Origin of the sequence: Saliphagus sp. GCM10025317, from assembly GCF_042663665.1 — an archaeon.
In the GTDB taxonomy this organism is placed as follows: Archaea; Halobacteriota; Halobacteria; order Halobacteriales; family Natrialbaceae; genus Natronosalvus.
In genome coordinates, this window is the sequence record NZ_JBHTAQ010000005.1 from 336,443 (window position 1) to 390,818 (window position 54,376).

60 protein-coding genes and 1 tRNA gene (2 of these 61 cut by a window edge) are annotated in these 54,376 nt (G+C 65.9%); 26 read left to right on the top strand and 35 right to left on the bottom strand.

Going from position 1 to position 54,376, the window contains the following annotated elements:
- Positions 1–40: the end of a DUF7972 family membrane protein gene (locus ACFQS4_RS03820; RefSeq protein WP_497902372.1), read on the top strand. The gene continues 1,025 nt to the left of window position 1, outside the view; only the last 40 of its 1,065 coding nucleotides appear in the window; the start codon falls outside the window, past its left edge; its stop codon occupies positions 38–40.
- Between the two features lie 5 nt (positions 41–45).
- On the opposite strand, the gene ACFQS4_RS03825 is transcribed toward ACFQS4_RS03820, so the two are convergent.
- The 5 genes from ACFQS4_RS03825 to ACFQS4_RS03845 form a co-directional block, all read right to left on the bottom strand.
- Positions 46–468 carry a hypothetical protein gene (locus ACFQS4_RS03825; RefSeq protein WP_497902373.1) on the bottom strand — a complete coding sequence of 141 codons (423 nt, stop codon included), beginning with the start codon at positions 466–468 and terminating at the stop codon, positions 46–48.
- Between the two features lie 138 nt (positions 469–606).
- On the bottom strand, positions 607–1,647 hold the full coding sequence (locus ACFQS4_RS03830) for a dipeptide epimerase (RefSeq protein ID WP_497902374.1): 1,041 nt from the start codon (positions 1,645–1,647) through the stop codon (positions 607–609).
- Positions 1,644–2,660 carry an N-acetyltransferase DgcN family protein gene (locus ACFQS4_RS03835; protein WP_497902375.1) on the bottom strand — a complete coding sequence of 339 codons (1,017 nt, stop codon included), beginning with the start codon at positions 2,658–2,660 and terminating at the stop codon, positions 1,644–1,646. The genes ACFQS4_RS03830 and ACFQS4_RS03835 overlap by 4 nt, the downstream gene beginning before the upstream one ends.
- Before the next feature lie 268 nt (positions 2,661–2,928).
- A complete protein-coding gene (locus tag ACFQS4_RS03840) occupies positions 2,929–3,906 on the bottom strand; it encodes a Vms1/Ankzf1 family peptidyl-tRNA hydrolase (protein WP_497902376.1) in 978 nt (325 codons plus the stop codon).
- 28 nt (positions 3,907–3,934) lie between these two features.
- Entirely contained in the window at positions 3,935–4,402 is a 468-nt protein-coding gene (locus ACFQS4_RS03845; protein ID WP_497903140.1) for a DUF5802 family protein, read from the bottom strand.
- A 271-nt stretch (positions 4,403–4,673) separates the two neighbouring features.
- Between ACFQS4_RS03845 and ACFQS4_RS03850 the strand changes: the two genes are divergently transcribed.
- The 3 genes from ACFQS4_RS03850 to ACFQS4_RS03860 all read left to right on the top strand — a co-directional run bounded on the left by ACFQS4_RS03850 (position 4,674) and on the right by ACFQS4_RS03860 (position 6,838).
- Complete coding sequence (locus tag ACFQS4_RS03850) at positions 4,674–5,594, top strand: hypothetical protein (protein ID WP_497902377.1); 921 nt, start codon at positions 4,674–4,676, stop codon at positions 5,592–5,594.
- Between the two features lie 165 nt (positions 5,595–5,759).
- Positions 5,760–6,419, top strand: a complete 660-nt coding sequence (locus ACFQS4_RS03855; protein ID WP_497902378.1) for an ArsR/SmtB family transcription factor — start codon at positions 5,760–5,762, stop codon at positions 6,417–6,419.
- Between the two features lie 290 nt (positions 6,420–6,709).
- Positions 6,710–6,838, top strand: a complete 129-nt coding sequence (locus tag ACFQS4_RS03860) for a hypothetical protein (protein ID WP_497902379.1) — start codon at positions 6,710–6,712, stop codon at positions 6,836–6,838.
- Between the two features lie 70 nt (positions 6,839–6,908).
- Here ACFQS4_RS03860 and ACFQS4_RS03865 read toward each other — a convergent pair whose 3' ends face one another.
- Entirely contained in the window at positions 6,909–7,262 is a 354-nt protein-coding gene (locus tag ACFQS4_RS03865; protein WP_497902380.1) for a hypothetical protein, read from the bottom strand.
- Entirely contained in the window at positions 7,259–7,783 is a 525-nt protein-coding gene (locus tag ACFQS4_RS03870; protein ID WP_497902381.1) for a DUF5817 domain-containing protein, read from the bottom strand. The genes ACFQS4_RS03865 and ACFQS4_RS03870 overlap by 4 nt, the downstream gene beginning before the upstream one ends.
- A 38-nt stretch (positions 7,784–7,821) precedes the next feature.
- On the opposite strand from ACFQS4_RS03870, the gene ACFQS4_RS03875 reads away from it, so the two are divergent.
- Together ACFQS4_RS03875 and ACFQS4_RS03880 are read left to right on the top strand one after the other, a co-directional pair.
- The gene (locus ACFQS4_RS03875) at positions 7,822–8,316 is read left to right on the top strand and encodes a hypothetical protein (RefSeq protein WP_497902382.1); all 495 of its coding nucleotides are present in this window, start codon (positions 7,822–7,824) and stop codon (positions 8,314–8,316) included.
- A gap of 19 nt (positions 8,317–8,335) precedes the next feature.
- Positions 8,336–8,674 (top strand): cupin domain-containing protein, encoded by a 339-nt coding sequence (locus tag ACFQS4_RS03880; protein WP_497902383.1) that lies wholly within the window; start codon positions 8,336–8,338, stop codon positions 8,672–8,674.
- A 106-nt stretch (positions 8,675–8,780) separates the two neighbouring features.
- On the opposite strand, the gene ACFQS4_RS03885 is transcribed toward ACFQS4_RS03880, so the two are convergent.
- A complete protein-coding gene (locus ACFQS4_RS03885; protein WP_497902384.1) occupies positions 8,781–9,338 on the bottom strand; it encodes a DUF7509 family protein in 558 nt (185 codons plus the stop codon).
- Positions 9,339–9,435: 97 nt separating this feature from the next.
- Between ACFQS4_RS03885 and ACFQS4_RS03890 the strand changes: the two genes are divergently transcribed.
- The 4 genes from ACFQS4_RS03890 (at position 9,436) to ACFQS4_RS03905 (ending at position 12,345) form a co-directional block, all read left to right on the top strand.
- Positions 9,436–9,873, top strand: coding sequence for an ArsR/SmtB family transcription factor (locus ACFQS4_RS03890; protein ID WP_497902385.1), 438 nt, complete (start codon positions 9,436–9,438; stop codon positions 9,871–9,873).
- A gap of 170 nt (positions 9,874–10,043) precedes the next feature.
- The gene (locus tag ACFQS4_RS03895; RefSeq protein WP_497903141.1) at positions 10,044–11,063 is read left to right on the top strand and encodes a thiamine pyrophosphate-dependent dehydrogenase E1 component subunit alpha; all 1,020 of its coding nucleotides are present in this window, start codon (positions 10,044–10,046) and stop codon (positions 11,061–11,063) included.
- A complete protein-coding gene (locus ACFQS4_RS03900) occupies positions 11,063–12,097 on the top strand; it encodes an alpha-ketoacid dehydrogenase subunit beta (protein WP_497902386.1) in 1,035 nt (344 codons plus the stop codon). Before ACFQS4_RS03895 ends, ACFQS4_RS03900 begins: the two co-directional genes overlap by 1 nt.
- On the top strand, positions 12,094–12,345 hold the full coding sequence (locus tag ACFQS4_RS03905) for a lipoyl domain-containing protein (RefSeq protein ID WP_497902387.1): 252 nt from the start codon (positions 12,094–12,096) through the stop codon (positions 12,343–12,345). The genes ACFQS4_RS03900 and ACFQS4_RS03905 overlap by 4 nt, the downstream gene beginning before the upstream one ends.
- Before the next feature lie 150 nt (positions 12,346–12,495).
- Here the strand turns inward: ACFQS4_RS03905 and icd are convergent, their stop codons facing one another.
- Together icd and ACFQS4_RS03915 are read right to left on the bottom strand one after the other, a co-directional pair.
- On the bottom strand, positions 12,496–13,758 hold the full coding sequence (icd, locus tag ACFQS4_RS03910) for an isocitrate dehydrogenase (NADP(+)) (RefSeq protein WP_497902388.1): 1,263 nt from the start codon (positions 13,756–13,758) through the stop codon (positions 12,496–12,498).
- A gap of 59 nt (positions 13,759–13,817) precedes the next feature.
- Positions 13,818–14,117 (bottom strand): hypothetical protein, encoded by a 300-nt coding sequence (locus ACFQS4_RS03915; RefSeq protein ID WP_497902389.1) that lies wholly within the window; start codon positions 14,115–14,117, stop codon positions 13,818–13,820.
- Between the two features lie 140 nt (positions 14,118–14,257).
- Here ACFQS4_RS03915 and ACFQS4_RS03920 point away from each other — a divergent pair, with 140 nt between their 5' ends.
- A complete protein-coding gene (locus ACFQS4_RS03920; protein WP_497903142.1) occupies positions 14,258–15,157 on the top strand; it encodes an isoaspartyl peptidase/L-asparaginase in 900 nt (299 codons plus the stop codon).
- Position 15,158: 1 nt separating this feature from the next.
- On the opposite strand, the gene ACFQS4_RS03925 is transcribed toward ACFQS4_RS03920, so the two are convergent.
- A complete protein-coding gene (locus tag ACFQS4_RS03925) occupies positions 15,159–16,454 on the bottom strand; it encodes a tryptophan--tRNA ligase (RefSeq protein ID WP_497902390.1) in 1,296 nt (431 codons plus the stop codon).
- Between the two features lie 338 nt (positions 16,455–16,792).
- Between ACFQS4_RS03925 and ACFQS4_RS03930 the strand changes: the two genes are divergently transcribed.
- On the top strand, positions 16,793–18,667 hold the full coding sequence (locus tag ACFQS4_RS03930; protein ID WP_497902391.1) for an ATP-binding protein: 1,875 nt from the start codon (positions 16,793–16,795) through the stop codon (positions 18,665–18,667).
- A 39-nt stretch (positions 18,668–18,706) separates the two neighbouring features.
- On the opposite strand, the gene ACFQS4_RS03935 is transcribed toward ACFQS4_RS03930, so the two are convergent.
- From ACFQS4_RS03935 to ACFQS4_RS03965, 7 genes are all read right to left on the bottom strand, one after another.
- Positions 18,707–19,099, bottom strand: a complete 393-nt coding sequence (locus tag ACFQS4_RS03935; protein WP_497902392.1) for a hypothetical protein — start codon at positions 19,097–19,099, stop codon at positions 18,707–18,709.
- A gap of 164 nt (positions 19,100–19,263) precedes the next feature.
- Positions 19,264–19,956, bottom strand: coding sequence for a hypothetical protein (locus ACFQS4_RS03940; protein ID WP_497902393.1), 693 nt, complete (start codon positions 19,954–19,956; stop codon positions 19,264–19,266).
- Between the two features lie 109 nt (positions 19,957–20,065).
- Complete coding sequence (locus ACFQS4_RS03945) at positions 20,066–20,497, bottom strand: DUF5807 family protein (RefSeq protein WP_497902394.1); 432 nt, start codon at positions 20,495–20,497, stop codon at positions 20,066–20,068.
- A 102-nt stretch (positions 20,498–20,599) separates the two neighbouring features.
- Positions 20,600–20,827, bottom strand: a complete 228-nt coding sequence (locus tag ACFQS4_RS03950) for a hypothetical protein (RefSeq protein WP_497902395.1) — start codon at positions 20,825–20,827, stop codon at positions 20,600–20,602.
- 194 nt (positions 20,828–21,021) lie between these two features.
- Positions 21,022–22,041 (bottom strand): phosphoribosylaminoimidazolesuccinocarboxamide synthase, encoded by a 1,020-nt coding sequence (locus tag ACFQS4_RS03955; RefSeq protein ID WP_497902396.1) that lies wholly within the window; start codon positions 22,039–22,041, stop codon positions 21,022–21,024.
- Positions 22,042–22,250: 209 nt separating this feature from the next.
- A complete protein-coding gene (locus tag ACFQS4_RS03960) occupies positions 22,251–23,852 on the bottom strand; it encodes a hydantoinase B/oxoprolinase family protein (protein WP_497902397.1) in 1,602 nt (533 codons plus the stop codon).
- On the bottom strand, positions 23,849–25,969 hold the full coding sequence (locus tag ACFQS4_RS03965) for a hydantoinase/oxoprolinase family protein (RefSeq protein ID WP_497902398.1): 2,121 nt from the start codon (positions 25,967–25,969) through the stop codon (positions 23,849–23,851). The genes ACFQS4_RS03960 and ACFQS4_RS03965 overlap by 4 nt, the downstream gene beginning before the upstream one ends.
- Positions 25,970–26,166: 197 nt before the next feature.
- Here ACFQS4_RS03965 and cofH point away from each other — a divergent pair, with 197 nt between their 5' ends.
- The 3 genes from cofH to azf all read left to right on the top strand — a co-directional run bounded on the left by cofH (position 26,167) and on the right by azf (position 29,066).
- A complete protein-coding gene (cofH, locus tag ACFQS4_RS03970) occupies positions 26,167–27,552 on the top strand; it encodes a 7,8-didemethyl-8-hydroxy-5-deazariboflavin synthase subunit CofH (RefSeq protein WP_497902399.1) in 1,386 nt (461 codons plus the stop codon).
- A 250-nt stretch (positions 27,553–27,802) separates the two neighbouring features.
- Positions 27,803–28,087: a hypothetical protein gene (locus ACFQS4_RS03975; RefSeq protein WP_497902400.1), complete on the top strand. Its 285-nt coding sequence runs from the start codon at positions 27,803–27,805 to the stop codon at positions 28,085–28,087.
- A gap of 229 nt (positions 28,088–28,316) precedes the next feature.
- On the top strand, positions 28,317–29,066 hold the full coding sequence (gene azf, locus ACFQS4_RS03980) for an NAD-dependent glucose-6-phosphate dehydrogenase Azf (RefSeq protein ID WP_497902401.1): 750 nt from the start codon (positions 28,317–28,319) through the stop codon (positions 29,064–29,066).
- A gap of 56 nt (positions 29,067–29,122) precedes the next feature.
- On the opposite strand, the gene ACFQS4_RS03985 is transcribed toward azf, so the two are convergent.
- Entirely contained in the window at positions 29,123–29,425 is a 303-nt protein-coding gene (locus ACFQS4_RS03985; protein WP_497903143.1) for a DUF424 domain-containing protein, read from the bottom strand.
- A gap of 215 nt (positions 29,426–29,640) precedes the next feature.
- The gene (locus tag ACFQS4_RS03990) at positions 29,641–30,438 is read right to left on the bottom strand and encodes a tetratricopeptide repeat protein (RefSeq protein WP_254159184.1); all 798 of its coding nucleotides are present in this window, start codon (positions 30,436–30,438) and stop codon (positions 29,641–29,643) included.
- Between the two features lie 123 nt (positions 30,439–30,561).
- Here ACFQS4_RS03990 and ACFQS4_RS03995 point away from each other — a divergent pair, with 123 nt between their 5' ends.
- A complete protein-coding gene (locus ACFQS4_RS03995) occupies positions 30,562–31,554 on the top strand; it encodes an ornithine cyclodeaminase family protein (RefSeq protein ID WP_497902402.1) in 993 nt (330 codons plus the stop codon).
- A 48-nt stretch (positions 31,555–31,602) separates the two neighbouring features.
- Here ACFQS4_RS03995 and ACFQS4_RS04000 read toward each other — a convergent pair whose 3' ends face one another.
- From ACFQS4_RS04000 to ACFQS4_RS04020, 5 genes are all read right to left on the bottom strand, one after another.
- Positions 31,603–31,872 carry a hypothetical protein gene (locus tag ACFQS4_RS04000; protein ID WP_500192205.1) on the bottom strand — a complete coding sequence of 90 codons (270 nt, stop codon included), beginning with the start codon at positions 31,870–31,872 and terminating at the stop codon, positions 31,603–31,605.
- A gap of 286 nt (positions 31,873–32,158) precedes the next feature.
- A complete protein-coding gene (locus ACFQS4_RS04005; RefSeq protein ID WP_497902404.1) occupies positions 32,159–32,941 on the bottom strand; it encodes an SAM-dependent methyltransferase in 783 nt (260 codons plus the stop codon).
- Positions 32,942–33,281: 340 nt separating this feature from the next.
- Positions 33,282–33,363, bottom strand: a tRNA-Ser gene (locus ACFQS4_RS04010).
- 56 nt (positions 33,364–33,419) lie between these two features.
- Positions 33,420–33,659 carry a DUF7981 family protein gene (locus ACFQS4_RS04015; RefSeq protein ID WP_497903144.1) on the bottom strand — a complete coding sequence of 80 codons (240 nt, stop codon included), beginning with the start codon at positions 33,657–33,659 and terminating at the stop codon, positions 33,420–33,422.
- A gap of 25 nt (positions 33,660–33,684) precedes the next feature.
- Entirely contained in the window at positions 33,685–34,065 is a 381-nt protein-coding gene (locus tag ACFQS4_RS04020; RefSeq protein WP_497902405.1) for a Rid family detoxifying hydrolase, read from the bottom strand.
- Between the two features lie 189 nt (positions 34,066–34,254).
- Between ACFQS4_RS04020 and ACFQS4_RS04025 the strand changes: the two genes are divergently transcribed.
- The gene (locus ACFQS4_RS04025; RefSeq protein WP_497902406.1) at positions 34,255–35,100 is read left to right on the top strand and encodes a hypothetical protein; all 846 of its coding nucleotides are present in this window, start codon (positions 34,255–34,257) and stop codon (positions 35,098–35,100) included.
- Between the two features lie 12 nt (positions 35,101–35,112).
- On the opposite strand, the gene lrp is transcribed toward ACFQS4_RS04025, so the two are convergent.
- Complete coding sequence (gene lrp, locus ACFQS4_RS04030; protein WP_497902407.1) at positions 35,113–35,571, bottom strand: HTH-type transcriptional regulator Lrp; 459 nt, start codon at positions 35,569–35,571, stop codon at positions 35,113–35,115.
- 125 nt (positions 35,572–35,696) lie between these two features.
- Between lrp and glnA the strand changes: the two genes are divergently transcribed.
- Positions 35,697–37,052: a type I glutamate--ammonia ligase gene (gene glnA, locus ACFQS4_RS04035; protein WP_497903145.1), complete on the top strand. Its 1,356-nt coding sequence runs from the start codon at positions 35,697–35,699 to the stop codon at positions 37,050–37,052.
- Between the two features lie 118 nt (positions 37,053–37,170).
- Here the strand turns inward: glnA and ACFQS4_RS04040 are convergent, their stop codons facing one another.
- Positions 37,171–38,484 (bottom strand): YihY/virulence factor BrkB family protein, encoded by a 1,314-nt coding sequence (locus ACFQS4_RS04040; RefSeq protein WP_497902408.1) that lies wholly within the window; start codon positions 38,482–38,484, stop codon positions 37,171–37,173.
- A 127-nt stretch (positions 38,485–38,611) separates the two neighbouring features.
- On the opposite strand from ACFQS4_RS04040, the gene ACFQS4_RS04045 reads away from it, so the two are divergent.
- Entirely contained in the window at positions 38,612–38,869 is a 258-nt protein-coding gene (locus tag ACFQS4_RS04045; protein ID WP_497902409.1) for a hypothetical protein, read from the top strand.
- A 36-nt stretch (positions 38,870–38,905) separates the two neighbouring features.
- Here the strand turns inward: ACFQS4_RS04045 and ACFQS4_RS04050 are convergent, their stop codons facing one another.
- Positions 38,906–40,042 (bottom strand): tRNA (guanine(26)-N(2))-dimethyltransferase, encoded by a 1,137-nt coding sequence (locus ACFQS4_RS04050; RefSeq protein ID WP_497902410.1) that lies wholly within the window; start codon positions 40,040–40,042, stop codon positions 38,906–38,908.
- Between the two features lie 70 nt (positions 40,043–40,112).
- Between ACFQS4_RS04050 and ACFQS4_RS04055 the strand changes: the two genes are divergently transcribed.
- Positions 40,113–40,502, top strand: a complete 390-nt coding sequence (locus ACFQS4_RS04055; protein ID WP_425494450.1) for a hypothetical protein — start codon at positions 40,113–40,115, stop codon at positions 40,500–40,502.
- Positions 40,503–40,544: 42 nt separating this feature from the next.
- On the opposite strand, the gene ACFQS4_RS04060 is transcribed toward ACFQS4_RS04055, so the two are convergent.
- Both ACFQS4_RS04060 and alaS read right to left on the bottom strand, forming a co-directional pair.
- Positions 40,545–41,204, bottom strand: coding sequence for a helix-turn-helix domain-containing protein (locus tag ACFQS4_RS04060; RefSeq protein ID WP_497902411.1), 660 nt, complete (start codon positions 41,202–41,204; stop codon positions 40,545–40,547).
- 107 nt (positions 41,205–41,311) lie between these two features.
- Positions 41,312–44,083 (bottom strand): alanine--tRNA ligase, encoded by a 2,772-nt coding sequence (alaS, locus tag ACFQS4_RS04065; protein WP_497902412.1) that lies wholly within the window; start codon positions 44,081–44,083, stop codon positions 41,312–41,314.
- A 342-nt stretch (positions 44,084–44,425) separates the two neighbouring features.
- Here alaS and ACFQS4_RS04070 point away from each other — a divergent pair, with 342 nt between their 5' ends.
- The 3 genes from ACFQS4_RS04070 to ACFQS4_RS04080 all read left to right on the top strand — a co-directional run bounded on the left by ACFQS4_RS04070 (position 44,426) and on the right by ACFQS4_RS04080 (position 48,536).
- Positions 44,426–45,082 carry a hypothetical protein gene (locus ACFQS4_RS04070; RefSeq protein WP_497902413.1) on the top strand — a complete coding sequence of 219 codons (657 nt, stop codon included), beginning with the start codon at positions 44,426–44,428 and terminating at the stop codon, positions 45,080–45,082.
- Positions 45,079–45,816, top strand: coding sequence for a hypothetical protein (locus ACFQS4_RS04075; RefSeq protein WP_497902414.1), 738 nt, complete (start codon positions 45,079–45,081; stop codon positions 45,814–45,816). Before ACFQS4_RS04070 ends, ACFQS4_RS04075 begins: the two co-directional genes overlap by 4 nt.
- A 137-nt stretch (positions 45,817–45,953) precedes the next feature.
- Positions 45,954–48,536, top strand: coding sequence for a GAF domain-containing protein (locus ACFQS4_RS04080; RefSeq protein ID WP_497902415.1), 2,583 nt, complete (start codon positions 45,954–45,956; stop codon positions 48,534–48,536).
- Here ACFQS4_RS04080 and ACFQS4_RS04085 read toward each other — a convergent pair whose 3' ends face one another.
- From ACFQS4_RS04085 to ACFQS4_RS04095, 3 genes are all read right to left on the bottom strand, one after another.
- Positions 48,537–49,028, bottom strand: coding sequence for a hypothetical protein (locus ACFQS4_RS04085; RefSeq protein ID WP_497902416.1), 492 nt, complete (start codon positions 49,026–49,028; stop codon positions 48,537–48,539).
- A gap of 138 nt (positions 49,029–49,166) precedes the next feature.
- A complete protein-coding gene (locus ACFQS4_RS04090; protein ID WP_500192216.1) occupies positions 49,167–49,649 on the bottom strand; it encodes a hypothetical protein in 483 nt (160 codons plus the stop codon).
- Between the two features lie 237 nt (positions 49,650–49,886).
- Complete coding sequence (locus ACFQS4_RS04095) at positions 49,887–50,903, bottom strand: replication factor C small subunit (RefSeq protein ID WP_497902418.1); 1,017 nt, start codon at positions 50,901–50,903, stop codon at positions 49,887–49,889.
- A 220-nt stretch (positions 50,904–51,123) separates the two neighbouring features.
- Here ACFQS4_RS04095 and ACFQS4_RS04100 point away from each other — a divergent pair, with 220 nt between their 5' ends.
- Both ACFQS4_RS04100 and samp2 read left to right on the top strand, forming a co-directional pair.
- On the top strand, positions 51,124–52,215 hold the full coding sequence (locus ACFQS4_RS04100; protein WP_497902419.1) for a bactofilin family protein: 1,092 nt from the start codon (positions 51,124–51,126) through the stop codon (positions 52,213–52,215).
- Positions 52,216–52,276: 61 nt separating this feature from the next.
- Positions 52,277–52,501: a ubiquitin-like small modifier protein SAMP2 gene (gene samp2, locus ACFQS4_RS04105; protein WP_497902420.1), complete on the top strand. Its 225-nt coding sequence runs from the start codon at positions 52,277–52,279 to the stop codon at positions 52,499–52,501.
- A gap of 92 nt (positions 52,502–52,593) precedes the next feature.
- Here the strand turns inward: samp2 and surE are convergent, their stop codons facing one another.
- Entirely contained in the window at positions 52,594–53,394 is an 801-nt protein-coding gene (gene surE / locus ACFQS4_RS04110) for a 5'/3'-nucleotidase SurE (RefSeq protein ID WP_497902421.1), read from the bottom strand.
- A gap of 177 nt (positions 53,395–53,571) precedes the next feature.
- On the opposite strand from surE, the gene ACFQS4_RS04115 reads away from it, so the two are divergent.
- Complete coding sequence (locus ACFQS4_RS04115; RefSeq protein WP_497902422.1) at positions 53,572–54,360, top strand: hypothetical protein; 789 nt, start codon at positions 53,572–53,574, stop codon at positions 54,358–54,360.
- A 15-nt stretch (positions 54,361–54,375) separates the two neighbouring features.
- Here the strand turns inward: ACFQS4_RS04115 and ileS are convergent, their stop codons facing one another.
- A protein-coding gene (gene ileS, locus ACFQS4_RS04120) for an isoleucine--tRNA ligase (RefSeq protein WP_497902423.1) crosses the window boundary here: on the bottom strand, position 54,376 shows a 1-nt sliver of it. Its footprint extends 3,209 nt past the window's final position; a 1-nt sliver of its 3,210-nt coding sequence is all that appears in the window; its start codon lies beyond the right edge, outside the window; its stop codon straddles the right edge of the window (only 1 of its three bases is visible, at position 54,376).

The following is a 54,376-nucleotide window of genomic DNA, read 5'->3' on the forward strand; positions in this document are numbered from 1 at the left end:
ACCCGAACCCGAACCCGAACCCGAACCGGACTCCCGGTGAGACCGTTACTGGTCGACTGGGGCGCGTTCGTACTCGAGTCGGTCACCGTCCCCCTGTCCGTTCCCGTCCCCGCCCCCGGCGAGTTGCTCGGGGAAAGTGGGAGCAGCCGCCTCGATCGCCTCGATTACGGCCGCGAGTTCGTCGAAGTTGTCGCCGCGGCTCGCACAGAACGGCTCGCGGCTCCAGTCGACGTAGTTCCCGTCGGCGAGTAACGGCAAGTCCCGGTGGTAAAGCCGGATCGTGACGGCGCGCTGGTCGTCTTCATCCCCGGGACACTGGGCGGCCTCCGGAAGGGCCACGAATTCGGTTGGCCCAGCCTCGAGCAGCGACGCCACGAGCCGACGCCTCGACGCCGCCGAAAGTGCCTCGAATACTCGATTCCACCGCTCGACGACCCGTGTTTCGGTTCGAGGCCGCTCGAATGCCATGGTCTCGTTGTTTCTACCTGCTGGCATAAATAGTTTGTGGATTGTTGACACACAACGCGATTTATCGGTTCGTTTCGACTGTGTTCGAGAACGTCGCCGGTCCCGGACGCCGGGAACGGAGGACACTGGTATCGAATCTCAGGATCGAACGACGCCGGTCCCGGGTCGTTCGAGATCCTCGAGGTCGATGCGACCGCCCGGCATCGACACGCCGTCGTAGGGGTCGTCCGCGAGCAACAGCGACCCGTCGAGGTCGGCGTAGTCGAGTAGCGGCGCCAGGTGACACGCCGCGGCGATCGAGGCGTTTGATTCGGTCATGCAGCCACACATCACCTGGAGGCCGTGTGCGCGGGCAGCGTGGACGATCCGGCGTGCCTCGCGAAGGCCCCCGCACTTCATCAGTTTCAGGTTGGCCACGTCACACCGCTCGGCGATCTGGGGCACGTCGCTCGCGGTGAGACAGGACTCGTCGGCGGCGATCGGCAGCGCCGCTCGTTCGTAGACGTACCGAAGGCCTTCGGGGTCGTCCGCCGAAACGGGCTGTTCGACGAACTCGAGGCCGTAATTCGCCAGCGCCTCAATCCGCGAGACCGCCTCGCGGGGCGTCCAGGCCTCGTTCGCGTCGACGTAGAGGCGAACGTCGGGAGCGACGTCCCGGATCGCCTCGATGATCTCGAGGTCGCGGTCGGTGCCGAGTTTGACCTTCAGCGTCTCGAAGCCGCGCTCCAGGGCGGTCTCGGTTTTCTCGCGCATTCGTTCGGTGTCGTCGATGCCGATGGTGTAGGAACTCTCGACCGTCTCGGCCGGATCGAGTCCCCAGTAGCGATAGAGCGGGACGTCGAGACGCTTCGTCACGAGGTCGTGGAGGGCGATGCTGACGGCACACCGGGCCGCGGGGTTGCGTTCGATCGTCTGGCGCATCCGGCGCTCGATTCGCTCGAGCTGGTGGGGATCGCCGACGTCCTCGACGACCGCCAGCAGGTCGGGCAGGACCGCCTCGACCGTTGCCGCCGTCTCGCCGTAGTGTGACGAGGGCGCCGCCCCGCCGATACCGACGGTTCCGTCCTCGTCCTCGATCCGGACGATCACGTTCTCGGCGGTCGTCTGCGTCCCGCGGGCGATCGTAAACGGGAACTCGAGTGGCATCGTCACGCGCTCGAACCCGGTCTCGAGGCTCACAGCAACACCTCCAGCAGGTCTTCGGTGCCGTACCTGATGACGTCCGTGGCGAGTTTCCCCAGGTCGGCCTCGAAGGCGTCGACGGCCTCCCGAGCGGCGTCGGCCTCGAGCCCGTAGGTGTTGAGCGCGCCGGCGACGACCGATGTCGGATAGACCGGCTCGGCGAGACTCTCGTAGAGATCGACGTAGGTTTGCATGGACGGGACCGCCACGTCGTAGTCGTACGCGAGCATCTCCCGTTCGGCTGCGTGACAGAGGACCAGTTTGTCGGCCATCGCGCCGTGGAGGATGCCACAGGTCACGGCGGAGTAGGCGGGGTGGATGATGCTCCCCTGTCCCTCGACGAACAGGTAGTCGTGGTCGTCGCCCTTCTCGAGGATCATCTCTTCGACCGATCCGGCCGTAAAGTCGCTGACGACCCGGTCGACGGGGTTGCCCCACCCCTCGATCATGATTCCCGTCTGGCCTGTGGGGATAACGGCGGCGTCGTGGCCCGCCTCGCGGGCGTCGCGGGCCAGTTCCATCGTCGCCGTCATCTTGCCGACCGAGCAGTCGGTGCCGACGGTCAAGATTACTTCCGCGTCGACCGTATTGGCGACGCCTTCGGCGACCGTTAGCTCGTCGTGGGGTTTCCTGACGTCCCAGACGTCGGCGTCGTACTCGTCGGCGAGCGTGGCGAACTCCTCGTCGTCCTCGAGGAAGTAGTGCAGCCCCGAGATGAGGTCGCAGCCGTACTCGAGGGCCGTCCGCACGTCCTCGCGCCAGCTGGGGTCGAACCCGCCGCCGACTGGCGCGATGCCGATGAGCAAGGCGCCGACGCTCTCGGCCTCGAGGTCAGCCATGCTCGAGACGATAGGGGCGTCCTGGACGTCCGGGACGAAGTCGGCGACGCGGCTGCCAGCCGTCTCGCGATCGAGGACGCCGACGACGTCGTAGTCCGCGTAGCGGAGCACGCCGAGGGCCGTTTTGGCGTGGTCGGGAAACTTTTCGTGAGCGAGGATAGCGACGCGCATACGCGGATAGACGGCGAGGGGGCACCTTATTCTGTCGTCACCGGCGACTCGGCCAGCGTCGGTAGGCGCCCACTCGATTGACGGTTTGGATGCGCGCCCGCTCGAGACGACTCGGACGCGCGTCTTCTCGAGGCGACCCGAACCCGCGCCCGCTCGGTCCGGGAGGGAGACGACCTCGAGTCCGCTACCGATTTCGCGTCCCGAAAGCGTTCTACCCGCCCGGTAATTTCGTTTTTCACCCCCGCAACCTATACTATATGTGTTATAGCTATAGAACGACCAGTTCCGTCGTGAAGAACGACCGGAACGCGTCCTCGAGCGCCGCCTTCGGCTTCCCCGTCGCGTCGACGGTGGCCGTCGCCGTCGGTTCGAGGCCGTGTTCGACCAGCCGCGAGACGACCTCGTCCTGGCCGACGAGGAACAGCGGGCCGTCCCGTCGGTCGGCGATTTCGCTCCGACAGCGCTCGAGGTGGTCGGCGATCTGGCCGTCGCGGATGCGTTCGAAGCGTCCCTGCGAGAAGCCCCCCTTCGAGTGGCTTCCCTTGACGTCGCTCTCGAACCCGCGATAGTCGAGGCGGTCGTCGCCGTCGTAGACGCCGAGGGCGAACAGGTCCGCGCGAACGAGCGCGAGCGTGAACCGCCCGTGCGGCAGGAACCAGGAGCGGTCGAATCGGAATCGATCGTCCCACTCGAGGTGCGAGCCAGCGGCGGCGCCGTCGCTCGAGCGTCTCGCGTCGCGTTCGGCGGCGCGGGGATCGACGGGCGGCGAGAGGGCGACCGCGATCAGTTCGGCGTCGTCGACGCACACGACGGCGGGGTCGAGCGTTTCGAGTAGGGCAACCCGCTCGCCAAGTACCTCCGTCAGGGCATCGGGCGCGGAATCGAGACCGTCGTCTGTCGGCACCACTGCCGTCAACGCCCCTTCCGGTCCCGTTCGAAACGACCCGAGGCGTTCGAGGACCGACGACAATTCCGCTCCGCGGATGCGATCTCGTCGTCGTGGGTCGATTCCGTCGCCGCCGTCCGCGTCCGCCTGGTCGACTCGAAGCCGCTCGAGTTCACCCTCGAGTTGGGCGATCCGATCCTCGAGCTGATTTTGCTCGCGCTCGGCCGTCTGCCGTGCCGTGACGGCCTTCGACCGGCGATCGGACTCGGCCTCGTACCGTCGACGCAGCCGCTCGTTTTCCTCCTTGAGGTCGGCGATGCGGTCCTTGAGCGTCGCCCGCCCGAGCAACTCGTCGATCATCGACCGGATAGGCGAACGGAGGTTACTTCTAGGTCCCGGTTCCTGGTCCCGACCCGTGCCCCGGACCCGGTCCGCGTCCAGTATCGGACCCATCGGTGCCGTCGGTGCCGTCGGCGCCATCGACGCCCTTGCCCATCGACGGGTAGCTCTCCTGGTAGTCGCCCAGGCCGAGTCCGAGCAACTGTTCGGCCCGATCGCGTCGCGCCAGGAACACCTCTCGGAGACTCGGCGGGTTCCGAATCTGAGATCCTTCGAGCATCGACTCGGGAACGGCGAGAGTGTTCGCCGGGACCGAGTCGTCACCGTGGACGGCGAAGTGGCCCGACTCGAGTTTCATCACGAGCGGGGCGTCGAGCGGTTCGACTCCCTCGCCGGTCGTGTAGACGGCCTCGTTGATCCGTTCGTGTTGTGTTCGTTCCATGATGGCCTGATCGCCGCTCGCAGGCGTCACGTAGAGCCGACCGAGGTAGTAGCTTCGAGAGAAGATTTCGAACATGCTACCTGGTACCATGGCACGATGTCGTATAACTATTGTGCGAATACCTTATCAGTGAGCGCTTTCAGTGTCCTTCCGAACGGGTCCAACGCCGCTCGAGCACGCGAACACAGGCGACTGGTCTGGTAACGACGTCCGAATTTCCAGTCGGCAGACGACGGCGCCCACGGGCGATTTGAACGCTCGAAACGGTTCGAACGATTCTGGTGAACGCAAAAACGGTCCGAACGAAACTCCGTCTTTTTAGTCGTGTTTGGGGAAGCCTCGAGTAATGACTGCGACCCGTACCGTGGTGTGTCTCGTCGCTGTGGCCGTCGTCGGCCTCCTCGTCGCCCCAGCCGTGGCCGCCACCGGGGGGCTCGTGTCGCTCGCCAGCGAGGGCGAGTCGACCACGGCCGAGAATAGCTCGACGATGGGGGAGGAAGTGTCGACGTTCATGCAAACCAGTTCGGTGAGTACCACTCACGCCGTTGACGATGGTATGTTCGAGGCAGCCTTCCAGAACGCCAGCGAGGAGCGACGCGCCGCACTGATCGCCGAACGAACCGAGGAGCATAACTCGACGATCGCCGAGTTGAAGGAGGAGTATCGGACCCTCCAGGAGCAGAAAGGCGAACTCCATCCGGGCGAGTACAACGTTCGAATGGCGCGCCTGACCGTCGAACTCGCGAGTGTCGACGACTCGATCAACCGCACCGAACGCCGAGCGGCGGACGCCGGCGTCAATACGACGGCTATTCAGACGTTGCGAGCGAACGCGTCCGAATTGGCTGGTCCCGAAGTCGCCGAGCGAGCGAAGCAGATCGCCGGTATCGACCCGCCTCGGGGACCGCCCGACCACGCTGGCGGACAGAACGGTTCGCCGGGAAACGGTCAGGAGAAGGGGAGTGATGCCGGTCAGGGAGCTGGGCCAGATGGGAACCAGAACGAAGGCAACGGCGAGGAGAGGGAACAGGGTAACGGCGAGGAGAAAGGACAGGGTACCGGTGCCCCAGATGATCCAGGCGCCGGTTCCGGTGACGAGTCGCCGCCCGATACGCCCGACAAACGCGCCGACGACGAGGAATCGGCGTCCGATGAGGACGTGACGACCGACGACTCCGGCGAGGACGTGACGACCGACGACTCTGACGAAGAATCGACGACCGACGACTCTGATGAGGACCAGGACGCCAACACCACCGACGACTGATCGACCGGCTCGTCGCGACTCCAGGTCGAACACCACTCTCTGTTTCGAATTTCCGTCGCTCGAGTGAATTCGCTCTCGGGCCTCACTTCGAAACGCTCGAAAAGGCTCGAAAACGCTGCAAAACGAGAGACACGCTTTTCAGTACCCATCGCCAACACCGGATAGATGGACTCTGCTGCGTTGCTGGATCTGCTCGGGAACGAGAACCGGCGACGGATTCTGCGACTCCTCTCGCGAAAACCCTGCTACGTGACCGAGATCTCCGAGTACCTCGGCGTCAGTCCGAAGGCCGTCATCGACCACCTCAGAAAACTCGAGGAGGCCGGCCTCGTCGAGAGCCGCGTCGACGATCAGCGACGGAAGTACTTCCACATCGCTCGCAACGTCCGCCTCGAGGTGAACGTCTCGCCGTACGGCTTCGCCAGCAAGAGCGCCTATCCCGAGAACAACTCCTTCGACATCACGACTTGCCGGCACCTCTCTCTCGACGTCTCCGGGGCGTCGTCGGACGGCCTCGACGGCCTCCTCTCGACGCTCGAGGACCTCGAGCACCTGGAGAACGAACTCTCGCTCGCCCAGCGGTGGGTGCAGGGGCGACTCAGCGAGACGCTCGACCGCCTCTCGGAGGAGGTCGGTGTGGGCCAGGACAGTCGCATCCACGCCGACGTACTCTCGAGCGTTCGCCAGGAACCCAAAGGGATCGACGAACTCGGCCACGAGGTTGGCGCGCCGCGGGAGGTTATCGCCGAGTTACTCGAGCGGTTGGCCGACGAGGGCGTCGTCCAGCGAACCGAGCGTGGGTGGGAACTCAAGACGGAGTCGTGAGTGGCGCCCGAAGTGGGGACGGTGGCGGGACCTGGACCTGGATCGGGACCGGAACAGAAACTGTGACCGCGACTGGAACCGTGGTCGAGCCTGAACCACTTTCACTCGTCGTCGACTCGAGCACCGACCCCACATCTATCCATAGACTGCGCGACGAGCTATCTCCGCGGCGTTTTAACCGCGGTAATCCACTTTTACTTTCACTGTGGTGCCAAGGCGACGATACTTTTCGCGTCGTCCGGTAGCTGTGAGTGCGTCCGTTCGGCGAGCACCGGCGGGCGCTCCACCCCATGACTCGAGACTTCCCATCCCTCCGGCTGCAGCGGTATCGCTTCTACCAGTACCTGCTACTGGTCGAACTGATGTTGACGATCGTCGTCCTCGCGTTGTCGATCGGTGCCGCGGTCGGCCTCCTCTGAGGCCCGTCCGCGAGGTCGAGTACGAGGGTGAGCGAGTAGTCGAGCAGGAATTGGCGTGCGAGACCGAGCGCTAGGTCGACGCCGCATCGGTCCGCGCCCCGCGCCGCCCCATCAGAGCGAGGTAGACTCCAGACAGGACGAGCAAAACCAGACCGATGCCGACCTCTGCGGCGCTCGAGCCGAGCAAGACGGCTCCCCAGCCGAAGGCGCCACCCGCGTGGCCCAGCGCGAAGCCGTACTGGCCGATCCAGGCGTGAACGATCGAACTGACGGCGAACGTTCCAGCCAGGACCCACATCGCGGCCGTCGTCGCGTCGATTCCGAGCACCGTTTCGGAGACGACCGCGCCGTACCCGAGCACGAGCACCGCCAGGAGGAGTCCGAGCCCGATGATCGTCCGCTGGACCTCGATTGACTCGCTCATAGCGATCGATATCGCCCGCGGCTCTCGCTGACCTCGCCGGCCCGAACGAGTTTCTCGAGGGCCTTCCGGACGTATCCTGCATCGACCCCCCGGTCGCCCGCGTAGGCGATCACCTCGTCTTCGGTCGGCTCCTCGAGGTCCGCCAACGCCTGCTCGACGACCTCCTTCTTGCTCCCGCTTCTCGTTGGCTGGCGCGGGTCGCGTTCGCCCGCGGCGGCGACCTCCTCGACATCGAGACCCGACTCCTCGAGGTAGTCCTCGTCGCTGACGACGCCGTCTGCGACTCGGCTCTCGAGGTCGGCGAAGGAGTCGACGCGGGCGAAGGCCTCGCCCTGGCCCTGCCGGTTGGCGAGCATCGAGGCGCGCACCTCGCGGGCGTGGTCGGGGTCGTCGGTCTCGACGAACTTCTTGCGGCGCTCGTAGGGCTTACGAGAGCCACAGCGGGGACACTTCGTGGTCTCGGAGCGCCCCTCGAGCAACCAGAGGTTCGAACACTCGCTGCACCCGACGACGGCGTACATGTCCCGCTATTGGCCGTCGTCTCGTGTGTAGGTTTCGGATGCGATCAGTTTCCGGGGGCGACGATTTCGACTTTGATTCGTTCGGGATCCTCGACGTAGACGGCGTAGTGATCCGGTCCGCCGGCGAACGGATGGCCGTCCTCGTACAGGACGGGGACGTCTCGGTCGCGAAAGCGGCGGGTGAGATCGTCGACATGTTCGCGGGATTCGGCGTGAAACGCGAGGTGGTTGAGCCCCGGATGGCACCGGTGGTAGGTTGCTTCTCGGAACCGCTCTTCGACAGCAACCAGTACGAGGTAGGTGGGTCCGAGCCGCCACGACCGTCCGTCGTCCCACGATTGGTACGACTCGTAGCCCAGTTCCTCCAGCAGCCACGACCAGAACTCGAGCGACGCGTCGAAGTCGGAGGCCTACAACTCGACGTGGTGGAGGTGGCCGGTTCGATCGTCGTCGATCGGAGACATACCGTTTCAGGCCCGCCCTTTGCCATAGTTCGATCGGTCGTACTGCCGCGGCACAAATCGTTACGGTAGTGGCCGTCCATTCGGACGCATGGATCACGTATCGCTGTCCGACCTCGAGACGACAGAAGCCGCCGATGGCGTCCACCTCGCGATCATGGCCGGGACCGACTCGATGAACGTCCAGCACTTCGAAATCGAGCCCGGTGCGGCCGTCGAGGAGCACAGCCACCCCCACGAGCAGACGGGGTTCATCTACGAGGGCGAGTTGACGTTCCTGACCGACGGCGAGGAGGTCGTCTGCGGGCCGGGCGACGCCTACGGCATTCCCGGGGATCAGCCCCACGCCGCCGAGAACCGCGGCGAGGAGACGGTTCGCGGCGTGGACATCTTCGACCCACCCCGTGAGAATCCGACCTGGCAGGAGTAGCGGCTCAGCCATCGCTCGAGTCGTGATTGGGCCGCTCTCGTCCCGCCATGCGAACGTCGCCTCCCTACCGGCGGAGAGCCCACGCCGTCGCGAGCGTCGACGATCGTCACTCGAGACTCGACAGCGACCCGGTCGCTTCCCGGGCGATGACGTTTCCGACGAACTCCTTCGTCCGGAAGACGAGTTCGTCCGCGTCCTCGTAGTCGTAGACCGTCGCGTCCCAGCGACGGGTGACCCCACCGAGCATAGCGCTCCGGACGCCCGTCTCGTGGACGACCAGCGTTCGCTCCGCTCGCTCCGGGTCGTCCGACTGGTAAATGTCCTCGAGCACCGACCCGACCTCGATACCGACTCCGAGGTTCTCCCCGGAGAACGGGAGGACGAAGACGACGGCGTTGCTCGCCCGGGCGAACGCGATGCTCTGGGTCGCCGCGTCGACCTCCTCGAGCGGGATCTCCGGGTCGACAGCCAGAAACGCGTTCACGCCGGACTCGGTCCGGAGCCGATCGCGAAGCGTGACGAGCAGGTCGAAGAGTTCGTCGTCGCCGTCACCGTCGCCGTCGGCTTCGGAACCGGAATCGATCGACTTGTACGGTCCCATCAGATAGACGAGAAAGCGTTCGCGGGGAACCGGATCGAGAGCGTTGCGGAGGCGATCGCGCATCGAACCGACCGACGAACGGACACTATTTAAATATACGCGTTATCAGCATCTCTCGACTCGAGAACTGTTAAGACGGTGGCGAGACTACGTTCCGGTAATGGCAGGCGCACCCCGCGGCGACGTCGGACATTCGGACGACGAGGGGCTCCTTCCCGAACACAGCGTCCTCCCGCTCGAGGCGTACCTCGAGATGCAGCGGGCGATCGGGAACGAGTACCGATTTCGAATCCTCAACACCCTCGTCGAGGGCGGTGCTATGAGCGCGACCGAACTCCGGGAGGCCCTCGACTTGCGCGGGAACACCTTGCACTACCACCTCGACGAACTGGTCGACGTAGGACTGGTCGAGAACCGGAAGCGGAAGACGCCCGACAGCCGTGGCCTCCACTCCTATTACCGAGCGAGCGGGATGGGCGAGGCGATTCTCGAACACGGCATTCGCGAACTGCTTCGCCTGGAGTGGGAATCGCTCGAGACGTACGGTTCGGACGAATCAGCCGAGTCGCACGAGCCAGACGAACCAGCCGGCCCCTAGCGTCACACTCGAGCGATCTGGAATCACTCGCACGACGATTTTCGCTCGAGTACCCCTAGATGGAGTATCCGTCTTCCGGACTGTTCACTTCACGGGCGTCTCTCTACGTTTAAGCGCTTGCCCGTGGTGTGTGTCACCTGAGCATGCCAGGAACACCCACGCTCCGGCAGATGTACGAGGAGATGGTAACTGCGAGATACTACGAGGAACGCTTACAGGAGGAGTACCTCGAGGGGAAACAACCTGCCTTCGACATCTCCGCGGGGCCGATTCCAGGCGAACTACACCTCGCGGCGGGTCAGGAGGCGTCGGCTGCGGGCGTCTGTGCCCACCTCCGGGACACAGACACGGTGACGGCTCCGCACAGACCCCACCACGTGGCGATCTCGAAAGGCGTCGACCTGAAGCGCATGACCGCCGAGATTTTCGGTCGGGAGACGGGGCTGTCGAAGGGAAAAGGCGGACACATGCACCTGTACGACCCCGACGTGAACTTCGCCTGTAGCGGCATCATCGCCCAGGGCTGTCCGCCGGCGGTCGGGGCCGCCCTCGCATCGAAAAAGCGCAACACCGACGACGTGGCCGTTGCCTTCCTCGGCGAGGGCGCGATCAGCCAGGGCGGCTTCCTGGAGTCGCTCAACCTCGCAGCCGTCCAGGACCTCCCGGTCGTGTTCGTCATCGAGGACAACGACTGGGCGATCAGCATGCCCAAAGCGCGTGTCACCGACGTCGAGGACGGCTCGAGGCGGGCCGGAGGCTTCGACGTCCGTGGCGAACGCATCGATAGCGACGACGCCGTCGCCGTCTACGAGGCCGCGGAGACGGCGGTCGGTCGTGCGCGAGACGGCAACGGGCCGACGCTCCTCGAGGTGCAGGTCCACCGCCGGATGGGCCACTTCATGGGCGACCCCGAGGCCTACCGATCCGACGCGGACGTGGAGGCAGCACAAGAGCGCGACTCGATCGAACGGCTCGCGGACCGACTCCGCGAGCACGGCGTCGAGGACGACGACCTCGAGGAGATTCGTGAGCGTGCCCACGACCGGGTCGAGGAGGCGATCGAGTGGGCAAAAGAGCAGCCAAAGCCCGACCCCGAGGAGACCTACGAGGACGTCTTCACGGACGACCTCGAGGGCTGGCCCGAGCGCCCGGAGCGGGAACTCGCCGCGACCGACGGAGGTGAGCGGTGATGGCGCAAGCCGAGGCGCCCGACCCTGACGCGGCCGAGCGCGAACTGACGATGAGCCGAGCGATGGTCGAGGCCATCGCCCACGAGATGAACGAGAGCGAGGACGTCTTTGTTATGGGTGAGGACGTCGCCGACTACGGCGGCATCTTCGACTCGACCCAGGGGCTCCTCGAGGAGTTCGGACACGACCGAATCATGGACGTCCCGATCTCCGAGACGGGGTTCATCGGCGCGGGCCTCGGCGCGGCCATGCAGGGGATGCGCCCCATCGTCGAACTGATGTTCGCCGACTTCTTCGGCGTCGCGATGGACCAGATCTACAACAACATGGCGAAGACGGCCTACATGTCCGGGGGCTCGGTGTCGGCGCCGATGGTCCTCATGACGGCCGTCGGCGGGACCTACAACGACGCCGCCCAGCACTCTCAGACGCTGTACGGCACCTTCGCGCACCTTCCGGGGATGAAAGTCGTCGTGCCGTCGACCGCCTACGATGCGAAGGGGCTCATGCACGCCGCGATTCGCGACGACGACCCCGTGATCTACCTGTTCCACAAGCGGTTGATGGGCCTGGCCTGGATGCCCGCCCCCGAGGGGCCGAGGACCGGTGTTCCCGAGGAGCCCTACGAGATTCCGTTCGGGGAAGCCGACGTCAAGCGCAAGGGCGACGACGCCACCATCGTCACCCTCGGCCTGCACGTCCACCGGGCCCTCGAGGCCGCCGGAGACCTCGCCGACGACGGCATTGAAGCCGAGGTGATCGACCTCCGGACGCTCGTTCCCCTCGATACCGAAACTGTCCTCGAGTCCGTCCGAAAGACGGGACGGCTGGTCGTCGTCGACGAGGACTACCGCTCCTACGGTGTCAGCGGCGAGTTGATCGCCAGGGCGACCGAAGGCGCGCTCGAGGACCTCGAGGCGGTCGAACGGGTAACCGCGCCGGACACGCCAGTGCCGTACGCGCGCCCGCTCGAGGAGGAGTTCCAGCCGAGCGCGGACGACATCGTCGCGGCCGTCGAGTCGGTTCGAGAATGACCGCCGAGATCGACTCCGAGTCGTTCTGGCCGGACGACGCCGAAGACGTGGACGAGGCCGTCGTCGCGACGTGGTTCGTCCGCGAGGGCGCGTCCGTCGAGGAGGGAGACACCCTCTGTGAAATCCAGATCGAGAAGGTCAGTATCGACGTGTCGTCACCCGCTGCGGGAACGCTCGCGGAGATCAGCGTCGGCGAGAACGAGGAGTTCCGCCGCGGGGACTCGCTGGGCCGGATCGAGAGCGGGTGAGCGGCGACTCGAGCGATCCCTTCGAAATCCGTACCTGCGGAGTTCGACTATAAAAACCGATAGATAGAGCCGGGTTCCGCGCTCGAGAGGGTGTCTACGACAGTTTTTCGACGTTCTGGCGGCAAAGCCGCCAGAGTTCGAGAAACGGGCCTACGCGAGTTTCTCGATATTCTCGATGACGGCGTCGGCGAACTCGCTCGTGGCGACCTTGGTGCCACCGTCGATCTGGCGGTGGAGGTCGTAGGTCACGGTTCCGGAGGAGATGGTCTCCTCGACGGCGTCGCGCACGAGGTCGGCGGCGTCCTTCCAGCCGAGGTAGTCGAGCATCTCGCGGCCCGAGAGGATCATCGCGGTCGGGTTGACCTTGTCCTCACCGGCGTACTTCGGCGCGGAGCCGTGGACGGGTTCGGCGAGACAGCGGCCGTGGCCGAAGTTGGCGCCGGGGGCGATGCCGAGGCCGCCGATCTGGGCGCCCGCGGCGTCGGACATGTAGTCGCCGTTGAGGTTCATCGTGGCGATGACCGAGTACTCGTCGGTGCGGGTCAGCAGCTGCTGGAGCATGTTGTCGGCGATGCGGTCTTTGACGACCACGGTGCCCTCGGGCTGGTCGCCGTCGTGTTCGTCCCAGAGTTCGTCCTCGGTGATGACGTCGTCGCCGTATTCCTCCTCGACGAGTTCGTAGCCCCAGTCGCGGAAGGCGCCCTCGGTGAACTTCATGATGTTGCCCTTGTGGACCAGGGTGACCGAGTCGCGCTCGTTGGCGATGGCGTAGTCGATTGCTTCACGAATCAGACGCTTAGAACCGAACTCCGAAATGGGCTTGACGCCGATGCCGACCGGGCCGTCGTGGATGACGTCCGCAATCTCCATGTCCTCCTCGAGGAACGTGCGAACCTGCTCGACTTCGTCGGTGCCGGCTTCCCACTCGACGCCAGCGTAGACGTCCTCGGTGTTCTCCCGGAAGGTGATCATGTCCATCTTCTCGGGTTCTTTGACGGGCGAGGGGACGCCGTCGATGTGGTAGGTCGGACGGACGTTCGCGTACATGTCGAGCGTCTGGCGCAGGGCGACGTTGAGCGAGCGGAAGCCGGCCCCGACGGGCGTTGTCAGCGGGCCCTTGATCGCGACGCGGTGTTCGCGGATCGCGCTGACGGTGTCCTCGGGGAGGTTCTCGTCGTAGCGCTCGCGGGCGCTCTCGCCGGCGTAGACGCGCATCCAGGAGATCGATCGGCCGGTCGCTTCCGCGGCGGCGTCGAGTACTTTCTGGGCGGCGGGGCCGACGTCGGTGCCGATGCCGTCGCCGTGAATAATCGGGATAATCGGGTTTGCCGGTACGTCGAGTTCGCCGGTCTCCTCGTCGGCGAGCGTAATTTTCTCCCCGTCCTCGGGGACCTCGACTTGCTCGTAGCTCATGATCGTTCGTAGGTGGTTTGCTCGGGGGTAAAAGACCTCCCATTTGGGCTGGCTAGCGCTCACTTCTCGAGCGCGTTCGCGTCCTGGGCGTCGTCCGCGTTCGAGTCGCCGGCCAGTACGACCAGCCCAAGGACGACGGCGACCGCCCCGAGGAGCGCGAGCGCGAGCGAGAGCCACCTCGAGGAGAGCCATCCTTCCGCGAGGCCGAACCAACGGATGGCGAGGATCGTAAACCCGAGGACGACGCCGGCCGTTCCCTCCGGTTCGCCGAACTCGTCGCTGGCGGTCCAGTCGATACGACTGGCGGCAATGGCGGTCATCGTCGCACAGAAGAGGACCAGAAACGCGACCGGGCTCATCGCCGGTCCGTACAAGCGGTGCCCTCCTAAGTGTGTGGGATTGTCTCAGGTTGGAGGTTCGTCGCCACTGGACCGCCGGCGGGATGGCAAGAATCATTTGGGTTCCGAAACCGCCTCACAGTATGTCCTCACGGTCACAGCTGCAGGTCGTCGTCCACGGTGGCGCCGGAACCGCTCCCGAAGCGCCCGAATCCAGGCAGACTGTCCTCGAGACAGCCGCGAACGCGGGCGCCGAGAGTGAGACGCCGGTCGACGCCGTCGAGAGCGCGATTCACGTCCTCGAGTCCTCGCCCCGGTTCAACGCAGGCGTCGGCGGAGCCATCCAGAGCGACGGCGTCGTCCGAACGGACGCGGGGATCATGACCGACGACCGACGCGTGGGCGCGGCCTGCTCGATGCCCGGCGTCGAGCACGCCGTCAGCGTCGCCCGCCTGGTCATGGACGAGACACCCCACGGATTCGTCTCGGGCGAGCACGCGGTCGCGCTCGCCGCGGAGTATGGAATCGAGACGGGCGTGTATCTCCGCTCGGAACGCACCCGGGAGAAGTGGGCCGACCTCGAGGCGCCCGAGGGCGGCCCGAAAGCCCAGCTCGAGTGGATTCGCGACCAGTACGGGCAATCCGACCCCGACGGCCGGGACGACCCGAAGGATCACGACACCGTCGGCGCGGTCGCCTTCGACGGCGAGCGGATCGCGGCGGCCACCTCCACGGGCGGGCGCTGGCTCGCCCTCGCCGGCCGCGTCGGCGACGTCCCGCAGGTGGGTTCGGGCTTTTACGCCTGCCCCGCCGCCGGCGTGAGCGCGACGGGTGCCGGCGAGGATATCGCCCGGGTCACCCTCTCACGGCGCGTCGCCCGCCACGTCGAGCGCGGTCTCGACGCGCAGGCAGCTACGGACCTCGCCATCGAGGAGTTTGGCGAACTGACGGGCTCGAGCGCTGGCGTGATCGCCATCGACTCCCGCGGAGGGATCGGCGCGGCGTACAACAGCGACGCGATGCAGACGGCCCGCGTCTCGCGTCGCTCGCTCGAGGAGTAGGTTAGTCCAGCCGCGGAACGCCCGCCGCCTCGAGCGCCGTCAGTCGCTCCTCTTCCGTCAGTCGAAATGGCGCGAGTTCGTCCTCGAGGTCGCCGAGGGCCGCCCGGCGACGCTGGTGGTCGGCCAGGAATTCCGAAATTCGGTCGGCGGCGAGTTCCTTGAGTTCGCCGCTGAGGAGGCGCCCGTCGCGGTAGTCGGCCGCAATCTTCGTGAGGCGGTCGTCGTCCGGTTCGAACCCGTAGCGCAGGTACTGGAAGGCCACGTCGACCGTCGGATCGCCGCCGTGTTCGCGATGGGCTGCGAGGCTCGAGCGGCCGCCGCTGTAGGCGTGCTCGCGGATGGTGTCGGCGATGGTTTCCGGACGGTCGGTCAGCTCAATCGACGGCGCCGCGCCCGAGGAACTCATCTTTCCGGGCCCCTCGAGGCCGGGGAGGAACCGCCCCAGCAGAGCGCCCGGCTTCTCGACCGGCAGCGCCTCTCTGGCGGCGACGTCCCGGCAGACGCGGACGTGAGGATCCTGGTCGACGGCGATAGGAACGAGCGCCGGCTGGCGACCCGAGACGAGTTGCGGGAGCAGGAGGTGGGATGCCTGGACGGCGGGGTAGAACTGCAGGCCGACGGTGTCTTGCTCGCCGTAGACGGCCTCGACGGTCGCCGGGGTGAGGTGTTTCGACAGGCGAACGGCAATCGGGTAGATCACGTCCGCGTCTGCCGTGTCGATCACGATTCGAGTCCGTTCGGGATCGAAGCCGACGGCCAGTAGATCGCGCAGGTTCTCGCGCGTGGCCTCGCCGATGGACGCAAAGGACTGGTCCTTCGCGAGGAACTTCTCGTCGTCCGAGACTGGCAGGTACACCGTGGCGCCGGTCTCGCGCTGGATCGTCCGCGCGAGGTAAAAGGGGAGGACGTGACCCAGGTGCATCGGCCCCGACGGGCCGCGACCGGTGACGATGGCGTGCGGGTCGCCCGACTCGGCGGCCTCGAGGAAGGCGTCGACGTCACGGCCGGCGTAGAACGTTCCTCGACGGATCGTCGGGTGATCGGGGAAGCGGTCGCGCTGGGCGTCGGTGAGGGGGTCGGCGCCGAATTGCTCGAGCAGGCGGTCGTAGTCGACCTCGCCGCGGACGGCGTAGGGGGTGACGAGGGCGCCGTCGGGTCTGGCTTCGGTTCCGCTTCCGGTGCCGGTGGGGGCGCCGGTTTCGTCGCCGTCGGCCGGTGACTGGCTTTGCGTCGATTCGTCGGTTGCTGACTGGCTATTCGTCGAGTCGTCGGTGGGTGGTGATGGTGTCGGTGTCATCTCGGAACTGAAACGGAACTGCAGTGCTATCGGAAGCGAAATCACGACGGCTGGAAGCCGCCAGAAGCGAGGAGCGAAGGGAGCGCCACCGACTGCCGCGCCCGGGGAGTCCGGGGCCGGTTCAATCGATGCGACCGACGACAGCACTGTCCGCTCTCGAGAACCGCACGCGCCACCGCCACTCGAGAGCGAACGCCATACTCACTCTCCGGACGAACCGACAAAGAGCGTTTCGGTGGTCTGGTGGCCGGCGGCGAAATCTGAACGGGCCAATAGGGTTTTGACTGTCGCCGAGTGATGAACGTACAATCTAGTTATACCACGAGCGACAGACCAGTATGGAACGAACGCGACCCCACATCGACGTCACCCTCGTGAGCCCGAACGGCTCGCTCGAGGCGCTCGCGAAAACGCTGCGACGAGACTGTTCTACCATCGACGTGACCGTCGTCGACCGGCCAGAGGACCTCCCGGGCGCGGAGGTGGAGGTGGACGTGGGCGCGGACACCGATGGAAGGCACGTAGAGACAGACACGGACGCGAGGCCAGCCGACTGCATCGTCGTCTGTCACGCCAGCGACGTCGACGGCCTCACCCAGCTCGAGGCGGTACTCGACCGGATCGGTGAGTCGACCCCGGTCGTCGTCTACTCGCTCGTCCACGAACTCGAGCTCGTCACCGCGTCGATCACCGCCGGTGCGGCCGACGTCATCTGTCCGGGTGCCGATGACCCGGCTCTGCTCGAGCGACGACTCCGCGCTGCGGCGGGCGACGGACCGCCGTCGCAATCGCCCGCCCGCCGACTCGAGTCCCTGCTCGAGTACCTCCCTCACCAGGTCTTTCTCAAGGACGACCACCACCGAATCGTCGACGCGAGCCGCGTCGCCGCCGACGAGTACGGGCTCACGCGCGAACAGATGATCGGCCTGACCGACTTCGAACTCCTCCAGCCCGAGGTGGCCGAGGAGCTCTTCGCCGAGGAGCGCCGGATCATGGAAACCGGCGAGCCGATCATCAACAAGATCGAACACTACGTCGATCGACAGGGTCGCGACCGCTGGGTGAGCACCAGCAAGGCCGCCAGGTACGACGGTGGCGAGGCCATCGGCGTCCTGGGGAGCACCCGGGACGTCACCGAACAACAGCGACAGGAACAGCTGCTCGACGTCCTCCACGAGGCGAGTCGCGACCTCGTCTCGGCCTCGAACCGCGCCGACGTCGCCCACGTCGCCGTCACCATCGCCGAGGACATTCCCGATTTGCCGCGAATCTGTATCGCGCTCCTCGAGGACGGCCATCTCGAACCGGCCTGTGACGATCGGGCGGTCTTCGACCGCTACGGCGACGCGTTCGATCGATCCGTGCTCGAGGACGGGGCGCGGTATCTCGACGCCGACGGGGTCGAAACCACCCTCGAGGACGGTGCCGTCGTCGCGGTACTCCCGCTCGGTTCTCACGGCGTGCTGGGCTTCGAGACGACCAGCGGGACGCTCGAACCGTTCAGCGTCGACCTCGCGCAGATCCTCGCAGCAAACGTCGAGGTCGCCCTCGATCGAGCCGAACGCGAGGCCCGACTGCAGTCCCAGAACGAACGACTCGAGCAGTTCGCGAGTATCGTCAGCCACGACCTCCGGAACCCGATGAGCACCGCGCGGGGCTACCTCGAGGCCTATCGCGACAGCGGCAACCCCGATCATGCCGACGAGATCGAACACGCTCTCGATCGAATGGAACGGCTCACGGGCGAGATGCTCGAACTCGCTCGTCACGGACGGATCGTCGACTCGGTCGAACCGGTCGAACTCGCCGCCGTCGTGGATCGAGCCTGGCGAAACGTCCCGACCGACGACGCCGTCCTCGAGAATTATCTCGAGGGCGTGACCTACGGCGATTCGGTGCGCGTCCAGGAAGCCCTCGAGAATCTGTTTCGAAATTCCGTGGAACACGGTCTCGAGCGAACGGTGGGTGAGCGTCGAATCAGGGTCGAGCGAATCCCCCGCGGCTTCGCCGTCGAGGACGACGGGCCAGGAATTCCCGACAGCCGAAAGGACGAGGTGTTCGACCTCGGGTACACCGGATCGGTCGACGGCACCGGATACGGTCTCTACATCGTCGAACAGATCGTCACTGGCCACGACTGGTCGATCCGGGTTACCGACGGCGAGGACGGCGGCGCCCGATTCGAAATCACGGGACTCGAGTTCGACTCGTAGCGGTGCCGGCCGCTGTCGCTGCCTCTCGAACTGTCGTTTTCACCCGAGCCTCGAGAGCACGCGCTCGAGTAGTGACTTCGTCTCCGCCTGCGTCTCCATTTCAGACTCCTGGCCCGCTCGCTCGCCGCCCGTTTCCCGCTCCTCAAGCACCCGCTCGTAGTGGTCGATCACGGCCTGGTTTCGCCGTCGTTCGGCGCGCACCAGACGCTCGAGAATCGCGACCTGCTGTCGGAGGGTGCGCTCGTCGAGTTCCCGCTGGTCGGAGGCCTGATCGGCCGACGCGTCGCCGTCGATACTCTGGCGCATGTACGCCGCGTCGATGTCGACGCTGACTTCGCTTTCACTTTCAGTTCTGGTCTCGGTCCCTCTCGCCGGCTCCTCGTCACCTGCTTTCGACCCGTCCGCTTCGAGCTCACGGAACGTGACAGCCATTGGGTCTCCTGCTACCACACACCCCGCCAAAAAGGTCAGTCAGTCGCCCGTCAGACACGTCCGACGAGTGGCGGTCACTCGGCCTCCGGTAGAGCATCGACCCCGGTCGATACGCGAGCGGGAACGATCGGTGGCAATCTCTGGGCACGGACGATGATCGTCCATTACCCCCTCGAGGCCAGGAGCCGAATCACGAGCTGGAGCACGTGGACGAAGACCCCGGCCACGGCGATGTAGACGCCGATGGTCTGGAGGGCGACCGAGGCGTTGCGTTTGTCCCGAACCTGCCAGATTTCGTAGCCGAGTCGGAGCAGGAAGCCGAGGAAGATCAGGACGAAGCCGGCCAGCAAGACGGGTTCGACGAACGTCCCGATCAGGATGGCCACCACGCCGCCGATGAAGGCGTACGTGGCGAAGCGACCCCAGGACTCGAACGTCTTCGAGCGGGCGTAGACGTAGGTGGCGATCACCGCGGTCACGACGGCGACGATGACCGCCGTGACGGCGAGAATCTGTGGTTGCTGGGCTCGAGGCACGAAACCCAGTACGCCGGCGCCGAAGACGCCGAAAGCGAGTTGCAGGATCACCATGCCGACGAAGGCGATGCCGAGGTTCCCTCCCGTGACGCCGCGCTCCGCGACGATCTCGCCGCCCGTGATCGCGGCCCCGTAGACGAGCACGCCGACGATGGGGAACTGGAAGAGGTACGCGTTGGCTTCCTGGAGCGGCGTGAGGACGACGGCGTACATCAGCGCGACGTTGATCGCCATCAGGATGGTGGCACCACCGATGACCTGCAGTTCTCTGCTCGAAAAGCCGGTTCCGGTGTCGGTTTCGTACGGCGAATCGACGCTCATGGGTGCGGCTACGTCGTCTGGACGGAAAACGTTGCGTCCGGAACACTCGAGCGAGGTGTCGGTAGATTCGAGCGCCTGTGCTCGTTCTGACGGCGAGTCGCGTCCCGCCTCAGTCCTGGACCGCCCAGCGGTCGGAGTACGCCGTCCCGCACGTACACTGGGCGTAGGCGTGGACGACGTCGCCCTCGGCGTAGATGCCGCCGACCTCCTCGTTCTGTTCCTCGGCGAACGCGAAGACGAACTGGGCGCCGTGGTCGCCCTCCTCGCCCTCGGGCTTGTCCGGGCAGGTGCCGCCAGCTAAGTCGTCGTCGATGATCCCCTCGTGTTCCATCGCCAGCCTGGCGAACTCCATCGCGCCGGTGCCGGTCGCCGCTTTGAACGCGTTTCGGCCACGTTCGCCGTCGATGACGATCAGGACGCCACCCTCGACGGGGTCGCCGTACTCGGCGAGTCGGTCGTCGGAGACGTAGGAGTCGGCGAGAAAGAGCGCTACGTCCTCCGGTCGTTCGCCGGCGAGAAATGCCTCGCGTGCCTCGGTCATACCACGTTCGAGGAGGTCACGGGTGAAAAATGGCGCGCACTCGAGCCAGGGTCGGTGAACTCGAGCCGGGTGCGATAAAAACGAAAACTGGTCGTTCGTCGATCAGTCGCCGTGTTGCGGTTCGTGTTCGAACGAACGTGCGCTCGAGCCGGCGTCGAGTCGCTCGGCCCACGTCGGGGAGACGGTCGGGGCTAGCGCGAAGAACGTGACGATGGACACGAGCAAGACGAGGGCGATGCTCGCGACGATGGCGATTGCGGTCGTTGGATCGGCGGACAGGAAGGCCAACATGGTGATCAGGTATCGATCGATCGTACGGAATCGACCCATATGAGCGTTACTTTGTCCGGAAACCTTCGTTAATAATTGTGATTGTGGAATGGTGACGAAGAACGTGGGAGAGCGACTCGAGGGGTACCGCCCCAGTCCTATTGGGGCCTCCGACGGCTGGACGGCATCGGTCCAACCGACGCTACAGGAGGATATCGACGGCGACGGACAGCCGCTGGACGGCCCAACCAGGCCTACAGCCGCTGGACGGCCCCAATCGCGGCCGACAGCGACGGCGCCTCGAAGATTTCGCGGCCGACGTAGGCGTTCGTCCCGGCACAGTAGATTGCTCGAGCGATGTCGATCACGTCTTCGTCGAGTGGCTGGGGCTCCCGATCGCAGAGGGACTTCCAGTCGGCGACGTCTTCGGCCCTGGCGCGTTCTTTCGCGTCGGTGACGGCGTCGACCCAGTCCGGCTGGGTTCGCTTGTGGTGCTGGCGGATGACCTCCTTCGAGAGTTGCACCCCCTCGTAGCTGAAGCGGTTCTCGTCGAACGTGCCGACGACGTCCGCGACGCGAATCTCGCCCCGGTAGTAGAGACACTCGATCTTGCCGTCCTGGTGGACGAGTCCGGCCGTCTCGGCCTGCTCGGTGATGGCGTGATTGACCTCGCGGGCGACCGCTTCGAGGGCCTCGATGTCCGCTTTCCCGGCGATGGCGTCGGCCTCCTCCCGGGAGAGGTAGCGGTCGCCCTCCTCGTACTTCGTGGAGAACTCGATGATCGGTGTCTCGAGGTCGACCGCACCCTCGGGCCAGGCGTCGAATTCGAGGCCGTGGTCTTCGGGATCGGTTCGTCGGCGAAGGCTCGAGCCGATCGGGACCTCGTTTCGGAAGACGATCTCGAGGGGGATCAGGTAGTTCTCGCCGGCCGCGGCGTGGTAGGCGTCGTAGTCGTAGGTGCGCCCCTCGTGAGGCAGATCGGGGACCTGGGTGAGGTCGATCGCCATCTCGAACGGCGGGCGAGTGGCCTCTTCGAGTGGGACCACCGACCCATCCTCGACGACGCCCTGGTAGTGAGTCGGGACGCCGGCGTCCTGGAGCAGTTCGAAGTTGTATGCGCCCATCGTACAGAGGCTCGCACCCTTGTCGGGGATCTGGTCGGGCATCTTTCCCCAGTCGAACACCGAATAATCGTCCGTGAAGACGAACGCGCCCGAGCCCAGTTCGTCGGCGGTCGCTTCCTCGTCGATGCGAAACTCCTTGACGCTCGTCACGCGAGCCACCCCCGAACCGTGGACCGGTTCGTCGGGCTGGATTTCCGGGTGCTCGTCGGTGCCGTCGTCGCGAACGTGGATGTGGATCCGGAGGGAGCCACTGGGCCGCCGTGCATACTCGAGATGCCAGTACGGGCGCCTAAAAGGTTTCAGTATCGATTCGAGTTCCGTCGTCTCGGCTATCTTCGACCCCGCTCCCCCGACTCCGCTTACTTCCCGTCGACCGACTTCCCGTCGAGGGCGTCACGTTCGCGCGCACTCGAATCGCGCTCGCCCGGGTCGCCGTACCCGCCACCGCCGGGCGTTTCGACGGTGACGGTGGTGCTGGCCTCGACGTCGACCGTCGTCTTCGCGGGGACGGCCGCCCCGTCGATCCGGTTCTCGCCCGTGGCGCCGTCCTCGCCGCCGCTCGTGCCCCGGGGGGCGAACCGCCGTCGCTCCGTGAGCAGGGAGACCGTCGCGTCAGCCTCGACGGTGATCGAGCGCTCGAGGCCGAGGCCGCCGCGATAGCGCCCATCGCCGCCGCTTCCTTCCCGGAGCGCGTAGCGCTCGACGCGCATCGGGTAGGCCGCCTCGAGGGCTTCGATCGGCGTGTTCAGCGTGTTGGTCATCCCGACCTGGACGCCGTCGACGCCGTCGCGGTCGGGTCGGGCGCCGAACCCACCGCCGATGGTCTCGTAGTAGGTGAAGCCTTCGGCGCCCCTGCTTCCGATAATCAGGTTGTTCATCGTGCCCTGGCTCTGGGCGGGCACGCGCCCGGGGATGGCTTCGGCGAACGCCGAGAGCACCACGTCCGTCACCCGCTGACTCGTTTCGACGTTGCCGCCGACGACGGCCGCCGGCCGGTTCGGGTTCAGAACGGATCCAGCTGGCGCACGCACGGTTACCGGCTGGTAACAGCCGTCGTTCGGCGGAATGTCCGGGTCCGTCACGGCTCTGAGGACGAAGTACACCGCGCTCCTGGCGACCGCCAGCGGCGCGTTCATGTTGCCGGCCACCTGGTCGGCCGTCCCCGCGAAGTCGACGTCCACCGTCGTCCCATCGATCGTGACCGCCACCTCGAGTGGAATCGTCGACTCCTCGACGCCGTCTCCCTCGAGCCAGTCGCGTCCCCGATAGGTACCATCGGGAATCGTCTCGAGTTCGGCCTCGATCCGCTCTCGAGAGTACTCGATGACGCCGTCGAAGGCCGCCTCGAGGGTCGCCCGGCCGCGTTCGGCGACGAGTTCGCGAACCCGGTCGCGGGCCCGGTCGGTCGCAGCGAGCTGGGCCCGGAGGTCCGCCCGGCGTTCGGCGGGGTTGCGGACGTTCGCCAGCACGAGCGACAGTACGTTCGAATCGATCTCGCCGTCGACGACGAGCCGCGTCGGCGGCAATCGCAGCCCCTCCTGGTAGATCTCGGTCGCCCCCGCGGGCATGCTCCCCGGGGTCATCCCGCCGACGTCGCCGTGGTGGGCTCGCGTGACTCCGTAGCCAACAATATCGCCGCCGACGTCGATCGGTGCGACGATCGTCACGTCAGGGAGGTGGGTTCCGCCGGTAAACGGATCGTTCAGGACGTACGCCTCGCCTGGTTTAGGGTCACGTTCACGAACCGCCTGCACCGCCTCCGGCATCGCCCCGAGGTGGACCGGGATGTGCTCGGCCTGGGCGACCATCCGACCCTCGGCGTCGAATAGCGCCGTCGAGCAGTCCCGCCGCTCCTTGATGTTCGGGGAGTAGGCCCCGTGGATCAACACGTGCCCCATCTCCTCGGCGATGCCTTCGAGCCGATTTCTGAGCACCTCGAGGGTGACGGCGTCGAGGGTCACGGGCGCTCACCTCCGTTGGTCCCGGTTTTCTGGCCGCGCTCGTTCATCCGTCCGGATTTCTGGCCGGGGGCGTTCGTCCGCCCCCGCTCGAGGACGAGTTCCCCGTTCTCACCCACTGAACCGGACCACCCTGGCGGGACGACCGTCGTGCTCTCCTCGCCCTCGAGGATCGACGGCCCTTCGATCGTCGTTCCAGGAGCGACGGCGTCTCTGGCCAGAACCGCCGCCTCACGACGCTCCCCATCGAAGAAGACGGGTCGCGATCCGAGTACGTTCTCGTCCTCCCCCTCGCCTCGTCCTTCGTACCGTATCGACGGCGCTTCGCGGGCCGCGCGGACCGTCACCCCGAGCGCGACCAGTTCGATCGGTTCGTCCATCCGGTAGCCGTAGGCGCGTTCGTGGGCCGCGTCGAAGCGCTCGCGGATGGTCACGAGGTCGACCGGATCGTCGATGCGCACCTCGAGTTCGAAGCTCTGGCCGGCGTACCGGAGGTCGGCGCGTCGCTCGACGACGGGGTCGTCGCCGGAGCCGACGTCCTCGAGCGCGCCGGCCGTCAGCTCGGCGTAGGTCTCTTCCAGGACCTCGCGGTCGGCCGCCTCGAGCGGCGTCCGGTGGGTTCGCACCCGGTCGTGTTTCTCGTCGGCGTCGAGCAGGCCGTACGCCGAGAGCACCCCGCCGGCGAGGGGGATCACGACGCGATCCATCCCGAGCCGGTCGGCCACGGCGGCGGCGTGCATCGGTCCGGCACCGCCGAAGGCCACGAGTCCGAACTCGCGGGGGTCGTGGCCGCGCTCGACGGTCACCGATCGGATGGCGCGAGTCATCGTTGCGTTCGCGACGCGATAGACCCCGGCGGCGGCCTCGCGGGCGGACTCAAGGCCCGCCTCCTTTGCCAGTTCCTCGAGCGCGTTCTGGGCGGCGTCGACGTCGAGGGAGACTTCGCCGCCGAGGGTTGCGTCCGGGCCGAGATACCCGAGGACGACGGCGGCGTCGGTGACGGTCGGCTCGGTCCCCCCGCGACCGTAACACGCGGGGCCGGGGTCGGCGCCCGCCGACTCGGGGCCCACCCGAAGGGCGCCACCGGCGTCGACCCACGCGATCGAGCCGCCGCCGGAGCCGACGGTCGTCACGTCGACCATCGGCGTCGCGATGGGGTGACCGGCGATCGTAGTGGAGTTCGTTCGGGCGACCTCGCCGTCGCGGACGAGACTCACGTCGCTCGAGGTGCCGCCCATGTCGAAGGTGACGAGTCCCTCGAGGTCCGCGTCCGTGATCGCGGCCTCGGCGGTCGCGGCCGCCCCGACGACGCCCGCCGGCGGCCCCGAGAGCACCGTCGTCACCGCCCGTTCGCGGACTGCGTCGAGGTCCGCGATGCCGCCGTTGGACTGCATCACCCGCGGTTCCGGGAGACCGACGGCTCGAGCCCGTTCGACGAGCCGTCCGAGGTAGGCGTCGATCGCCGGACGGACGTAGGCGTTCGCGACCGTCGTCGAGGTCCGCTCGTACTCCCGGAAGGCAGGGAGCACCTCGTGGGAGGCCGACACGGGCAGCTCGAGTCGCTCCCGTAGTCGGTCCGCGACGGCGGCCTCGTTCGCGGGATCCGCGTACGCGTGGAGGAACGAAACTGCCACGCTCTCAACTTCGCTCCCGTCCTCGTTCTCGGCCGCCCCGGCGAGGCGGTCGACCAGGTCGTCCACGTCCTCGGGGTCGACCGGATCGACGACGCCCTCGGTCGTCGCTCGTTCCGCGAGTTCGAACCGACGGCGGCGAGGGACGAGCGGGTCGACCCGCTCGACCGAGAGGTCGTACAGCGACGGGCGGTTCTGGCGACCGATCTCGAGGACATCGCGAAAGCCTTCCGTCGTGACCAGTGCGGTCGTCGCGCCGTCGCCCTCGAGGAGCGCGTTCACCGAGACCGTCATCGCGTGGGTGAACGTCTCGATGGATTCGGGCGGGAAAGCCGCCTTCTCACAGACTTTTTCGATTCCCCCGAGGACGCCCTCGCTCTGGTCAGCCGTCGAGGGGACCTTCGCGGTCGTCAGGCCGTCCTCGGTCGCCAGGACGACGTCGGTGAACGTGCCGCCGACGTCGACGCCGACGTGCGTCGTCGCGCCCATCACCGCGCCCCCGTCGTCTCGGCTGGTCTCGCGAAGGGCTCGTTCGGATTCACATCCGGTCTATACGTGACGGTCCCAAAAAGTGTTGGCAGCCCCCTCGACCCACGTCGACGGTGGCAGCCGAAGTGAAAGACAGTGGACAGCGGAATCGGCCACTTTCACCACGTTTTTCCTGCTCTGCGTCCATCGTACCGACGATGGAACCCCCCGTCACCGACGCCGACCTCGCCTTCGAGCACGTTCCCGAGACCGATCAGTCGTTCGAGAACGCCCTCGAGAAGGCCCGGAACGGGACGCGGCTCACGGTCGACGACGCCGTCGAGTTGCTGACGACGGGGACCGACCGCGAGGAGATCGACCGCCGGCGCAAGGAGCGGGTGCTCGAGGCGGCCGACCACCGCCGCCAGGACGTCGTCGGCGACGAGGTCACGTTCGTCGCCAACCTCAACAATAACGTCACGACCGCGTGCAACGTCGGCTGCCTCTTCTGCAACTTCAAGGACGCCGCCCACACGTTCGAGCGCGACTACGACGGCCTCGAGACGGCTGGCTTCACGAAGACGCCCGCCGAATCGCGCGAGATCGTGGCCGACGCCGTCGAGCGAGGGATCTACGAGGTGACCTCGGTCTCGGGCCTCCACCCTGGGTTCGCCCTCGACGACGAACACCTCGAGATCCTCGAGGCCCACTCCGATCCGAAGGCAGTCAACTACAAACCGCCCGAGACCTACGAGACGGACCCCGGCACCTACGCCGACCAGCTCGAGGCGATGAGCGTCGACGGCGTTCACGTCCACTCGATGACCCCCGAGGAGGGATACCACGCCCGGCGGGGAACCGACTGGTCTTACGAGGAGGTGTACGGCCGACTGCAGGACGCCGGATTGGATACGGTCCCAGGAACGGCCGCCGAAATCCTCGTCGACGAGGTTCGCGACGTCATCTGCCCCGGGAAGATCCGAACCGGCGACTGGCTCGAGGCCATGGAGGCCGCCGCGAACGTCGGTCTCGGCCTGACCGCGACGATCATGTACGGTCACGTAGAGAACGAGGCCCACCGCGCGATGCACCTGAAGGAAGTTCGCGACCTCCAGGAGCGCGTCGACGGCGCTATCACCGAGTTCGTGCCCCTCTCGTTCGTCCACCAGAACACGCCGCTGTACGAACACGGCGTCGTCTCGGGCGGGGCCAGCCGCGACGAGGACGAACTCATGATCGCCGTCTCGCGTCTCTTTCTCGACAACATCGACCACGTCCAGTCCTCGTGGGTCAAGTACGGCAACGAGGGCGGCCTGAAGATGCTCGCCTGCGGCGCCGACGACTTCATGGGCACGATCCTCTCCGAGGAGATCACGACCCGCGCCGGGGGCGAGCACGGTGAGTTCCGATCTTTCGAGGACTACGTCGACCTCATCACCTCGATCGGTCGCGAACCAGTCGAGCGCTCGACGGACTACCGGGAGCGGCGCGTGATCGACCCCGACGACCCGCCGTTCGGGCCACGACTGGGGCCGAAGGCCGACGGGACGCCGCTGCTCGAGGACGAACGGGCCACAACCGGCGTGGAATCGATCCCGGAGTAGGCCACAGCGACCGGGCCACGGGTGAAATCGATCGTACAGGATTTCTGACTCGAGACTCACAGGTTTGCTATTCAACGATGAGGTCGAGACACGTGGCCAGCATTCAAACTATAAAACCTATAGTAAGTGAGCGGGTACGACGCTCGAGCGGCAGTCTCCCGCGAGCGGACACCCGGGCCCGTACACGAGTCCAACGGTCGGGACATCGAACGCCGGGAGGTCTATCACGGAAGCGCCTGAAGTGGCACGTATGAACCACCTCGCACCCGCCACCGGCGCCGAGAACCGCTGGCACCTGCCGAACCACGCCCACGTCGTCGTCTACGAGCGGGGCTCCGACGAACGCGGGTTGCTCACGATCTACGACTGCGGGGCAGCCCAGAAACCGCCCTCGGCCCAGTTGCTCGGAACGCTCGAGGCCGTAGACGCACGCGCCAAACTCGAGGACACGCCGACGGGCCGAGTCGTCAGCCTACGCGAGCCGGGCGTGCTCGAGGCCCTCGACGGCGACAGGTATCGCATTCGGCGACGATAAGAGACGATCTGGGGCGACCTCGAGTCGGCAGCGAGGGCAGCCAGAAATTACGAATAACGAATAACGAATCTGAATCACGAACAACGAATAACGAATCTGAATCACGAACAACGAATAACGAATCTGAATCACGAACAACGAATAACGAACCCGAATCACGAACAACGAATAACGAACCCGAATCACGAACCGCACGTTTCTTATCACCCCTGCACTACCACCCGAACGAATGGAACAGTCAGTCCTGCTCACGGGGGCTGGAGGCCGCGTCGGGACCGCGATCCTCGACGACCTCGCCGACGACTACGACTGGCGGCTGCTCGACCGCGAGCCGCTGACCGGCGAGTACGCCGAGACCCACGACTCCGTCGTCGCCGACATCGTCGACGAGACGGCCGTCCGCGAGGCCATGGAGGGCGTCGACGTCGTCATCCACCTCGCGGGCGATCCGCGTCCGGAAGCCCCGTGGGACAGCGTCTTGCGAAACAACATCGACGGCACCCAGACGGTCCTCGAGGCCGCCGTCGACACCGACGTCGAGAAGGTCGTCTTCGCCTCCTCGAACCACGCCGTCGGCGCCTTCGAGACCGACGAGCGGACCCCTGATCTCTACCGCGTCCACGACGAGTTCCGCCTCGACGGGACGGAACTCCCCCGCCCTGGCAACCTCTATGGCGTCTCGAAAGCCGCTGGGGAGACCCTCGGCCGGTACTACCACGACGAGTACGGGCTCTCGGTGTGTTGCGTCCGAATCGGGAACCTCACGAAGGACCACCCGCCCGTCGATTACGAGCGCGGGCAGGCGATGTGGCTCTCCTACCGGGACTGTGCTCACCTCTTCGACCGGGCGATCGAGGCCGATTACGGCTACGAGATCGTCTACGGCATCTCCGACAACGACCGCAAGTACTACTCGCTCGAGCGCGCTCGCGAGGTGCTCGGGTACGAGCCGCGAGACAACTCGGCGGCTCACGAGTGAGGCGGCGGTTGCGAGACGTCAGCTTCTGTAGCGCTCACGTTCACCTTCTGCAGCACTTACATCCGCAGGAACTGGGCGTGCCGCGTCCCCTCGAGCTCGAGGACGTGCTCGGCCTCGACGAACCCGGAGTCGATCGCCACCGACACGGTTTCTTCGCCGACCAGGTTGGCGACACTCGCGCGCGAGAGACTGTCGACGACCGCCTCCTCATCGACCGCGTCGGCCCCCTCGCCGTAGAAGTCCTCGGTGACGGTCAGCGAGGCGCGACCGTCCGGGGCCTCGAAGGACTCGCCGAGGACGTTCCGATCGCAGACTGAGACGAGCAGACCTTTGGGTGTCTGGCGCTCGACGAGTAACATCGGGCCATCGTCGGTATCCTCGTCAACCCCAGCGCCGACATCCGCGTTCACTTCGTCGACGTCCTCGTCAGTCGAAGCGTCAATATTCGCGTTCACTTCGCTGACGTTCTCGCTGGCCCCAACCTCGGCGTCTCCGCTCGAGTCGGCGCTCCCCTCGAGCGCGTCCTCGCCCGATTCGAAGTCATCGTCCGCGTCGGCGTTCGTCGACGTCACGATCACTCACGCATCTGCTCGCGCTCTTCGACCAGTTGCTGTTCGGCCTGCTCGCGCAGTTCGTTCGCCTCTTCGGCGAGCGCCTCGGCCTGCTCGTCCTCGCCTAGCTCCTCGAGAATCCGGGCTTTCTCCTCGAGAACCGGCGCGTTGCGGAGTCCCAGCCTGATCGCGTTGTCGATGGAGTGGAGCGCGTCCTCGGTGAGCCCCCGGTCGGCCAGGAAGAACGCCCGGTTGTACCAGCCCTCGGCGAATCGGTCGTCGACCTCGACGGCCCGCTCAGCGTGGTCGAGGGCTTCGGCCGTCTCGCCGAACTCCCAGAGCGCGTAGGCGAGGTTGGTGTGGGCGGTCGCGGTGTGCTCGGGTGAGGCCCGGTCGTACTCCCCGGCGTCCTCTTCGGCCTCGCGAGCGATCCGGAGGGCCTCACGGTGGGCGCCGATGGCCTCGTCGTACTCCTCGAGTTCGGCGTGGGCGACCCCCTTGTTGACCCAGGCCTCCTGTTCCGTGGCGGGGTCGTCGGTGAACTGCGCGGCGCGCTCGAAGGCCTCGGTGGCCTGCTCGTAGCGGTTGATCTGCGTGTAGCTGAGGCCGACGTCGATCAGTTCCTGGGCGTCGACGTCCTCGCTCCCGATCTGGCGCTCGTCGAGCATGTCGGCGAGCGCCCGCGAGTCGATGGGGTCGACCCTCGAGGGGTCGACGTCGAGTTCGGGCGGATCGAGGTCGAACTCCTCGTAGGACTCGTCGAAGCCGGCTCCCTCCGAGAAGCGGTGCCTGCGGTCTGAATCCTCCTGACGGTCGGTCATGTCCTCGAGTTGGCTAGCTGGCGGGTTAAGGCCTGCGTTCGGGTGACAACCGATCAGTAGGTCGTCTCGAGCGGGGGCGAGGAATTCTCATGTATTAAGTACAGGCCCGCAATATTCGCGGGTATGCAAACGCTCCTGCTGGACAGCGAGGACGTCGACGAGAACGCGATGATGGCGGACGTCATCGGCGCGGTCGAGGACGCCTTCGCCGCCTACGAGCGCGGGGACGCACAGATGCCGGCAAAGTCCTACATCGACCTCCCCCAGTACAACGGGGACTTCCGGTCGATGCCCGCCTACCTCGATGCTGGGGACTGGGACGCCGCCGGGCTGAAGTGGGTCAACGTCCACCCCGATAACCCCGCCGACCACGACCTGCCGACCGTGATGGGGACGATGATCTACTCCGACCCCGAGACCGCGTTTCCGCTCGCCGTAATGGACGGCACCGAACTCACGATGAAACGCACCGGCGCGGCGGCCGCCGTCGCGACGGACTACCTGGCCGTTGAGGACGCCACGAGCCTCGGTATCGTCGGCGCCGGCGTCCAGTCGTACACCCAGCTCGACGCAATTGCCCAGATTCGCCCCATCGAGGAGGTCGTCGTCAGCGACCTGGACGACGAGCGCGTCCGGCGATTTATCGACACCTACGGCGACGACTTCGACGTGCGCGAGGGATCGATCAGCGAGGCCGGCCACTGCGACGTGCTCTCGACGGTGACGCCCGTCGAGACGCCCATCGTCGGCCCCGACGACGTCGGCGAGCACACCCATATCAACGCGATGGGGGCTGACGCCGAGGGCAAGCACGAACTGGCCGACGACCTCCTCCGGGGCGCCCGGATCGTCATCGACGACCACAAGCAGTGCACCCACTCCGGCGAGATCAACGTCCCCTACAACGAGGGCGTCCTCACCGACGACGACATCTACGGCGAGATCGGCCAGATCGTCGTCGGCGAGAAGACGGGCCGCGACGCCGACACCGGCGTCACCGTCTTCGACTCGACCGGCCTCGCGATCCAGGACGTCGCGGCTGCTCACGTCGTCTACGAACAGGCCGCGAGCAACGAGAACGGCTCGCCGTTCGACCTCGTCGGCGTCCAGAAGTAGGCTCGAATCGTTCCTGGAGATTTCCTCGAACAATAGAGTCGGAGAACGTCACTGTGAATGAATCCGATCGACCACTACGTCGCCGTCTTCGGTGATTCTGATGACCCACTGCTCATCGGCCGTTTCCACGTACCTTTTATCGAGCGATTCGACGTACTCATCACTCGTTTCGGAATCGACGGTTCCTCGAATCGTGTATTCGCCAGGTGACTGTATCACGTCCTGCAAAACGTGTCGGGCAGGTCGATCTGAGGAGGCGGCGATCGAAATATTCTCAGCGTAGGTCACGCTCGAGTTCTCGATAACCTGGACGGTCACGTCGTGCTCGCGATCGTGTCGGTTCTCGACCAACAGGTCCGGCGGTTTTTCTTCAACCAGACAATACGTCGGTGTTGGATCTCCCTTCGTGTCGTCGGTATAGCAAACTTCGTCCGACAGATCGGACCCGCCGTTCGTCGGAGAAACACCGGCAAGACATCCCAAAAAAGCAACTATGGTCACGACAAATAGAAGTGCAGGCCGACCCATGGAATTGGTTATGTCGCCGTCATTAAATAACTTAGTACGGTAGCAGGGCTATTTTCTCGAATAGGTTAAAACGGGTCTACTCGAGCAGTTCCGCGAACCCGAAGTTCGGCTTCACGTCCTCGACGCGAACCCGGACCGTCTCTCCCTCTTCGACGTCGGCGACGAACAGGCGGTAGCCCTCCACCGAGGCGATACCGTCGCCCTCCGACCCCGTGTCGATTATCTCGACCTCGAGTTCCTCGCCCACCTCGATCGGGGCGGTCAGGCGTCCCTTGGCGAGGAGGTAGATTTCGGAGGAGGATTGCCGCGAAGCGTCGGGACTGGTCGCTCTGACGTACTGGAACTCGTCCTCGATGTCCGCCCGGAGGGCGTCCACGTCCGCCCCCTCGAACACCTTCACCGCGAAGTCACCACCCGTGTCGAGCAACTCGAGGGCCGTCTCGAAGGCCATTCGGGCGAGGTGAAGCGAGCGCGCCTGGTCTAGCGAGTACTCCCCGGACATGTTCGGCGCCATGTCCGAGACGACGCAGTCGACGGGGCCGTCCGCGGCGTCGAGGACCCGCTTCAGGGTCTTCTCCTGGGTCATGTCCCCTCGGAGCGTCTCCGTGCGGTCGGCGAGTTCGGGATCCTCGAGATCCTTGATTCGCTGGAGGTCGACGCCGATCACCCGCCCGCGGGGGCCGACCTTCTCGGCGGCCACCTGGAGCCAGCCACCGGGGGCCGCGCCGAGGTCGACGACCGTGTCGCCGCCCTCGATCAGCGACTCGAGGTCGTCGAGTTGCTTGAGCTTGTATGCCGCTCTCGAGCGATACCCCTGCTGTTTTGCGCGATTGTAGTAGTCGTCTTTCCCTCGTCCCATCAATCCCCACCTCGAGTCTCGACTCCTCTGTTCGCCGCGCGTCCGAACGCCGGACGGTGGGCGCGATAGTTGGTCATGTCCTGGCAGACGCGCTCGAGGCGGTAAGGCTTGACGCAATCGATTCCACCTCGAGCAGCATGAAGGGCGCGAGTCCGACTCCCCTGGAACGCCTACCCGAGGCAATAGACGCCAGGACAGGGATTTGAACCACGGTCGGACGTGCTCGCTCGCTTCGCTTGCTGTGCGCGACCTCCCTGATTCAAATCCCTTCGTTTGTGTTTCTCGCGTCACGATCGCTCGCGTCGCTACGCGCCGCTCGCGGGGGTTGTGACGCGAGAAACGCCAGGACAGGGATTTGAACCCTGAATCCCGAAAGGGAACACGCTTTCCAGGCGTGCGCCTTACCGTTCGGCCATCCTGGCTCACTCGAGCATAGCCGGGTGGGTCGTTTAACTGTTACGTAAGGAGACGACGGGCGTCACTTCCGTTTCCCGTCCACGCCGTCGTCACCGGCCCGTCCCGTCGCCCACCGTGCCACGCGAGGCTCGAGTCGGTACGCCGCCGTCGCAGTCCCGATGCCGACCACTAGTGCGACCAGTCCCGCTCGAGTCAGTGACACCAGCGGCTCGACGGCGAGGGCGTACCCCTGGACGAGCACGAGGAACGTCATCGCGCCGACGGCACCCCAGAGGACGGCGGATTTCAGGCGGGCGTCCACGTTTACGGCTCCGACCACGACTCCACTACTCGAGGCTGGCGATTGCTTCAATCTCGATCCCGACGCCCTTCGGCAGGTTCGCGACCTCGAAGGCGCTCCGGGCCGGCGGCTCGTCGTCGAAGTAGCTCGCGTAGACCTCGTTCATCGCCTCGAACTCCTCGATGTCGTCGAGGAGGACGGTCATCTTGAGCACGTCGCTCATGCTTGCGCCCGCTTCCTCGAGGACGGCCTCGACGTTGTCGAGGGCCTGCTCGGTCTGGACGTCGATCGGCTCGTCGTCGAGCAGGTCGCCATCGGGCGTGAGCGGAATCTGGCCCGCAGTGAAGACGATCGAGTCGTCGGTCGTTCCCTGGCTGTAGGCGCCGACGGCCGCTGGCGCGTCGTCCGTGCTGATGATGCGCTTCATGTGCGAGGCAACTCGACAGGGTGACTTAAAAACCGGCGAAACGTCCGGGCGGGGTTCGCGAACGAGGCCGACAGTATAAGCCGCCCGCGACCCGATGGCTCACCGATGGGACCCTCGAGGTGGCGTCATGGCGGTGCTTGCTCACGCTCGCGATCACGGTCACGGCCGCGCTGGTTCCTCGCCGCCGTCGTGCTCTTTACGCTCGCCTTCGCTCTCGTCGTCTGCTGGCGCGTCGTTCGAGTGCGTTTCGTCGCCGACCGGCCGTTCTCGCCGCAGTTCGGTGGCCGCTACATCGGCCCCGACTGGGCAGCCCGGAACGGACTCGAGGCCGACCCGGTCGCAGGCGAACTCGAGGATTTCGACGTCTACGAGCGTCCAGGAACCGACCTCGAGTCCGGCCGAGTCGTTGCGTTCGATCCTGACGACGTCCACACCGATGTCCGTCGATTCTACGAACGGACGAGCGACTACGACCTCGCCTACGAAACGCGCTGGCACCGCGGCTTCCGCCTCGGCGCGTGGCTCGCCTCGTTCGCGACCGCTCGCCTGGAGCAGCTCAACCTCCCCGGACGGAGCGACGGGCGGACGCGTCGCCTCGAGAGTCGACTGGCACGGGTTCCGACGTCGGCGGACCCGCGCGATGCCCGCGTCTGGACGCGAACCGATCCCGACTCCGGCGAGGCGGTGTTCGTCGCGATCTACGCGACCCACGAGCGAGCGGGCGTCACGTACGCGAACGTCGCCGTTCCCCTGCCGGGGAGTAACCTCTCGACGGTGCTCCGGCCGGAGCAGTGTTCGCTCGAGTCCGGCGAGGACGGGGTGACTTTCACCACCCGGGGCCCGGGTGACGGCGGCCTCTTTCTGGTGACGCCGCTTGGAGCGGTTCGCCTGCCGATGGAGCAGCGGTTTCGCGTCTGGCCGGTCGCGGGCGGCGGCCACGACCGACTGCACGCCAGCCACGAGATGTGGCTCTTCGGTCGACAGTTTCTGACGATAGAATACGTGATCGAGGCGCGAGAGCGCGACTCGCGGTAGCGCCTCGAGGCGCTACTCGTCGATCTCGAGTTCGAACTGCTCGTTCTCGGAGACGGCGTTGAGGACGACGCTCGTGTTCGACTCCTTGATGTCGGGATCGGTGAGGAGGGCCTTGATCTGGTCGTTCATCCCGTCGGTGTCGGTGAACTTGCCGACGGCGATGACGTCGTAGTCGCCGGTGACCTCGTAGACGGAGATCATCTGCTTGTGCTCCTTGAGCGTCTCGGTGATGTCGGGGAGGGCGTTCCCCTCGACTTTCAGTTGGATGACGGCCGTAACGTCGTAGTCGAGGGCATCGTAGTCGATCTTCGGGGTGTAGCCGTGAATAACGCCGTCGTCCTCGAGGGCAGAGAGGTGGTTCGAGATGGTGGTCACGGAGACGTCGAGGTCCTCGGCGAGGCTCCGGAGGCTCGCCCGGCCGTCGCCCAGAAGTGCATTCACTAACTTTGCGTCGAGATTTTCGTACGTCATCACGTCTACCAACTCACTCCCACCATTAGAACTTTACGAATATCCACTTTCGATCGAGAGACGGGAGATTTGCTCACAACAGCAGGATTTTAGTAGTGGACATCGTTGAGGAGGACGATGAGAAGATGACAAGCGGAAACATCACCCCGACCGAACAGGCGGTGCTGGACGAAATCGAGGAGAAAGGCGTCGATTTCCTCCGGCTCCAGTTCACCGACATCCTCGGCGTCGTCAAAAACGTCGCCGTCCCGGCCCGCCAGGCCGAGAAGGCGTTCACCGAGGGAATCTACTTCGACGGCTCCTCGATCGAAGGCTTCGTGCGGATCCAGGAGTCGGACATGCGCCTCGTGCCCGACCCGGACACGTTCGCCATCCTCCCGTGGAGACAGAGCGGCGAGAGCGCCTCGGCCCGGATGATCTGTGACGTCTACAACACCTCTACCGGCGAGCCCTTCGAGGGCGACCCGCGCTATATTCTGAAGCAGGCGATCGACCGCGCCCAGGACCTCGGCTACTCGATCAACGCCGCGCCCGAACCCGAGTTCTTCCTGTTCGAGGAGGACGAGGAGGGTGGCGCGACGACCGAGACCAACGATGCTGGCGGCTACTTCGACCTCGCGCCGAAGGACCTCGCGAGCGACGTCCGCCGGGACATCATCTACGGCCTCGAGAACATGGGCTTCGAGGTCGAGGCGAGCCACCACGAGGTCGCCGAGGGACAACACGAGATCAACTTCGAGTACGACGACGCGCTCACCACTGCCGACAACGTCGGCACCTTCCGGACGGTCGTGCGCGCCATCGCGGCCCAGCACGGCTACCACGCGACGTTCATGCCGAAGCCGATCCCGCGGATCAACGGCTCCGGGATGCACACGCACATCTCGCTGTTCACCGAGGACGGCGAGAATGCGTTCCACGACGGCGACGACGAGTTCAACCTCTCGAGTACGGCGAAGTCGTTCCTCGCGGGCGTCCTCGAGCACGCCCCGGCGATCACGGCCATTGCGAACCCGATCGTCAACAGCTACAAGCGACTGGTGCCCGGCTACGAGGCGCCCGTCTACGTGGCCTGGTCCGACCGCAACCGCTCGGCGCTCATCCGCAGGCCGGCCGCTCGCGTGCCGGCGGCCTCTCGTATCGAACTGCGCTCGCCCGACCCCTCGTGTAACCCCTACCTCGCGCTGGCGGTCATGATCCACGCGGGTCTCGATGGTATCGAGAAGGACCTCGAGGCGCCCGACCCAGTCCGGGAGAACATCTACGAGTTCGACGGGAAGAAACGCGAAGAGTACGGCATCGAGACGCTGCCGACGAACCTCGGCGAGGCGGTCGACGCCCTCGAGGACGACGAGGTCATCTACGACGCTCTCGGCGAGCACGTCGGCCCGAAGTTCGTCGAGGCGAAGCGCCAGGAGTTCCAGGAGTACCTGGTCGACGTCTCCGAGTGGGAACTCGATCGGTATCTCGAGACGTTCTAGCGCTTCACCGGATCACCGCCCACGTCGCTCGCTGGTTTCGTTCTTCTTCATGCTGTCGGTTGGTGCCGACAAGAGGAGCGCACGGTCGTCCATCGGTTCCTCCTCGAGCCGTCTTCGCTTAGGAGCGCCACTCCGAGACCCGATTACGGAGCCGTCCTGGAAGACCGAGCGCGGAGATGCCGGCGCCGAACAGCACCATCAGCACGTAGACGCCGAGCGTCGACGTCCAGACGACGAGCATCGCAAGGACGGCCCACGGCCCCTCGAGGAAGTAGAACGCGCCCAGGGTCATCGCGGTGCCGTACAGCAAGACGAGGTATGGCCCCCAGCCGTGGGCGTGCCCCCGGCGAACGCGGCGACGGACGTACCGCTTGAGGTCGGCCTCGAGGGACTGGCGCCTGACGGTTCGGTCCTCGACGGAAGTCTCGAAGGACTCGAGCCGATCCTCGAGCTGGCGGAGTTCCTCGCGGAGAGCGGCGGGATCGTCCGCTCGGTCGCGGGTTCTGGACCCCTCGCGCTGTCGTGAGCGTGATCGTGACTGCGGCTCGCTCGCCCCCCGTGCTGGCCCGTCTCGCTCGTCGGCTCCAGTGGCGTCCTCGGACATCGCTTCTGTGGATACCTGTCGTGGCCCGTGACTTTGTAGCTGCCGATCCACGTCAATTCCGGCGAGGACGGCATTGACCACGACGCCGAAGACGACGATTGCGGCGCCGACGTAGAGCCAGATGAGCACGAGCAAGACGGCGCCGAGGACGCCGTAGACGCTGTACCCGCCCACGAACGCGGTGTAGAGCGAGAACACCTGCCCGAGCGCGAACCAGCCGACCGTGGCGATGATCGCCCCCGGTGCGGCTTCCCGGAGGCTCACCGGGACGTCCGGGAAGACGACGTACATGGGGAAGAACGCCGCGAGGAGGCTGATCAGGACGAACACCGTCGTGAGGGCACCGACGGAGAACCCGGGAACGAACTCGACGGCGAACTCGAGGACGGTGACCGCGCTGAAGCCGAGCGTGGCGGCCAGCAGGACGATCATCGAGTCCCAGAGGGTGTTCAGTAGCGAGGACGATCGCACGGTGCCGTAAACGGCCGAGAACATCTGGTCGAGGCCGTGAAGGACGCGACTGGCGCCCCAGATGAGGCCGACGGCGCCGATGGCCGTCGCCCCCTGTCGACCCGTTTCGTCGAGGAGCGTCTCCGCGAGGATCTGCCGGGCGGTAGGCGTTAGTATGTCTTCTGAGACTGCGGCCACCCGGGTTGCCAGCGGCTCGCCGCCGATGGACGCTGCCACGCCGAGGGACAGCAGCGACAGCGGCACGAGGGAGAGGAAGGCGTAGAACGCGACGGCTGCCGACAGCAGCGTCAGTTGTTCGGCCCGTGCGAGCGAGAGGATGCGATAGGTGAGCTGAATCGTGCGGCGACGGTCGATCACGGGTGTGTCTTCTGCAGCGAGGGTAATAGCCCTGCGGACGAGTGGGCCGTAACCTACTGCCTTTCGAGCGGTCGATTCACCGTTGGTATCCACCAGACCTATCGTTCGAACTCCAAAAGGAAGCGACATGATCCAGCGTCGATGTCCCGACTGTGCCGTGACGATGGAGGAGACGACGGTCTGGACCGGAAGCGGCTACGGGCTCCGGATCGACGGCGGCAAGCACGACGGCGTGCTCGGCAAACTCGGTCTCGAGACGACGACGAAACTCGAGGCGGTGTGCTGTCCGGAGTGTGGGCTCGTTCGGCTGTACGCAGATGTGGATGCAGACGGAGACGCGAACGCGAACGGGGACGGAGACGGGGATGAGAATCTCGAGCCCTGACGACCACGCGCGGCTGCGAATCGGGAGGCCCGACGCTCACTCCAGGTTCGCCCTCGTCGCCTCGAGAATCTCGCCCACGTGAGCATCTGTCTTGAACGTCGTCCCGCCGTAGTGGGTCTTCGAGGTCGCGTACCCCACCGCCTCGAGGTCGGCCAGGAAGTCGGCCATCGCGTTGGCGGGCAATCCCCAGTTCTTGCAGAGCTTGTGCTGGTCGTAGTAGGTCGGTTCGTCGAGTTCGGCCTCGAGCGCCTCGAGGAGCGCTCGTCCCGTCTCGGCGGTCCCGAACTCGTCCGGGATTCGGTCGCGAACGTCGGCGACGAACTCGCGATCGCGAACGGGGCCGAGCCAGAGCGGGCCGGCCGCCAGCAGCCGGGCGCCGTCGCAGTTGGGGCACGTATCGAGCGGTAGGTCGGCCGAGGGCGCCAGCCCGAACGCGTACTCGCGGTACAGGCAGTCCTCACAGTGAACCAGAAAGCCCAGCTCCTCGAGGCTGGCGTCCGCGGCGGTCGGCTTTCGGTCGAGTTCGAGGAACGTGCGGACGTAGTGGCTGGTCGCGTGCGTGAGGAGTGGGGTGACGCCGACGTCGAACCGGGCGGCGCTCCGGGCGAGCCCCGAGAGCAGGGTCCGGACGCCCATTTCGGTGTGGTACTCGGTATTTCGCGGCACGGCGCCGTAGGAGCGAATCCCGCTCCTGAAGTGGGCGCCACACAGCGGCGCGGTGTCGGTCGCGGTGACGCAGACGAGGTGGCGACACCGGGCGAATGCCGCGTCGGAAAAGGGCATCGGCGTCCCGTAGGGGTCGAGGTCGATCACGTCGAACACGGCGTCGTGCATCAGGGCGTTGACGTTCCGATGGACGACCTCGGCGTCGACCCCGAGTTCGAAGCCGGCGCGCTCGAGGTTCTCGCTCGCGAGGGCCACGGCGTCCGGCTCGCGATCACAGCAGGTGACGTCCCAGCCGTCGACGGCCGCCCGGAGGCCGCGGACGCCGCTGGCGGTCATCGCGTCCAGGTAGCGTCGGGCCCGTGGCTGGCGTTCGCGAAACGCTCGCAGCGTCGCTATCGTCAGGTCCCGATTCAGCTCCTGGCGGGGGTTGTAGAACACCGACTCCTCGACGCCTTCGGTCTGTTCGCCGGGAACCTCGAACTCGACGCCACCCTCCGTCACGCGCATACCCGTTCTCGGCGGCGGGGGGCGAAAAGCGGTGTGATTTCCACGTTCCCGCCCGGACACCCAAACCGATATGACGGTCCGACAGAGAGTACCGGACGTGCCCGAGTCGAACGCCGATCCCGTCGAGCGCTGGCAGGCCGACCTCGAGGAGGCCGGCGAACTCTCCCCCTCGATCGTCGAGCGCATCTCCCGCCTGCACGGCGACCGCGGGGTGCGCGCCATCGAGGCCGTCGCGGAGGGGCGGGTCAAGGTCTACCGGGATTTCACCGTCGTCGTGGGCTACGAGGACGAGTACGTCGTTGAGGACGGCGGCTGTACCTGTAAGGACAGCGAGTTCAACCTCGATCCTGAGGACCCCACGGCGCTGTGCTGGCACGTCCTGGCCGTCTCGATCGGGCGTCGCGTCGGCCACGTCGACTACCACGACATGTGGTACTCGGACGTGCGTGAGTTTCTGTAGACACCGGGTGAGCGAAACGACCGATTCGAGGCGTAAACGTCGTTACTCGCCCTCATCGGGCCCCGTCACCGCAATCGTGTGCTCGATCAGCGACTCGTAGCCACGTCGCAACCGATTCGAGAGCGCCTGTGGCGTGATGTCCATCTCGCTCGCGACGTCCTCGAGCGTGACCTCTGGCGAGGAGAAGTACCCGCGTTTCCACGCCGTCAACAGCGCCTCGTGTTGCTTGGCCGTGACACCGAACTTCGCCCTAGACTGGGGGTTGGCCCGGTCGTACAGCCGCGTGAGCTCGAACGGGATCCCCCGGTCCTCGCAGTAGGCGCTGAACTGCGAGAGGGCGTCGCCGTCGGGAAACCGCATCCGAAGCTCCCAGCGGTCGTGCTGGGCCGAGGCCTCGAGAATCGTCGCGTCCGTCGACGTGTACGCGTAGACGATTGCATCGACGTCCCGGACCAGGTCGGCCCGGTACAGGGTCGCTTCCCGGAACCGATCGATTCGCGTGAGTCCCCGGACCGACGGGTCGTCCGCGGCGGCGGCCTCGAAGGCGCCAAGATCGACGCCGCTGACCCGGAAGTACGGCGTGATGAGTTCCTCAGTGGCGGCGACGCGCTCGATTTCGACGACGGCGCTCGACTCGGCCTCGAGCGTCTCGTGGAGGGCGAACGCCTCTGTTGGGACGGAAAACTCCGCGAATAGCGCCATCGTCGTCGGTCATGGGACGAGCGGCGCTAAAAACCCCTGGCCTCCCTGGGACGGCAATCGCGGGGACAGCCCCGTCGGGAATCGCAGGGACGGTCGTCGAGCCCGACTCAGGCGTCCAGTACCTGTCGAAGCACGTCGGGCGCGTCCTCGAGCGCCTCGTCGAGGGCGTCGACGTTCGGTCCGCCACCCTGGGCGAAGTCGGCCGGGCCGCCGCCGCCACCGCCGACTCGCGAGGCGAGTTCGCCGACGACCTCGCCGGCGTTGACGTCGGCGCCGTCGGGGACCGCGACGACGAACTGTGCGCCGCTCTCGCCGGAGCCGATGACGGCGATCTTGCCCTCGTCCGCGAGGGCGTTGGCCGTCGCCCGGAGTTCGTCCATGTCAGCGTCGATCCGCTGGACGACGGCGGTCGTCTCGCCGACCTCGACCTCCTCGCCGCCGCCACCACCGCTGGCGCGGGCGCTCGCGAGCTGTTCTTTCAGGGCTTCGATCTCCTTGCCGCGAGCCTTCCACTCCTCGAAGAAGCGCTCGGCAGTATCCGGGACGTTCTCGGGGGAGACGTCGAGGGCCTCGGCGGCCCCGTAGAGGGCGTCCTCGGTCCGCTGAGTGGACTTGACGGCCGCGTCGCCGGCGGCGAAGACGAGTCGCTCGACGCCGTCCTGGACGCGCTCGGTGGTCAGGATCTTGATCGCGCCGATGTCGCCCGTGCGGGCGACGTGGGTGCCGCCGCAGGCCTGGACGTCCTCGGCGACGTGGATGAGTCGGATGTTCGTTCCCGGCGGAATCCCGCCCTGGTAGAGGTCGAAGCCGTGTTCGGCCTCGGCCTCGTGCCGGTGGGGCCACTCCTGGTCGACGGAGACGTTGTCCATCACCATGCCGTTGGCGACGCGCTCGATGCGTTTGACGGCCTCCCGGGAGATCCGGTTGTAGTGACGGATGTCGACCCGCGAGGACTCGACGCCCTTCTGGGCGCCCGCCTGGCGGACGTGCTCGCCCAGCACCTGTCGGGCGGCGTGCATGACGATGTGGGTCGCCGTGTGGTGGCGCATCAACTGGCGCCGACGGGGGGCGTCGAGTTGCCCCTTGACGAACTCGCCCTTCCCCGGATCCTCGTCGGTCCGGTGGGTGACGACGCCGTCATCGATCTGGACGTCGAGCACGTCGACGGTCTTCTCCTCGCTCGAGAGCGTGCCCCGATCCGCGGGCTGGCCGCCACCCTCGGGGTAGAACATCGTCTGGTCGAGCACGACGTCGAAGCCCTCCTCGCGGTCGAACACGTCGAGGACGACCGCCTCGAACTGGGTTCGCTGCTGGTCGTCGTAGTACAGTTTCTCCGTCTCGGGGAGGTCGGCGAATCGCTCGTCGCCCTCCTCGGTGACTTCCTCGACCGTCGTCGTGTCGTGGCGGTCGGCGACGAGACTGTAGAAGTCGTCGGGCACGTCCACGTCGGCGCCGGCGTCGGCGGCAATCTCCTCGACCATGTCGGGCTGGATGCCGTGGCTGTCGTAGAGTTCGATCAGTTCCTCGAGGGGGATCGACTCGCCTTTCTTCGCGTACTCCGCAGCGAGGGCTTCGACCCGCCGGCCGCCGCGCTCGAGCGTCTCGCGGTACTTCTCGACCTCGGTGCGGACGATATCCCGGACGGTGTCGCGGTTCTCGTACCCCAGGCGTTCGGCCTGCATGTCGACGAGTTCGTCGAGGGGCGCATCGACGCCGACCGTATCGCACAGCCGCTTCGTTCGCCGGAGCACCATCCGCGCGAGGTAGCCCGTGCCGACGTTCGAGGGGACGATGCCGTCGCCGAACATGTACGCGAGGGTCCGGCAGTGGTCGGCGATGGCGTAGATTCGCTCGAGGGGCTCGACGAGGTCGCGGAGGTCGCCGACGTCGACGCCGAGTTCGTCGGCAATGTCACCGCGGGCGGCCTCGACGTCGTCGACGTCGTCGATGTCGAGCTGGCCCGAGAGCCGCGCCGCCCGGGCGACGAGGTCGGCTTCTTCGTCGGTGTACTCGAGGCCCGCGTTGTCCTTCAGGAAGTCGATCATCTCGGGGTAGATCGCTTCGTAGACCGTCGCCGTCCCCTGGCTCATCCAGGTCCAGCGCTCGAGGCCGTAGCCCGTGTCGACGATGTAGGTATCCATGAAGGAGTAGGTGTTCCCGTCCTTGAGTTCGTACTCGCCGTCGGGGTCCTGCTCCATGCACATGAAGACCAGCGTGGCCAGCTCGAGGCCCTTGTAGATGACCTCGATGGCGGGCCCGGCGTTGCCGCCGCCGACCCACGGGTCCTCGATGTAGGTGACGTCGGTGATGTCCGCGCCCAGGGAGTCGAGCAGTTCGTCACAGAGTTCGACGGTGCGGTCCTTCCAGTAGACCTCGCCCTCGTAGGCGTACTCCTCCTCGGCGTCCTCGCGGACGTTGAACGCGTGGTGGGCCATCATCTCGAAGGCCATCGTGTGCCGGCCCGTCTTGCCCACGTTGTCGATGTCCTGCATCCGGATGCAGGGCTGGCTGACGGTCAGCGGGTTCGCCGGCGGCGGCGTCTTCCCCGAGGTGACCAGCGGCTGGAAGTCGTAGATCGACGCCTGGGTCAACAGGACGTCGTCGCGCCAGCGATTGGCCGCTACCGGGTACGGATCGATGCGCTCGTGGTCGTGGTCCTCGAAGAACGAGAGGAACGCCTCGCGCATCTCCTCGAGGGTGTACTCCTCGGCGAACCCCGGTTCGTCGATGAAGTCGTATTGCTCACAGGGCGGTTCCCCGCAGGTCTGGCGATCGTGATCGCGCGTCCAGAAATGTGCCCCACAGGAGGGACACTCCTTTCGCTCGAACCCCTCCTCCTCGAAATACTCGAGTCGGTACTCCTCCTCCAGTTCACTCATTCGTACCTCATACTGGCCGTGCAGGCGGTAAAACAGTTGCGCAACGGGTCTCACGGCTCATTCTCTGGGCGCCTGGAACGCCCATCTGTCCGACCCGCGTGTCGCTCGAATCGACTATTGCGGGACGAACAGATCACGAAATAAATAAGTACTCTCAGTTGTATTTTCCGTTATAATATTAGAGATCGAATATGTATCTCGACTCGGGCGACGGCCCTCTCGAGGACGCGACGGGCCGACCCTCCTCCGTCCGTCGACGACGGTCGCGGCCACGGCTGTGGCTACGGTCGCAGTCTCAGCCACGGCTACGGCTGCAATAGCAAACGAGGTCGAGTATCGACGATGACGTCGCGACGATCCCTGCTGCGGAAAATCGGCCTGACCGGTCTCGGCACGGCCACTGGCATCGCCCTCCTCCCGACACCCCCGCACTCGACCGCACTCCACGGCACGGTCGAGGGCGCTGAACCGCCCGCGGCCGCCGCCGACTGGATCGGCACGGAAATCACTACCGAGAACGAGACGCCTGTCGGCCGCTACCACTATGCACCGACGCGCGACGGGTTCGTCCCCACGGCGCCGTTCAACGTCGTGCTGATACCCGCTGCGGACGGTGAGGCGGGCCTCGAGCGCGTCATGACCGTTCTGGACGAGGAGGGCTGGGTCCGAAATCCGGTGGAATACACGCGATTCGGCTGGGATCGAACGACCGACTCGTACGTCCGCCAGCAGGCGACCGCCGCTCAAACCTACTGGGGGGCCAGCGGTCGGCGCCACGTCCGGTGCTGGTCGTTCGAGAACGTCGTCTCGATGCAGGCTCACGAGGATACCGGCGCCCGCCCAAAACACGGCATCGCCTCCTACCGGCGGGGACGAGAGACCATCGAGGCGATCTTCGACGCCGCTGGCTGGCGGGTCTCCCCCGGGACGATCGATCTGACCAACGAATCCGGCCCGGATCACGACGGACGCACGACGCTCATCGTGGAGGACTCGTGAGTACCGACGTCCCCTCCCTCCCCGAGCGAGCGACACCCGGCACCGTCCTCGAGCTCCTGGACCACCCCTGGATCGGCCTCGAGCGCCGGCGGACGGTCGCCGTGGGGGTGTACCTGTGTGGCCTCCTCGCACTGTTTTTGATCGGCTACTTCGGTGGACACGTGAGGATCGACGACGTCGTCCTCGACTCGCTGACGGTCGGCTTCGATTCCGTCAGAATGATCGCCATCGCGCTCGTCACCCCGACGATCCTGCTGATTCCGTTCTGTTACGCGGCCTGGAACGGTGGCCCGGCGCTCTCGTTCACGCTGCCGCTCGTACCGGTGACCATCGGGGACCTCCTCGCCGGCGGGTACGTCCTCGACCTGGACGTCGCGCTCGCGTTGACCGTCGGCGCGAGCGCGGCCGCCGTCGCGCTCGCGTTGACCGTCGGCGCGAGCGCGGCCGCCGTCGCGCTCGTGTCCGTCGACGTTCGGCAACTCGGCTCGGTTCAGGTGTGGCGCTCGAGCGAGGTCGACACCGATAGTGATCGACTCCTGTTCGTCACGTCGCTCGCGATCGTGGCGGCCGTGGGCGTCGGTCGGTTCGTCGCCGTCGCGCCGGCGTACGTGCTCGAGTGGTACGCCCCGTTCGGCGGCCTCTGGTTCGTCACCGCCGCGATCCTCGGGTTCTACTGGGTACGGTGGGCGTGGTCGCTGTCGGCGGATCGCGCCCGCTCGCGCGAGTCGGTCTGACGGCGAGCGCGGTCTCGACTGAACTCACCTGGATGGCTCCGAAGAATTCCGGCACTGAACAACCCACAGATATATGTTAGATATCGCCCATTCTACGGTAACTCGAGCGTCGTTTCCAGCGTTCCGCCTCACCAGCTATGACCGATACCGTCCTCTACGTAACTGCTCCCGATGCCGGGCCGTCGGCCGATACGACCAGGTCCGAAGGCGTTCTCGAACTCGAACGCGAACTCGAGCGGGTGGCCCCGCGGTCGTCCGTCGAGTGCGTCGACTCGATCGAGGCCATCGACGAGCGCGTCGCCGCTGCGGACTGCGTCGTCTTCGAGGAGGACGCGACCGGTGACGCGCCGCCGATCGAAGCCGTCGCCGTTGCCTGTACTGGAACGCCGCTCATCTATTACGGTAATCCCGACCGTGCCTCTGTTGCCGATCCAGACCACGAGCCCGACGCCGATCCCAACCACGACCTCACCACCGACTCGCACGTCGATTCCACCTCGATCCGCGCCTTCGAGGGCGTCGACGGGTTCGTTCGCCGGACCGACGACTCGGCGGTTCACCTGGCCGACGAGATTGCCTGGCAGTGCGGACGGCAGCCGCGACAATCGACGGCGACCGCCACGTCGGACGAAAATGACGACCGCCCGAAGGTCGCTCGCCTCCACCAGATGACGACTCGCCTCGTCGCGTGTCGCTCCGAGGAACGTCTCCTCGACCTCGCCATCGAGTCGGCCGAAGACATCCTCGGATTCGACGCGTCGTCGATCTCGCTCGCCGAAGAGCGAGACGGCGAGACGAAACTGGTGATTCGCGCCGGCTCGGACGAGTTCGACGACATCTCGCGAGCCCACGATCTCTCGGAGGGAATCCTCGGCAAGACATACCGGGAACAACGCTCGTTCCTGCTCGAGGAGGTGGCGGATCACCCCGACGCCCGTCCGCACGAGGACGGCTACCGATCGGCGATCAGCGTCCCGATCGAGGAGTTCGGCGTCTTTCAGGCAATCTCGACCGAGGAACGCGCCTACGACGAATCGGACCTCGAGTTCGCCGAGTTGCTCGTGACGTACGTCGCCCAGACGCTCAGTCGCCTCCGCGTCGCGGAGACGATGCGCGAACGGCGCGAGCGCCTGACCAGGCTCCACGAGGGGACGACCAAAATCGTCGGCTCGACCGACGAGGCGACGGTCTACGAGCGCGCGCTCGAGACGACGGAGACGGTGCTCGAACTCGACATCTGCGTCTTCCTCTCGGCGGACCTCGAGTCCGAGGAACTCGTCCCCGAGGCCTACTCGGACACGATGGACGAGCGATTGGCCAGGAGGGTGCCCCTCGACCACGGAATCGTCGGTGAGACCTACCAACAGGGTGAGCCGTCGATCATCGACGAAGTCGTGATCGAGGACCCGGAAATCGAGGGCCTGGAACGATTCAAGTCGGCTATGACCGTGCCCCTCGGGGAGTACGGCGTCTTCCAGGCAGTCTCCGAGCAATCACACGCCTTCAACGACGTCGACCTCGAACTGGCGGAACTCCTGTGTGCGCACGTGACCGAAGCCATCGGCAGGGCGCGGGCCGAAGCCAGCCTCGTCGAGGAACGGGATCGACTCTCGGCGCTGTTCGACAACGTCCCCGACCCCGCCGTCCAGTATTACCTCTCGGACGGCGAACCGACCGTTCGGGCGGTCAACGACCGATTCGAGGAGGTCTTCGGATTCGACACCGAGACTGTTCTGCACGAGGACGTCGACGACTACATCATCCCGCCGGGGTACGAGGACGAAGCACGTCGGCTCAACGAGGCGCTGTTCGCCGGCGAAACCCTGCGCGTGGTCACGCGGCGGCGAACCGCGACCGACGTTCGGGACTTCCTGGTCAACGTCGTCCCCCTCACCGCCGGCGAACGAAGCGTCGAGGGGTACGCCATCTACACTGACATCACCGACCAGAAGCGCCACGAACGCGCGCTCACGGCGAAGAACGAGCGCTTGGACGAGTTCGCCAGCATCGTCAGCCACGACCTCCGGAACCCGCTCAACGTCGCCCAGGGCTACCTCGAGTTGCTCGACGAGACTGGCGATCAGTCTCATCTCGGGGAAATCGACGACGCACTCGATCGGATGGACGAACTCATCGAACGCCTGCTCACGCTCTCGCGACGCGGCGACGTGATCGACGACACCGAACCCCTCGAGATCCACGCCGTCGCGACGGAGGCCTGGTCGGCAGTCGACACCGCCGGGGCGACGCTGCAACTCGGCGAGAACCAGCCGCTCGAGGCCGACCGGGCGCGACTTCGGGAAGCGCTCGAGAACCTGTTTCGAAATTCGGTGGAACACGGCTCGAGCGAATCCGGCAGGGATCGAAACGGCGACGCGAGCGACCTGACCATCACCGTCGGTGCCCTCGAGGACGGCTTCTTCGTCGCCGACGACGGCGTCGGCATTCCGTCGGACGAGCGCCAGTCCGTGTTCGAAACCGGATATACGACCACCAGTGGCGGCACCGGGTTCGGACTGAACATCGTCGATCAAATCGCCCGGGCGCACGGTTGGACCGTCGAGGTTACCGAGAGCGACGCGGGTGGTGCGCGATTCGAGTTCCGGGAAGGGTCGCCCAAGGACGCTGCGTCGGAACCGGTTCCCGAGTCCACTGGCGGTACCGACCACCGCCACCCCGACCTCGAGCCACCGGCCGACGGCGGTGACCCATCGGCGTAGTTATCGGTAGGCAATCCCGATCGACAGCAACGACGCGAGACCCGCGCCTGTAACCAGCAGAACCACGAGTCCGGCACCAACCTCGAGCCAGATGGCCCCCGCGAGTGGGAGGACCAACACGCCACAGAGCATCGCGGCGGTTCCGAGTCGCTTTCCGGTTTCGCGATCGACGTTTGGCGTCGTCAGCAGGTCTCGGCGGTCGTAGCGCCGGACTGCCCACCCCAGCCCGATACAGAGCGCGCTCGTCCCGAGGACCACAGTGGTTCCGACGACGCGTTCGGATAGCTCGAGGTCGATCGCGACCGCGAGCGCGAGCATCGACGCTCCGACGACGCTCATCACGAGCGCGTTCGCTCGAGCGCCCCCGTCGTCCGCGGGATCCGTCCTGTACGCGCGACGGATCCAGCTGCCGTGGCGCAGGCTCGCCAGGGCGAGGGCGAGACAGCCGACGCCGACGAGGCCGACGATTGCGGCGCCGGGATCGACCATCATGCTCGAAACGAGAACTGTCGTCGACAAAATCGTTTCGTGGCGTTTCCTCGTTCTCGTTCGCTCTCCTCACGAACGTTTCCTCGAGCGCCAGCGACGCCAGCACTGGCCGCTCCGATATTCGGGATTCCGGGAACGGACCTAATCGTCGACCCCGTACCCGAACACGAGTAGCTGACCTTCGTGCTCGACGTACCTTCCCAACGGGTGTTCTGTCGAATCCTCGTCGTACGTGGGAAGTCTCTCGAGAGAGACAACGACGTCGTACAGTTTCTCTCGGTCCATCTCATCGGTATCGATCGTCACGACTTCGTACTCCCCGCTCGCTCGCTTTTCGGTTGGAAAGTCTCTCTCTGACTCCACTGACCGTGAGAGGATCTCGTCCAGCACCGGATCGTCTGCGATTGCTTCGTGCGTCGATTGTGTAACGTCTGTTTCAGATGGGGCCTCAGTAACGAGAAGCGCGTACACTGCTCTCATCTGGTCGCTCTCGAGAGCACCCACTGTGTTAGTATCCGTCTCTTGAGGATCGTCGCTGGCGGTACTGGTATCCCGATCGAGACAACCGACGACCGGCGTTAATGCGCCGCTGCAACAGACTGCCAGTACCTGTCTACGATCCATACGCTCACTCGAAATTGTATATTCAAGTACTTTCTCCTCACTCACGCACAAAATGGCGGGGTAGCACCTCTCGTTAATTTATCCACGAATCGAATTCGCCGTTCGTCTCCCGCATCCGACCAGCGACCGAGTCCGACAGTCGATACGGCGTTCACCCACGGATCGTCGAGAGCATCGTCCTGAACTTCCCTCCGCTGAGCAGGTCGGTTCCGACGAAGATGTTCCGGGGAACGGTAATCACTCCTCGAGCGCCAGCGACGCCAACATCGCCTCGAGTTGTAGCCGCTCGTTCGCCCCCTCTGTGATCCGGTAGTCCACTTCGCCCAGACGCTCGAGTAAGCGAACCGTAGCGAGTTCCTCGAGGTCGAACTCCCAGGCCGACCGGTGGAGCTGGTCGATCACGTCGCCGCCGGCCAGCCCGCGGTCGGTGAGCAGCGAGTCGAGGGTCGCCCTGGCCGCCGTGAAGTCGCCCGCGATGGCCTTCTCGACCATCTCCTCGACCTCCTCGGGGCGGGCGGTCGCGGTGATCGCGAAGACGCCCTCCTCGTCGACGGCGTCGCCCATGACGGCTGCGGCCTGCAGGCCATTGATCGCCTTGCGCATGTCGCCCGCGGCGGCGTAGACGAGCGCGTCGACGCCATCGTCGGTCACTTCGATGCCCTCGGCGTCGGCGATCTCGCGCACCTGTGCCTCGACGGCGTCGTCGGAGAGTTCCGTGAACCGGAAGACGGCGCAGCGAGACTGGATCGGATCGATGATCTGGCTCGAGTAGTTACACGAGAGGATGAAGCGCGTGTTGTGGGAGAACTGCTCCATGGTCCGGCGCAGGGCGGACTGGGCGTCGCTCGTCAGCGCGTCGGCCTCGTCCAGAAAGATGATGCGGTAGTTGTGGCCGCCGAAACTCGAGCGTGCGAAGTTCTTGATTCGGTCCCTGACGACGTCGATGCCGCGCTCGTCGGAGGCGTTCAGCTCGAGGAAATTCTCTCGCCAGTCCTCGCCGTAGAGTTCGCGGGCGACGGCCTGTGCTGCGGTGGTCTTGCCGGTGCCGGCGGGCCCCGAGAACATGAGGTTGGGGAGGTCGTTCTGCTCGACGTAGCTCACCAGTCTGGGGACGATGTTCTCGTGGCCCTTGATCTCGTCTAACGTCTCGGGCCGGTACTTCTCGATCCAGACCTCGGTTCGCCCGGCGACCGACTCCGCTTGGCCGGTCGACTCGGCGTCGCCAGGCGACGGCTCGGACTCGTCTTCGCTCATGTCCCCGACGAGGGGAGCGCCGGCAATAAAACGACCGAAGCGGCGTTCGTGCCATCAGCGTAATTGTACTACCGACGTGGCCGCGCCACCGACTTTATCGTGCCACCGACGGACCACGTCACTCGAAGGCGAAGGCCACGGTGGCGCCCATCGGTTCCGCCCCCGGCGAACCCCACCGTGGCGTTTTATCGTCGAGCACGGCGTACTATTCACTGGTAGAATGTCAACAGAATCACAATTCTCGACTCGTCTCGTCGTAATCGCCGTCGCGACGCTGCTCGTCCTCGCGCTCGTTCCTGGCGTGGCGCTGGCACAGTCGGGAACCGGCGTCGGCGGCAACATCGTCGTCAGTGAGGACGAAACCGTCGACGAGGTCAATGCCGTCTCGGGGAACGTGATCGTCGAGGGAACCGTCACCGGCGACGTGAACGCTGTCTCCGGAAACGTGATCGTTGCCGAGGGCGGCGAGGTTCGCGGGGACGTCAACGCCGTCGGCGGGACGGTCCAGATCGACGGCCGCGTCGCCGGCGACGTCGCGGCCGCCGCCGGAACCCTCGAGGTCGGCGAGGGCGGTACCGTCGACGGCGCGCTCGAGGCCGGTGCCGGGACGGTAACCATCGACGGGACGATCGCGGGCGACGCGACGATCGGCGCCGAAACGATCACTCTCGGAGAGTCGGCGGCAATCAAGGGGAACCTTCGGTACGACGGTGACCTGCAAGGCAACACCGGCGCCGTCGCGGGTGAGATCACCCAGGACTCGAGCCTCGGCGTCGATCTAGCCCCCGTGGTCCTCCCCCTGGCCTCGTGGATCGCAGCCGCTTACGCGCTCGCGGCGAACCTGCTGCTAGGGGCGGTCCTGTTGATGCTCTTCCCCCGGTTTTCGGACGGAGTCGCCGCTCGAGTCGCGTCGAATCCGGTTCGAACGGGGCTGGTGGGTGCGGTCGTGCTGATCGGCATCCCCATCCTCCTGGTCGCCATCGCGCTGACCGTAATCGGCATCCCGCTCTCGCTCGTGGGGGCGCTGGCGTTCGTCTTCCTCGTCTGGGTCGGGGTGGTCTACGGCCGATTCGCCGTCGCCGCGTGGGCGCTCTCGTTCGCGGACGTCTACAACCGCTGGCTCGCACTGGTGGTCGGCCTGGTCGCCGGCGCCCTCGTTGGGCTGGTGCCGTTCGTCGGCTGGTTCCTGAACCTGCTGATCACGCTCCTCGGCCTCGGGGCGCTCGTCGGGGGGCTGCTCGCTCACCGCCGCCGGGTCAGACAGTCGGCCACCGACGCCGGTCGCCCGGAATCCGGCGACGCTGCCGCGTGAACGTGTAGACCGCGAGCGACGCGCTCAAGTGCTCCCGACGGCAACCTCGAGCCGAACACGAATGCCCGACCGCGTAACCGTCGACGTCAAAGGCGAGGAGACGAGAGAACTCGAGTTCGCGGCCCTCGAGTACGACGGCGACGTCCCCACCTACGCCGACGCCCTCGCCGCCGTGGACCTCAGCCCTCACGAGGTGAGCGTCCTGGTCGACGGTCGTCCGGTGCCCGAGGATCAGCCGATCGACGCCGAGAGGATGACCGTCCTGCGGTTGATCAAGGGCGGGTAGCTTGGATCACTGGCTCGAGAGCTCGGTCTCTTGCTGTATCACTATACTTTCTATAGCATTTCTTGCGAGGATCAGGCGATCGATCGAATCGCCTAGCGACGCCCCTCACCGTCGCTCGAGTAGCCGCTCGCCAGCGACTCGAGCACGTCGAGTTCGGGCGTCCGGTGGTCGACGAACAGCGGCGTGATCGACACCTCGCCGTCGGCGACGGCCCGTCGGTCAGTGCCGACGGGATCGGTCAGATCGACGTCCACGCTGGGATCCAATGGGTCGTAGAAGTGATCCCAGGCGCGGTAGGTGCCGTCCGGTCGCTCGTCGATCCGCACGTCGAAGTGGTAGGTCGGCTCCGTGATCCTGATCCGCGGGTCGGACTCGCCGGCGGGCACGTTGACGTTGAGGTAGTCGAACGGCCGCCGATCGCCGAGCTCGAGGGTTTCCCGGACCAGGTACCGGGTAATCCGCTCGGCGTCGGCGTACTCGTCCCGCCCGAACTCGCGGCTCCCCGTCACGGAATCGTACAGCGAGAGGGCGATCCCCGGCAGGCCGAGGAAGCCGGCCTCGATGGCCGCACAGACCGTCCCCGAGCGCTCGATCTTGTGCGCGCCGAGGTTGGGGCTGTCGTTACAGCCGGAGACGACGACGTCGAACTCTCGCTCGAGTTTGCCCCGGGCGAAGTGGACGCAGTCGACCGGGGTTCCGTCGACGGCGTAGCCCTCCGCTCGCTCCTCGACGGTGAATGCATTGGAGTCGCTCCTGGACATGCCGCTCCGGTCGGTGGCGGGTGCGACCACCGTCACGTCCGCGACTGGCTCGAGGGCGTCGTAGAGCGCCCGGATTCCCGTCGCGTCGATCCCGTCGTCGTTCGTCAGCAATACGGCCGGTCGGGCGGACATGAACGATCCTTCGCTCGCCACGACTATCAGCTTTCGTTAGCCGTCGGATACGGCCGTCGGTTTCGTCTCTTGCGTGCGCCGTTCTCACGGTCGTTCGGTCGGATGGTTCGAGACTGCTCGCCGTATGGGAACCTGTCGAGGACACAACCTCTTTAGTCTTGACGGCGTACGACCGCCATGGGAAGCGCTGGTCCGACTTCGTACGTCGTCGCCGACTTTTCTGCGGACTGCGTTCGAGTGCTTCCACGTCATCCCTACGAAATCGACCTTCTCGGGGGGAAGCCGGCGTCTCGACTCACGGCGGACGAGACGGTGATCGACGCGTCGACCCTTTCGCCTCGAGTTCGGTCGGTCGTCGAAACCGCCGTCGAGGGGAGCAGGGATGGTATCGGCACGCCGGCCTACGGGACCGAGTCCCCTTCCGATGCCGTCGTCCGAATCGCCGAGGAGTACGATTACGTTCGAACGACGTACAACGGGACGCCGGTAGTCGTGGAATTCGAGGCGTTCGAGAACGATCTCGAGCGACCGCCGCTCCTCGCCGTCGAGGCCACGCTCGTTCGGGACCGGATCACGTCGGACGACCCCGCGAAAATCTCGTTCTCACTGATCAACCGGAACACCGAGTCGATGATGTTCGACCACGTCCGTCCGTGGCCGTTCGGCGTCCCGGTTGCACATCTACTCCCCCAGGAAAAGGAGGGGATACAGCTCTGGAACGACCGGTACATCGATGCCTACGGCGCGTCGCGATTCGATTCTCTGTACGCACATCCTGGCGTGGACCGCCGTCGACCGGGACGAATCCTGGTTGGGGAGACCATACGAAGGGAATACCTCCTCCCGATCCCTGTCGACGCCGAGCCCGGAAGATATCGAATCACCGACTACCTCCAGTACTTCCCGGACGACTGTCGAAAGGAAGTACTCCGGTACGAAATCACGTTCGAGTTGCGACGTCGTTAGCCGACCTCGAGCCGAT

Bases quoted from the DNA above. Each gene is read 5' to 3' on its own strand.
- ACFQS4_RS04095 (WP_497902418.1), bottom strand. From the start codon at position 50,903: ATGAGCGAAGACGAGTCCGAGCCGTCGCCTGGCGACGCCGAGTCGACC.
- ACFQS4_RS03870 (WP_497902381.1), bottom strand. From the start codon at position 7,783: ATGTACGCCGTCGTCGGGTGCAGCGAGTGTTCGAACCTCTGGTTGCTC.
- ACFQS4_RS03995 (WP_497902402.1), top strand. From the start codon at position 30,562: ATGCAAACGCTCCTGCTGGACAGCGAGGACGTCGACGAGAACGCGATG.
- ACFQS4_RS03835 (WP_497902375.1), bottom strand. From the start codon at position 2,660: ATGCGCGTCGCTATCCTCGCTCACGAAAAGTTTCCCGACCACGCCAAA.
- ACFQS4_RS03950 (WP_497902395.1), bottom strand. From the start codon at position 20,827: ATGGGTCGATTCCGTACGATCGATCGATACCTGATCACCATGTTGGCC.
- ACFQS4_RS03935 (WP_497902392.1), bottom strand. From the start codon at position 19,099: ATGGCTGTCACGTTCCGTGAGCTCGAAGCGGACGGGTCGAAAGCAGGT.
- cofH (WP_497902399.1), top strand. From the start codon at position 26,167: ATGGAACCCCCCGTCACCGACGCCGACCTCGCCTTCGAGCACGTTCCC.
- ACFQS4_RS04085 (WP_497902416.1), bottom strand. From the start codon at position 49,028: ATGATGGTCGATCCCGGCGCCGCAATCGTCGGCCTCGTCGGCGTCGGC.
- azf (WP_497902401.1), top strand. From the start codon at position 28,317: ATGGAACAGTCAGTCCTGCTCACGGGGGCTGGAGGCCGCGTCGGGACC.
- ACFQS4_RS04005 (WP_497902404.1), bottom strand. From the start codon at position 32,941: ATGGGACGAGGGAAAGACGACTACTACAATCGCGCAAAACAGCAGGGG.
- ACFQS4_RS03975 (WP_497902400.1), top strand. From the start codon at position 27,803: ATGAACCACCTCGCACCCGCCACCGGCGCCGAGAACCGCTGGCACCTG.
- ACFQS4_RS03900 (WP_497902386.1), top strand. From the start codon at position 11,063: ATGGCGCAAGCCGAGGCGCCCGACCCTGACGCGGCCGAGCGCGAACTG.
- ACFQS4_RS04115 (WP_497902422.1), top strand. From the start codon at position 53,572: ATGGGAAGCGCTGGTCCGACTTCGTACGTCGTCGCCGACTTTTCTGCG.
- ACFQS4_RS03865 (WP_497902380.1), bottom strand. From the start codon at position 7,262: ATGAGCGAGTCAATCGAGGTCCAGCGGACGATCATCGGGCTCGGACTC.
- ACFQS4_RS03860 (WP_497902379.1), top strand. From the start codon at position 6,710: ATGACTCGAGACTTCCCATCCCTCCGGCTGCAGCGGTATCGCTTCTAC.
- lrp (WP_497902407.1), bottom strand. From the start codon at position 35,571: ATGACGTACGAAAATCTCGACGCAAAGTTAGTGAATGCACTTCTGGGC.
- ACFQS4_RS03915 (WP_497902389.1), bottom strand. From the start codon at position 14,117: ATGAGCCCGGTCGCGTTTCTGGTCCTCTTCTGTGCGACGATGACCGCC.
- ACFQS4_RS04080 (WP_497902415.1), top strand. From the start codon at position 45,954: ATGACCGATACCGTCCTCTACGTAACTGCTCCCGATGCCGGGCCGTCG.
- ACFQS4_RS03930 (WP_497902391.1), top strand. From the start codon at position 16,793: ATGGAACGAACGCGACCCCACATCGACGTCACCCTCGTGAGCCCGAAC.
- ACFQS4_RS04055 (WP_425494450.1), top strand. From the start codon at position 40,113: ATGACGGTCCGACAGAGAGTACCGGACGTGCCCGAGTCGAACGCCGAT.
- ACFQS4_RS03990 (WP_254159184.1), bottom strand. From the start codon at position 30,438: ATGACCGACCGTCAGGAGGATTCAGACCGCAGGCACCGCTTCTCGGAG.
- ACFQS4_RS03840 (WP_497902376.1), bottom strand. From the start codon at position 3,906: ATGATCGACGAGTTGCTCGGGCGGGCGACGCTCAAGGACCGCATCGCC.
- ACFQS4_RS04070 (WP_497902413.1), top strand. From the start codon at position 44,426: ATGACGTCGCGACGATCCCTGCTGCGGAAAATCGGCCTGACCGGTCTC.
- ACFQS4_RS03895 (WP_497903141.1), top strand. From the start codon at position 10,044: ATGTACGAGGAGATGGTAACTGCGAGATACTACGAGGAACGCTTACAG.
- samp2 (WP_497902420.1), top strand. From the start codon at position 52,277: ATGCCCGACCGCGTAACCGTCGACGTCAAAGGCGAGGAGACGAGAGAA.
- glnA (WP_497903145.1), top strand. From the start codon at position 35,697: ATGACAAGCGGAAACATCACCCCGACCGAACAGGCGGTGCTGGACGAA.
- ACFQS4_RS03985 (WP_497903143.1), bottom strand. From the start codon at position 29,425: ATGTTACTCGTCGAGCGCCAGACACCCAAAGGTCTGCTCGTCTCAGTC.
- ACFQS4_RS03850 (WP_497902377.1), top strand. From the start codon at position 4,674: ATGACTGCGACCCGTACCGTGGTGTGTCTCGTCGCTGTGGCCGTCGTC.
- ACFQS4_RS03965 (WP_497902398.1), bottom strand. From the start codon at position 25,969: ATGGGCGCGACGACGCACGTCGGCGTCGACGTCGGCGGCACGTTCACC.
- ACFQS4_RS03945 (WP_497902394.1), bottom strand. From the start codon at position 20,497: ATGACCGAGGCACGCGAGGCATTTCTCGCCGGCGAACGACCGGAGGAC.
- ACFQS4_RS03875 (WP_497902382.1), top strand. From the start codon at position 7,822: ATGCGATCAGTTTCCGGGGGCGACGATTTCGACTTTGATTCGTTCGGG.
- icd (WP_497902388.1), bottom strand. From the start codon at position 13,758: ATGAGCTACGAGCAAGTCGAGGTCCCCGAGGACGGGGAGAAAATTACG.
- alaS (WP_497902412.1), bottom strand. From the start codon at position 44,083: ATGAGTGAACTGGAGGAGGAGTACCGACTCGAGTATTTCGAGGAGGAG.
- ACFQS4_RS03940 (WP_497902393.1), bottom strand. From the start codon at position 19,956: ATGAGCGTCGATTCGCCGTACGAAACCGACACCGGAACCGGCTTTTCG.
- ACFQS4_RS04100 (WP_497902419.1), top strand. From the start codon at position 51,124: ATGTCAACAGAATCACAATTCTCGACTCGTCTCGTCGTAATCGCCGTC.
- ACFQS4_RS03880 (WP_497902383.1), top strand. From the start codon at position 8,336: ATGGATCACGTATCGCTGTCCGACCTCGAGACGACAGAAGCCGCCGAT.
- ACFQS4_RS04060 (WP_497902411.1), bottom strand. From the start codon at position 41,204: ATGGCGCTATTCGCGGAGTTTTCCGTCCCAACAGAGGCGTTCGCCCTC.
- ACFQS4_RS04045 (WP_497902409.1), top strand. From the start codon at position 38,612: ATGATCCAGCGTCGATGTCCCGACTGTGCCGTGACGATGGAGGAGACG.
- surE (WP_497902421.1), bottom strand. From the start codon at position 53,394: ATGTCCGCCCGACCGGCCGTATTGCTGACGAACGACGACGGGATCGAC.
- ACFQS4_RS03925 (WP_497902390.1), bottom strand. From the start codon at position 16,454: ATGACACCGACACCATCACCACCCACCGACGACTCGACGAATAGCCAG.
- ACFQS4_RS04050 (WP_497902410.1), bottom strand. From the start codon at position 40,042: ATGCGCGTGACGGAGGGTGGCGTCGAGTTCGAGGTTCCCGGCGAACAG.
- ACFQS4_RS03885 (WP_497902384.1), bottom strand. From the start codon at position 9,338: ATGCGCGATCGCCTCCGCAACGCTCTCGATCCGGTTCCCCGCGAACGC.
- ACFQS4_RS03845 (WP_497903140.1), bottom strand. From the start codon at position 4,402: ATGTTCGAAATCTTCTCTCGAAGCTACTACCTCGGTCGGCTCTACGTG.
- ACFQS4_RS03890 (WP_497902385.1), top strand. From the start codon at position 9,436: ATGGCAGGCGCACCCCGCGGCGACGTCGGACATTCGGACGACGAGGGG.
- ACFQS4_RS03905 (WP_497902387.1), top strand. From the start codon at position 12,094: ATGACCGCCGAGATCGACTCCGAGTCGTTCTGGCCGGACGACGCCGAA.
- ACFQS4_RS03825 (WP_497902373.1), bottom strand. From the start codon at position 468: ATGGCATTCGAGCGGCCTCGAACCGAAACACGGGTCGTCGAGCGGTGG.
- ACFQS4_RS04090 (WP_500192216.1), bottom strand. From the start codon at position 49,649: ATGGATCGTAGACAGGTACTGGCAGTCTGTTGCAGCGGCGCATTAACG.
- ACFQS4_RS04020 (WP_497902405.1), bottom strand. From the start codon at position 34,065: ATGAAGCGCATCATCAGCACGGACGACGCGCCAGCGGCCGTCGGCGCC.
- ACFQS4_RS03855 (WP_497902378.1), top strand. From the start codon at position 5,760: ATGGACTCTGCTGCGTTGCTGGATCTGCTCGGGAACGAGAACCGGCGA.